Genomic DNA, 57504 nt, shown 5'->3' on the forward strand with positions numbered 1-57504 from the left:
GACGGAGACCGCGCCCGTCGCGACCGCTCGACACCGGCGGCGCGCCCGGGGCCCCCGGGTGGTGATCGAGCACGTCCTGGTGAGCACGTTCGGCCTGGACGCCACCACTGAGGTCCGCCTGATCGCGGGCGACCGGACCGCCGAGGGCCACGCGACCGGACCGGCCGTCGACGGGTACGTGCTGCGGCTGTGCGCGGTGGCGGCGGCCGCGGCGGTGGACGAGTTGCTCGGCCGGGGCGTCCCGGCCGGTGAGCACGGCCGGTGCTTCGTGGAGCACGCCGCCGTGGTGCCGTTCGGCAACTGCGAGGTGGCGACCGTTGTCGTGCTGCTGGTCTGCGACGGCTGGGTGGAGCAACTGGCCGGGTCGGCCCTGGTCGCCGGGGATCCCCGGCAGGCGGTCGTGCGGGCCACGCTGGCGGCGGTGAACCGGCGGCTGGAGGCGCTGCTCGCCTGAACGGTGTGCGGTACGGCGCGCGCGGGGAAGACTGGAGACATGAAACGCGCCGCACTCTGGCCGGAGCACAGCCTCCCCGCGCACGAGGTCCCGCCGCCCTGGCCCGGCCGGCACGTCCGGCTCGACGGCACGCTCGTGCACGTCCGGGAGACCCCGGCGACCGGGCCCGGCGCGGAACCGGCGCTGTACGTGCACGGCCTCGGCGGGTCCGCGCAGAACTGGACCGACCTGGCCGGCCTGCTCGCCGGCCGGCTCGACGGCCAGGCGATCGACCTGCCCGGCTTCGGGCGCAGCGAGCCCGGACCGCGCTACACCATCCCGGCCTTCGCCGACCGGGTGATCCGCTGGATCGAGCACACCGACCGGGGGCCGGTGCACCTGTTCGGCAACTCGCTCGGCGGCGCGATCTCGGTCCGGGTGGCGGCGCTGCGGCCGGACCTGGTCCGCACGCTCACCCTGATCTCGCCGGCCCTGCCGTTCCTGGACTTCCGGCGTTCGTTGCAGGGGCGGATGCTTCCGCTGCTGGCGATCCCCCGTGGTGAGCGGCTGGCCGCCTGGCGGCTGGCCCAGTTCACGCCCGAGGTGGCGGCGCAGCAGGTGATGGAGGCGTGCGTCGCGGATCTGACCCGGATCAGCGAGCAGCGCCGGCAGGAGGCGATCGACGAGATCCGGGTCCGGTACGAGGCCGCGCACCACGCCGCCGCGTACGTGCGTACCTTCCGGGGACTGGTCGGCAGTTTCCTGCGCTCGTACCTGCCGGGGGAGGGCGCGCTGTGGCGGCAGGCGGCGGCGGTGCGGGCGCCCACGCTGGTGGTGGGCGGAAGGCAGGACCGCCTGGTCGACGTCCGGGTGGCGCCGCAGGCGGCCCGCGTGATCCCGGACAGCCGGCTGCTGATGCTCGACGGCGTCGGGCACGTGGCGCAGTTGGAGGTCCCGCGGACGGTGGCGCGGGCGGTGCTGGGGCTGCTCGGCGAGCCGTCGTCGCCGGACGCCGGTGCGGGGGAGAGCGGAACGGGGCGCGACATGGCAGGCTGAGCCGGATGCCCAGCTCACGCCCTCCCCGCACCGCCCGGTCCCGGGCCTCCGCTCGTCCCTGGCGCTCCGCCCTCGTGGTGTGCGCCTTCCTCGCCGTCGCCGCGGTCGGCGTCGGCGCGGCGCTGCAACTTCCGTCGGCGGGGGCGGGGACGCGGGTCACCGACGGGTTCGTGGCCCAGCCTCCGGCGCCGACGCGGACGCCGCCGAGCGTGTCCCCGTCGCCGGTGGTGACGCCCAGTTCCTCGCCGCCGCCGGTGCTGACGCTGTCCGACCCGGGGCCGGCGAAGGGGCGGGGCAGCTTCGGCTACGACGACCGGCCCGGCGGGGTGCTGGGCCGATCCGGGCCGCTGCAGCGGTACCGGGTGGCGGTCGAGAACGGCTCGGGCGAGCAGGTCCGCGACTTCGGCGATGCGGTGCAGCGGGCGCTGGCCGGCCCGGGGAGCTGGGTGGACGGCGGCCGGTTGCGGTTGCAGCGGGTCGGGCCGGGCAGCGGGTACGACTTCACGATCTACCTGGCCACCCGGGAGACGGCGCGGCGGTTGTGTGGCGCGGGCGGGATCGACATCCGCGTGGGCGGCGTGCCGTACACGTCCTGCCGGGTTCCGGGCAAGGTGGTGATCAACCTGGACCGGTGGCGGACCTCCGCGCCGCACCTCGTCGCCGCCGGGATGACGCTCGACGACTACCGGCTCTACGTGATCAATCACGAGGTGGGCCACCAGCTCGGGCACCGGCACGAGGGGTGTCCGCGGGCGGGGCGGGCCGCGCCGGTGATGCAGCAGCAGACGCTCTTCCTCAACGGCTGCCGCCCGAACCCGTGGCCCTACGTGGGCGGGAAGCGGTATGCCGGGCCGAGCCTGTGACCGCCGGTTCGTGAAGAACATTCGCGGCATAGGCGGCAAAAGCAGCTAAATGCCCGAATTGCATGGCACGCTGGTGTCATGACCTCGTCGTCCCCTTACGACATGCCTGCCGAGCCGCGCCGCCGACCGCCGCCCCGTCACCCGGCCGAGCGTCCCACGGTGCGCCGCATGCGCCGTCGTCGCCGCCGCTCGGTGCTGCTGCTGGCGATGCTGCTGGCCGCCGGCAGCGGAGCGGTCGGCGTCACCCGGCTGAACGCCCCCGGGCCCGGCGGGACGTCGCTCGCGGCCGAGCCGTCGCTCGCCCGCGGGGCCGCCGAGGCCGACGTCCCGGCCGCGCCGCCGACCGGCTACCCCACCGCCGGCCCCGGCACGTTCGCCGTGGCCCAGGGCCGGTCCCCGGTACGCGGACACGCCGGGCCGCTGCGCCGCTACCGGGTCGAGGTCGAGCACGGTACGGGGCAGGACGCCGACGGTTTCGCCGCCACCGTGGACGCGGTGCTCGGCGACCCGCGCAGCTGGATCGCGTCGGGGGAACTGCGGGTGCAGCGGGTGCCCGAGGCGGCCGCCGCCGACTTCACCGTCTACCTCGCCACCCCCGTCACCTCGGAGCGGATGTGCGCCGAGGGCGGACTGCGCACCGACCGGTACACCTCCTGCCGGCTGCCCGGCCGGGTCGTGCTCAACCTGGCCCGCTGGATGACGGCGGTGCCCGACTACGGCGCCCCGCTGGACGTCTACCGGACCTACGTGATCAACCACGAGGTCGGGCACGAGTTCGGTGAGCTGCACCAGGCGTGCCCGGCGCCCGGCGCGCCCGCCCCGGTGATGCAGCAGCAGACGTACGGGCTGGACGGCTGCCTGCCGAACGCCTGGCCGTACGTCGACGGGGCCCGATACTCCGGCGAGCCCACCGACGGGGTCTGAGTTATTCCCGGTCCCGCAGTTCGGGCCGAGTGTCCCTCATCATGGCCGATCCCCGCCCGGGCGAGCGACAATGGCGCGGTCACACCGCCGATCCCGGGGAGTCCACCGTGTCGTTGCCCCCGCTCGTCGAACCCGCCGCCGAGCTGACCGTAGACGAGATCCGCCGATACTCGCGCCACCTGATCATCCCGGACGTCGGGGTCGAGGGGCAGAAGCGGCTGAAGAACGCTCGGGTGCTCTGTGTCGGCGCCGGCGGCCTCGGCTCGCCGGCCCTGCTCTACCTGGCCGCGGCCGGTGTCGGCACGCTCGGCATCATCGACTTCGACACCGTCGACGAGTCGAACCTGCAGCGCCAGGTCATCCACGGCGTCTCCGACGTGGGCCGCTCCAAGGCCGAGTCCGCCGCCGCGTCGATCCGCGAGATCAACCCGCTGGTCAACGTGGAGATCCACAACACCGCGCTGGACCGGGAGAACGTCCGGGACATCTTCTCCCGGTACGACCTGATCGTGGACGGCACCGACAACTTCGCCACCCGGTACATGGTCAACGACGCCGCGGTGCTGCTCGGCAAGCCGTACGTCTGGGGTTCGATCTACCGCTTCGACGGCCAGGCGTCGGTGTTCTGGGCCGAGCACGGGCCCTGCTACCGCTGCCTCTACCCGGAGCCCCCGCCGCCCGGCATGGTCCCCTCCTGCGCCGAGGGCGGCGTGCTCGGCGTGCTCTGCGCGTCCATCGGGTCGATCCAGGTCAACGAGGCGATCAAGCTGCTCGCCGGCATCGGTGAGCCGCTCGTCGGCCGGCTGATGGTCTACGACGCCCTGGAGATGAGCTACCGCAAGATCAAGGTCCGCAAGGACCCGAACTGCGTGCTCTGCGGCGAGAACCCGACCCTCACCGACCTCATGGAGGACTACGAGGACTTCTGCGGCGCGGTCTCCGACGAGGCGCAGGAGGCGGTGGTCGACTCGACCATCACCGCGCTGGAGCTGAAGGACTGGCAGGACTCCGGCAAGGACATCTTCCTGGTCGACGTGCGCGAGCCCGCCGAGTACGAGATCGTCCGCATCCCCGGCTCGACGCTCATCCCCAAGGGCGAGATCCTCTCCGGCGAGGCGCTGGCGAAGTTCCCGCAGGACCGGCAGATCGTGCTGCACTGCAAGTCCGGCGTCCGCTCGGCCGAGGCGCTCGCCGCGCTGAAGGCGGCCGGCTTCAACGACGCCGTGCACGTCCAGGGCGGTGTGCTCTCCTGGGTCAAGCAGATCGACCCGTCCCTGCCGTCGTACTGAGTCGCGTCGATGGGCCCGCCCGGTTCCCCGGGCGGGCCCGTCGTGCTTTCCGTACCCCGTGGCGTGGACAAACGCCTGGTCGCCCGACCCGCAGGTGGATGCGTTCGGCGACCGGTGGGCGGTACCGGCCCTGACCGAGCTACCGAGGCGTAACCCCGGCCGCGCCAGTACCGTCAGGGCCGTGGTGGACTTGGACGCGGCGATCGGATTCGTCGTCGCTCACGGAGACGCGGTGGACCGCGCCCGTCTCTCCCGGCTGCGCACCGGCGCTCCGGTGCCGTCCGACGTGCTCGACGCCGCCGAGTCCGGGCCGGCGCCGGGCGGCGGCTGGCCCGCCGTACTCGACGGCGAAGTCGCCTCGATCGACGCGACCTGCTTCCGCCTGGCCGAGCTGGACGACCTCGGCGCGCTCGGCCGCCCGGCGGCCCGGCACGCGCTGGACTGGCTGGCCGCCCGGCAGCTACCAGACGGCGGCTGGGACGAGGATCCGTCGCTGGCCGGGCTCGCCCCCGAATGGGCCACCCCCGGCGATCCGGAGGCCCGGCTCTACCAGACCGCCAACGCCGGATTCTGGCTCACGGTGGCCGGGCTGGACGCCCGGGCCGCCGGGCCGCTGGACCACCGGGTCGGCGGCGCGTACGCCGGTGTGGTGCAGGCGGCGGCCCAGGCGCTCGCCGCCCAGCTCGCCCCGGACGGAAGCTGGCCGTCCTTCCTGCCCGCCGGCTGGCTCGCCGCCGCGGTGCTGCACCGCCAGCAGATGTACTACGAGTCGGCGCGCATCCAGGCGGTGCTGGCCGACCGGATCCCCCGGATGTCCCCGGCCGACGTGGCCTGGCTCGCCGCCACGCTGCGCCGGGTCGACGTCGGCGAGGAGCAGTGGCTGCTGGTGTCCGCGCGCAGGCGGCTCGCCGAGACCCAGCGCAGCGACGGCGGCTGGGACAGCGACGACGGCCACCAGTTCGACGTGCACACCACGCTGCGGGCGATCCGGGCGTGCCGTCCGAACACGCCCGAGGCCCCGGTAGCCGGCGCGCCGTTCGTGGCGCCGCGCCCCGCCGAGCTGCCCCCGCCGCCCGCGGTGCCGGCCCCGCGCCCGCGCCGGCTCCCCGCATCGACGTCTCCTCCGCCCGCGCCCGACTCTGGGCCGCCCGCGCCCGACTCTGGGCCGCCCGCCTCCACGCCCGTGTCGCCTGCGCCCGTGTCTCCGCAGCCCGCCCCGGCTCGCCCGTTGACCGGCCCGGCTCGCCCGTTGACCGGCCCGGCCGAGGCATCGGTCGCATCGGCGGGTCCCGCTTCCGACCCTTCGGCGGGCTTCGGCTCCGACCTGTCGTCCAGTTTCGGCACCGACCCGTCGGCCGGGATCGCGCCCGCGCTGTCGGACGGCGCGCCGGAGCTGTTTCCGGCCCGGGGTCTCGGGCCGGATACCTGGTTCCGTCCGGACACCGGGCCGGATGCGATGCCCGGATCGGGAGCAGGGCCTGATCCGTCGGCCGGTGCTGAGGTGTCGGCCGGTGCGGACAGCGGGCCGGCGCCGTGGTCCGCCTGGATCGTCACGCCCGATCTGCTTCCCGACGAGAGCGCCGGGCCTGCCGCGCAGCTGGTGTCGGAGCTGCTGCCCGGCCCGGTGCCGCCCGCTCTGCCTCCGGCGGTTGCGGTGCCACCGGCCGCCCCGGTGTCCCCGGGTTTGCCTCCGCTGGTCACGCCGCCATCGGAGCCCACCGCCCAGGTGATCGCCGCACCGCCGCAGCCCGGCACAGTTCCGCCGGTCGACCCCGCCGCACCGGCCGACGGAGATCCACTCCAGATCGCCTAGCCCGGCCAGCTGATGATCAACACCAGTTCGGGGAAGTGGCGGCATCAGAGGTGCCGGGATACCGCCACCTCCCCGTACCGGCGTGTGCCCGCCCCAGTTCGGGGAGGTGGTGGCATCAAAGTGCGGGGGTGGCGCTGGCGCGCCACAACGGGCAAGGTCGGTCAGCGTAGGTGACCGTCGCCGGTCACCACGTACTTGGTGCTGGTCAGCTCCGGCAGGCCCATCGGGCCGCGCGCGTGCAGCTTCTGCGTCGAGATGCCGATCTCCGCGCCGAATCCGAACTCGCCGCCGTCGGTGAACCGGGTGGACGCGTTGACCATGACTGCGGCCGAGTCCACCCGGGCCACGAACTCCCGGGCCGCCCGCTGCGAGTCGGTGACGATCGCCTCGGTGTGGCCGGTGCCGTACCGGCGGATGTGCGCGACCGCCGCGTCGAGCGAGTCGACCACGGCGACGGAGATGTCGGCGGAGAGGTACTCGGTGCCGAAGTCCTCCTCGGTGGCCGGCACCACGGCGTCGGAGTGGGCGGCCACCTCGGGCGTGCCGTGCACGGTCACCCCGGCCTCGGCGAACGCGGCGAGCACCGCCGGCAGGAACGCGTCCGCGACGTCGCGGTGCACCAGCAGCGACTCGGCGGTGTTGCAGGTGGACAGGCGCTGGGTCTTGGCGTTCAGCGTGACCGCAAGCGCCTTGCCGAGGTCGGCGGCGGCATCGACGTACACGTGGCAGTTGCCCACGCCGGTCTCGATCACCGGCACGGTCGACTCCTCGACCACGGCGCGGATCAGCGACGCGCCGCCGCGCGGGATCAGCACGTCGACCAGGCCGCGGGCGCGCATCAGCTCCTTGACCGAGTCGCGGGTGCTGGAGTCGAGCAGCTGCACCGCGTCGGCCGGCAGTCCGGCGCCGGCGACCGCGTCGCGCAGCACCGCGACCAGCGCCGCGTTCGAGTGCGCGGCCGACGAGGAGCCGCGCAGCAGCGCCGCGTTGCCGGACTTCAGGCAGATCCCGGCCGCGTCGACTGTCACGTTCGGCCGGCCCTCGTAGACGATGCCGACGACCCCGAACGGCACCCGGATCTGGCGCAGCTCCAGGCCGTTCGGCAGCGTCGAGCCGCGTACCACCTCACCGACCGGATCGGGCAGCGCGGCCATCTGGCGCAGCGCGTCGGCGATCGCCGCCACCCGGCCCTCGTCGAGCGCGAGCCGGTCCAGCACGGCCGCGGACAGCCCGGCCTCGCGCCCGGCCGCCAGGTCCGCGGCGTTCGCCGCCAACACCTCGGGGGTACGCGCCACGAGCGCGTCGGCCATCGCGTGCAGCGCGGCGTCCTTGACGGTACGGGTGGCCGTGGCCAGGGCTTCCGCCGCGTCCCGGGCTCGCCGGGCCTGCTCGACGACGCTCATCGTGCGTACTCCTTCGGAGGTGTTTTAAGGAGGGGCCCCTTATTAACAGACGTCTGTTAATAAGGGGCCCTTGCTTACAGCAGGACGAGGTCGTCGCGGTGGACGACCTCACGTTCGTACGCCGGGCCGAGCGCCGCGGCGAGTTCGGAGGTGGAACGGCCGAGCAGGCCGGGCAGTTCCACCGCGTCGTAGTTGACCAGCCCGCGGGCCACCGGCGCGCCGGCGGTGTCGACCAGGTCGACCGGGTCCCCGGCGGTGAACGCGCCGTCGACGGCGGTGATGCCGGCGGGCAGCAGCGACTTGCGGCGGCCCACCACCGCCTGCACCGCGCCCGGGTCGAGGTGCAGGCGGCCCCGGGGCGCGGTCGCGTGCGCCAGCCAGAACAGACGCGCGGCGGGACGGCGGCTGCTCGGGTGGAAGTACGTGCCGACGGGCTCCCCGGCCAGCGCCGGCGCGGCCAGCGGCGCGGCGGTCAGCACCACCGGGATGCCGAAGCCGGTCGCGATGCGGGCCGCCTCCACCTTCGTCACCATGCCCCCGGTGCCCACCCCGGCCCGGCCGGCCCCGCCGATGTCCACGCCCGCGAGGTCACCCTCGCCGTGCACCTCAGTGATGCGGGTGCTGCCCGGGCGGGCCGGGTTGCCGGTCCAGAGCGCGTCGACGTCGGAGAGCAGCACCAGCAGGTCGGCGTCGACGAGCGCGGCGACGAGCGCGGCGAGGCGGTCGTTGTCGCCGAACCGGATCTCCTCGGTGGCCACCGTGTCGTTCTCGTTGACGATCGGCACGGCCCGCAGGTCGAGCAGTTTCCGCAGCGTCCGGTACGCGTTGCGGTAGTGCGCGCGCCGGGTCACGTCGTCCACGGTGAGCAGCACCTGCCCGACGGTGCGGCCGTGCCGGGCGAACGCGGCAGCGTACCGTCCGATCAGCAGGCCCTGCCCGACGCTGGCGGCGGCCTGCTGGGTGGCCAGGTCGCGCGGGCGCCGGGGCAGCCGCAGCGGGGCGAGGCCGGCGGCGATCGCGCCGGAGGAGACCAGCACCACCTCGCGTCCGGCGGCGGCCAGCCCGCCGAGCGTGTCGACGAGCGCGTCGACCCGGGCGTCGTCCAGGCCGCCGGTCGCGGTGGTCAGCGAGGACGAACCGATCTTGACGACGATCCGGCGGGCCGAGGTGACTGCTTCGCGCACCCGACCATTCTGCGCGCTGCGGTCTGTGACGCCGCGGCGCGTTCCCATATCGTGGCAGCTCGTGACACCTGACGAGTACGTCGAGGCGGTGCTGGCACTTGTCGAGCGGATCCCGCCGGGCCGCGTGATGTCGTACGGGGCGGTGGCCGACGCGCTCGCCGACCGCTCCGGGCGGGCGTCGCCGCGGCTGGTCGGCTCGATCATGGCGCGGCACGGGGGCGGCGTGCCGTGGCACCGGGTGGTGAACTCGGCCGGCCGGCTGCCGCCGGGTCACGAGCGCAAGGCGCGGGAGAGGCTGCTCGCCGAGGGGTGCCCGCTGCGTGGGGACCGTGTGGACCTGGCGGCGGCGTCCTGGTCGCCGGACGAGGGGTGACCCGACCGCGTCGGAGGCGGCCGGTCGATCGATCGCGACTCCGCTCAACGGGGCCGAGTCATCGCGGCCACTCGGAGAACGCGTGCCGGAGGTCGTGGATCTCAGCCGGGGTGAGGCGGTAGAGCGCGAAGACGGTGTCGGGGAGGCGGTCGAGGCGCTGCAGCGCGTCCTGGAACTCTTCGTCGGTGAGCGCCGGGTCAGCACGCCGTGCGAGGTCCACCAGGTCGTTCCTGCTGTACCGGCGGAGCGCGGCGGCTACGTCGATGTAGTCGCGGGGTTGAGCACGGGTCACCATGGCGGCGACTTTGGTGCCGATCACGTCGTCCAGGTGCAGCACCGGCCCGACGTCGAGCACGATCGGGCTGGCGCTGCGCGCGAAGCGCACGAGTTGCAGTCGTACGGTCCGGTCGTCGCGGCGAACCTCGAACTCGGTCATGTCGTGTTCGAAGCCGTAGAAGACATCGTCCAGCTCGGTGGGCTCGGCGATGGTCTCGACCTGGAACCCGGCATCGAGCAGGGTGGCGTGCACCAGCTCGGCGGCTGCGGTGACCCCGCCGTCGAGATCGGTGAACAGGTCCACGTCCTCGGTGGGACGGGCGCCGATGCCGTGGGCGATGAGGGCCTGGCCGCCGGCGAGGGCGAAGCCGTGTCGGCCGGCCACGGCGAGCGCGATACGGGCGACCTCGTGCTGGAACGGGTCCGGCGCGGGTGACATCAGGCGGCGACGTCCCGGGCGCGCAGCACCGGGTGGCTCTCTTCCCAGGCGCGGCGGACACCGCGGGGCACGTAAAGCTCGGGCCACAGCCGGACGAGGGTGGGTCCGTGCAGCCAGGTGCGCAGCTCGTCGGGATGAACGGCTTCGGTGAGCACCGTCTCGTACATCCAGGCGAGCAGCCCCGGAACGTCGAGGTCGACGTGCCGGTCGGGTTGCCAGAACAGCCGGTGGGGCAACTCGACGATGCCGGTGACCGGGCCCTGCAATTCGCTCAGGGCGGGGACCACGACCGCACGGCGGCCGGGGCGGGCCTCGTACGGTGCCCGCGAGCTGCGAACGGATCGGGCCGGGTCCATGCCCTACAGGGTAACGGTGCCGACCTGCGGCTTGTTGCGACTCGCGAGCGCCTGGCGGCATCGAACAAGCAGCGTCCGGGAGGGGATGTGACGCGAGCCATAACGTGAGTAGCATTCGGCTCCATGACAGCTTCGGGCCTGCCCCGCCGGGTGCACCTCGGATACGCGCTCGGTTCCCTGGTCACCGGCGCGTTCGGCACCGTGCCCGGGCTGCTCCTGCTGCCGTACCTCACCGACACGCTCGGCGTCGCCGCCGGGCTGGCCGCGCTGCTGGTGCTCCTGCCGAAGGCGTGGGACGTGCTGGTCAACCCGGTCGCCGGGCGGATCTCCGACCGGACCCGCTCCCGCTGGGGCGCCCGCCGTCCGTACCTGCTGGTCGGCGGGCTGGCGCTCGCCGTGCTGTTCGCGTCGATCTTCGCGGCGCCGTTCGCGAACGGTCCGGCCGCCGCCGCGTACGTGGCGCTGGCGTTCCTGGCGACAGCCACCGCGTTCGCGTTCTTCCAGGTGCCGTACGTGGCGATGCCGGTCGAGCTGACCGCCGACCCGGCGGAGCGTACCCGGCTGATGACCTGGCGGGATCGCGGTGCTGGCGCTGGCCATCCTGGTCTCCGGCGCGGTGGCCCCGGCCGTGGTGAGCGCGGGCGGCGACGGCGTGCCCGGGTCACCGGTGGATGGGCCTGTTCGTCGCCGCGCTGATCGTCGCCGGCACCGTCGGCGTGTTCCTGGGCACCCGGTTCCGCCCCGACTGCACGGTGGGGGAGAGCGAGCGAAGCCTGCGCCGCCCAGCTCGCTGTCGCCACCGGCAACCGGCCGTTCCGGGTGCTGCTGATCTGCTTCGTGATCCAGTCCGCCGGGGTGGCCACCGTGCTGGCCGGGGTGAAGTACTTCGCCGGCCAGGTGCTGCGCGAGCCGGACAGCGGCCCGACGCTGCTGTTCGCCTGCTTCGTGGCACCCGCGCTGCTGGTCATGCCGCTGTGGTCGCGGGCCGGCGCCCGGCTGGGCAAGCGGGCGTCGCTGGTCGCCGCGTCGCTGATCTTCGCGGTGGGCGCGCTGGCCCTGGTCGCCGCGCCCGCGCTGCCCGCCGCCGCGGCCTACGCGGTGGTCGCGGTGATCGGCGTCGGGTACGCGGGCCAGCAGGTGTTCGCGTTGGCCATGCTGCCGGACTGCATCGCGTACGACACGGCGCGCACCGGGCGCCGGCAGGCCGGGGTGTTCACCGGGCTGTGGACCGCCGGGGAGACGTTCGGGCTGGCGCTGGGGCCGGGCATCTACGGGCTGGTGCTCCAGCTGTCCGGCTATGTCTCCTCGTCCACCGGTACCGCCGCCGCCCAGTCCGACACGGCACGTCTCGGCGTGCTGCTCGGCTTCACCGTGCTGCCCGCCCTGCTGGTGGCGATCCCGCTGGTGCTGCTGCGCGGCTACACCCTGACCCCGGCCCAGCTGACCGCCGCCGCACCCGAGGCCGATGACGCCGCGCCGGCCGCGCGGGCGTGAGCACCCCGTCCACGAGAGGAACCACCCGATGACCGACACGGCAGGCGCCGGTGCGCTGCCCGCCCAGGGGATGCCCGCGGCGGACGTACTCGGCGAGATCCGCGCGCTGCGGGACGCCGACCGGCCCACGCACGGCGGGCGGTTGTTCGCGTACGTCTACGACCCCGGCGTGGCCGGTCTGGACGAGCTGGCGCAGGCCGCGTACGCGCAGAGCGCCCACGTCAACGGCCTCGACCCGACCGCGTTCCCGTCGCTGCTGGCGATGGAGAACGCGCTCGTCGGCGCCGCCGCCCGGCTGCTCGGCGGCGGCCCCGGCACCGGCGCGCCGGATGTCGTCGGCAGCGTCACCAGTGGCGGCACCGAGTCGCTGCTGCTCGCCGTCAAGGCGGCCCGGGACGCCCGCCCCGACCTGACCGAGCCGCGGATCGTGGCGCCGGCGAGCGCGCACGCGGCGTTCGCCAAGGCGGCGCACTACCTGCGGGTCGCGCTGGACACGGTGCCGGTCGACCCGGTGACGCTGCGCCCGGACGTGGCAGCGGTGGCCGCCGCGATCCGCCCGGAGACCGTGCTGGTGGTGGCGTCCGCGCCGTCGTACGCGCACGGGGTGGTCGACCCCGTCGCGGAGATCGCCGCCGTCGCGGAGGCGGCCGGGGTGCGATGCCACGTGGACGCCTGCTTCGGCGGCTGGGCGCTGCCCTGGCTGCGGCGGCTCGGCGCGCCGGTGCCGCCGTTCGACTTCGCCGTGCCGGGGGTCACCTCGATCTCGGTGGACCTGCACAAGTACGCGTACGCGCCGAAGGGCGTCTCGGTGCTGCTGCACCGCGATCCGGCGCTGCGCGCCCCGCAGTTCTTCGCGTACGCGGACTGGCCCGGGTACACGATGGTCAACCCGGTGATCGCCTCCACCCGCTCCGGCGGGCCGATCGCCGCCGCGTACGCCACGCTGCGGCACCTCGGCGAGGACGGGTACCTGCGGCTTGCCGCCGCCACCCGGGACGCGGTCGCCGGGCTCGCCGACGCGATCCGGGCCACCGACGGGCTGCGGCTGATGGCCGAACCGGAGACCACTGTCGTCTGCTTCACCAGCGACGATCCGGGGCTCGACCTGTTCGTGCTGGTCGACGAGCTGACCGAGCGTGGCTGGCACACCCAGCCCCAGCTCACGTACGCCGATCTGCCGGCCAGCGTGCACCTGACGGTGACCGCGGCGGTGGCGCCCCGGGTGGCCGAGTTCGGCCCGGCGCTGGCCGAGGCGGTCGCGGCGGCCCGCGCCGCCGGGCCGGTGGTGCTGCCGCCGGAGCTGCTGGCGCTGGCCGGCAGCCTCACCCCGGAGGCGCTCACCCCCGATCTGGTGGCCGGGCTGGCGGGCGGGCTCGGCCTGGCGGCCGACGCCGGTGCGCCGGAGCGGATGGCGGTGGTCAACACGCTGCTCGACGCCGCGCCGGCCCGGCTGCGGGAGCGGCTGCTCGCCGAGTTCGTCGGGTTGCTCCAGCGCCCGGCCTGGTGACGCGGACGGGGCCCGCCCGGATTCGGGCGGGCCGCGTCGTGCGGTGTCTCAGCCGGCCGCGCCGACGCTGAACGTGGTGGTGTCGTCCGCCGGGTCGACGTCTGCGACCGGCTCGTTCACGTAGCGGGCCTCGACGGTGAACGTGCCGCTGCCCAGCACGCCGGCCGGCGTTCCGGCCGGTGCCCGCAGGACGACGTCGAACGTGCGCTCCTCGCCGGGCATGAACCGGCCGCCCGGGACGTCGAACGAGTCCGGGAAGCTGGGCAGGTCCTGCGGGTCGGTGCCCCAGACCTCGACCCCGGCGGGCAGGGCCGCCCGCGCGGCGAGCCGGAACGACGGCGCGTCGTTGCCGTAGCGCACGGTCACCGGCATCCGGCCCAGCAGGCTTCCGTCGGCCTGGCGGGTCAGCGTCACGTCACGACCGTTTACGGTCAGGTCCGTCTCGGTGGCCTGCCGGTAGACGCGCGGCGCGCGGACGCTGCCCGAGGTCGACCGGAACACGGTCGGGAAGAAGTCGCGGTCCGCGACCCGGGTGCCGCCGGCCGGCACCACCGCGATCGAGCCGCCCGGCGCGACCATCGGGTAGGCGCGTGCGGTCGTCCAGACCTGGAAGTTGAGCCTCAGGGCCCGGCTGTCGCCCGCCGCGACCCGGCCGCCGAAGCTGCCGATGACCCGGCGGTTGTCCACCAGGTCCTCGGTGAACCACGGCGTGCCGTCGTCGAGGCCGATGAACGAGGCACCGGCCGGCTCGGTGATGCGCAGGTCGGCGACGCCGTCGGCCCGGCCCCGGTTGCTGATCGTCGCGGTCAGCGTGCCGACGTACCCCCGGTCGGTGGGCGTCAGCACCAGCGGCCCGGTGTCGACGGTCAGCCGTGCCGCCGCGGTGCCGCTCGTGGCGGCGGCGGGCGTGGCCAGCGCGAACAGCGCTGCCGCCCCGGCCAGCAGCGCGGTGGCGACTCGTGCCGTACGTGTGGTCATGACAGGTCCTCCGTGATCCCCGTGGTGGGCGGCGGTGGTTCCGTCCGCCCGACAGTGAAGACACCCGCCGGCCCCGGGGACAGTTGCCCGGGTTCCCTGTCGTGGGTACGACACCGGACCGCTGTGGTTGACTGTCTGCTCGGGGTTCACGGACAGCGGGAGGTCGGAGATGCAGCTGCCGGGCGTGCTCGGCGAGCCGATCCGGTTCGTGCTGAACTGGGGCCGCCGCTACTCGCTCTGGGTGTTCAACTTCGGCCTGGCCTGCTGCGCCATCGAGTTCATCGCGACCAGCATGGGCCGGCACGACTTCATGCGGCTCGGCGTGATCCCGTTCGCCCACGGCCCCCGGCAGGCCGACCTGATGGTGGTCAGCGGCACCGTCACCGACAAGATGGCCCCGGCGGTCAAGCGGCTCTACGACCAGATGCCCGAACCGAAGTACGTGATCTCGTTCGGCGCCTGCTCCAACTGCGGCGGCCCGTACTGGGACTCCTACTCGGTCACCAAGGGCGTCGACCAGCTCATCCCGGTCGACGTGTACGTGCCCGGCTGCCCGCCGCGCCCGGAGGCGCTGCTGCACGGCATCCTGCGCCTCCAGGAGAAGATCGCCGCCGAGCAGTCCGGCGTCGGCGGCGTGGCCCGCCCCGACGCGCTCGCCTCTCCGGCGGACGCTGTGGCGCGGCCGGTCGAGGCGCTGACCGCGCCGCCGGTCCGTCCGCCGCTCGGCTGAGCCGTCGGGTGGCGCCGCCGGTCTAGCCTGCGGCTCATGACCGACTTCGCGGAGAAGCGCTCCGCATTCATCATCGACGTGCTGACCGAGGAGTTCGGCGCGTCCATGGCGATCGACCCGGCGGCGTTCCGCCGTAAGTTCCGCAAGATGGCCGCGTCACCGTTCGCGTTCTACCGGGGCAGCGCGGCGCTGTTCTACGCCGACCAGCGCGGCGACTTCGGCAGCGACCGGTTCCTCGACGGACGGACCAGCCGGGTGTGGATCCACGGCGACCTGCACGCCGAGAACTTCGGCACCTACATGAACGCCTCCGGGCAGCTCGTGTTCAACGTCAACGACTTCGACGAGGCGTACGTCGGGCCGTTCACCTGGGACCTGAAGCGCCTCGCGGCGAGCGTGGCGCTGATCGGCTACGCGAAGGCCCTCTCCGACCGGGTGATCGGCGAACTGGTCACCGGCTTCGCCCGGTCGTACCTGGCCGAGCTGCGGGCCATCGCGGCCGGCGGGGACGACGCGATCGGCTCGATCACGCTGGACAACGCCGACGGCGTGCTGCGCCGGGTGCTCCAGCAGGCGCGGCTGAACACCCGGGTGGACCTGCTCGCCGCGCAGACCACCGTCGACAACTACGAGCGCCGGTTCTCCCTCGGCGACGGCGTGCACGAGATCGACGACGCCACCCGGGAGAAGGTCTGCGCCGCGTTCGCCGACTACCTGCACACGCTGCCGGACTCGGCCGCCCGGCTGCGCCCGGTGGCCACCGGCATCAAGGACGTGGTGCTGCGCAAGGGCGTCGGCATCGGGTCGGCCGGGCTGCCGTCGTACAACCTGCTGCTGGAGGGGCACACCCAGGCGCTGGAGAACGACGTCGTCATCTACATGAAGCAGGCGCAGGTGCCGGCCGTGGCGCGGTACGTCGACGACGAGCGGGTCCGGTCGTACTTCCGGCACCAGGGGCACCGCACCGCCGAGTCGCAGCGCGCGTTGCAGGCGCACGCCGACCCGTGGCTGGGCTTCACCGAGCTGGACGGCGTCGGCCAGCTCGTCGCGGAGGTCTCCCCGTACGCGGCGGACCTCGACTGGGCCGACGTGAACGAGCCGGAGGAACTGGCCGGGGTGCTCGCCGACCTGGGCCGCGCGGTGGCCCGGATGCACTCGGTGGCCGACGACGAGTCCAGCCACGACCTGGTCGACTACTCCACCGAGGAGGCGATCGTCGCTGCCGTCGACTCCGACCCGGACGGGTTCGTCGACTACCTGGTCGACTTCGCGCACCGGTACGGGATCCGGGCCCGCGAGGACCACCAGCTCTTCGTGGACCTGTTCCGCAACGGCCGGCTGCCCGGCATCTGAGGGCGCGGGGCGCCGACCGCGGCGCCCCGCCTCACTGCGTGAAGTCCAGCACCGCCTTGATGTCCTCGCCGGTGCGGGCGTACGCCTCCCGGTAGTTCGAGACCGGTACGCGGCGGGTGATCAGCGACGTCAGCCAGGACTGGTCCGCCTGGGCGAGCGCCTCGGCGGCCAGGTCCCAGTGCCGCCGGCCGGCGTTCACCGAGCCGAACACCACGTTGTTCTCCAGCACCAGCTCCCGGTTGAGCGCCCCGGCGTCGAAGTTGATGGTCCGCCCGCCGCTGGACACACCGGTCAGGCAGACGATCCCGGTGGGCGCGGCCTTGCACATGGCGTCCAGCACCACCGTCGGCGCGCCGGTGCACTCGATCACCACGTCGGGTTTCACGTCCAGCTCGGTCACCGACGACGTGTGGTACGTGGCGCCCAGCGCCCGGACCAGGTCCGGCTTCGGGCCGGTGGTGTTGCGGTCCAGCACGTGCACCGACAGCTCACGCTGGCTGCCGAGCAGCGCCGCCAGCAGGCCGATCGGCCCGGCCCCGGTGATCAGCACGCTCTTCGGCGTCCACTCGGCGCGGCGCCCGATCCGCTCGATGTGGTCCCACGCCTTCGCCACCACGCTGGCCGGCTCCAGCAGCATGCCCACCGACGCGAGGGCCGGGTCCAGGCCGACCGCGAACTTGGGCTGCAGCCGCCAGCGTTCCCGGGCGAAACCGGGCAGTCCCTTGATGCCGTGCTCGGTGTACAGCCCGTTGCGGCACATGTCCCACTCGTCCACCGCGCAGTTCGCGCAGGGCACCGGATCGGGGTGGCGGACCACGCCCGCCACCAGCTCGCCGGGCTGCAACGTGCCGGTCGGATCCTCCAGCACCCGGCCCAGCGACTCGTGCCCGAGCACCAGCCGCTCCTGGCCCGGCGGCGCCTCGCCGTACTCGCCCGCGACGATCTCGTGGTCGGTGCCGCAGACGCCCACCGCCAGCGCCTCCACCAGGATCGCACCCTCCTCGGGCGCCGGCTCGGGCCAGTCCTCGACCAGCCGTAGCGAGTCCGGGACACCGGGGGTCACAGTCACAGCGCGCACGTCCCTCATCCTCCCGCGCGCTCCCGCCGTCCGCCCGGCAAAGCGACGATCCGGCACGGGCGGCCCGACCCGGTCCGCAGCCGTCGGCCATAGGATCAGCGCATGACTCCGGAAGAGGTCGGCCGGCGGGTGGTCGAGCTGCTCGCGCCCGTGGAGGCCACCGCGTCGGTCTCCGGCGGTCAGGGGTACGCCCGCGCCACCGTTGACGTACCCCCGGCGAGCTGGGCGGACGCGGTGCGTGCGGCGCGTGACGACGCCGAGCTGGGTCTCGACTTCCTCGACTGGCTGTCGGCGGTGGACGAGCTGGCCGACGGCTTCGACGTGGTGCTGCACCTCTGGTCGGTCGCGCACCGGCACGGGCTGCTGCTGCGCACCCGGGTGCCCCGCGACGCGCCCGTCGTCGCCTCGGTGGTCGACCTGTTCCCCGGCGCGGCCTGGCACGAGCGGGAGACCCACGAGATGTTCGGCATCGACTTCGCCGGCCACGGCGAGCTGCGGCCGCTGCTGCTGCCGCCGGAGTTCGAGGGGCACCCGCTGCGCAAGGAGTTCGTCCTCGCCTCCCGGGTCGCCAAGCCGTGGCCCGGCGCGAAGGAGCCGGGCGAGTCGGAGGCGGGCGGCGGCCGCCGGCCGGTCCGGCCGCCGGGCGTGCCCGCGCCGGGTGAGTGGGGCACGACGCCCACGCCGGCGGGTGCGGCGGGCGCCGGTGAGGGCCCCCGCGGGGGTACGCCGGCCCGCCCGGCCCGGGAGCGTCCGGCGCGTGCTGCCCGTCCCTCCACCGGCGCGGTGCAAGCGGGGTCCGGTGCTGCTCCGGCGGCCGATGAGGCGGGTCCGCTCGGGCGGCCGCTGCCCGGGGAACTGCCGACCGGTCCACCCCGGCAGCAGCCGGACCCCGACGCGGCGGGGGAGAGCTGATGCCGGACTGGTTGGAGCTGCTCCTGCGCGTGGCGGGCGTGCTCGTCGCGTTCCTCACGCTGCCGCTGATCGTGGGCCAGGCCGAGCACAAGGTGATGGCGCACATGCAGGGCCGGCTGGGCCCGATGTACGCGGGCGGCTTCCACGGCTGGGCGCAACTGGTGGCCGACGGCATCAAGTTCGTGCAGAAGGAGGACGTCACCCCGCGCGACGCGGACCGGCAGGTGTTCCGGCTGGCGCCCGCGGTGGCGCTGGTGCCCTACCTGCTGGTGCTGCTCGTCATCCCGCTCGGGCCGGGTGACCTGGTGGCCCAGCCGTTGGACATCGGCCTGTTCTTCGTGCTCGCCGTGGTGGGTGTCGGCGTGTTGGCCGTGCTCATGTCCGCGTGGGCGTCGGCGAACAAGTACAGCCTGCTCGGTGGGCTGCGCGGCGCGGCCCAGTTGCTCGGGTACGAGCTGCCGCTGGTGCTGGCCGCCGCTTCGGTGGCGATGGCGGCCGGCACGCTCAGCCTCTCCGGCATCGTGGAGGCGTGGCAGCCGTGGTGGCTGCTCTGGCAGGCGCCGGCCATGGTGATCTTCTTCGTGGCGGGGCTGGCCGAGATCCGCCGCCCGCCGTTCGACATGCCGGTGGCCGACTCCGAGCTGGTCTTCGGCTACATGACCGAGTACACCGGTCTGCGGTTCGCGTTCTTCCTGCTCGCCGAGTACGTCGGCATCGTGGTGATCGCGGCGCTGACGACTGTGCTGTTCCTCGGCGGCTGGCAGGGCCCGTTCGCCGACGCGCAGCTCGGCTGGCTGTGGACGCTGCTGAAGGTGTTCGCCGTCGCCTTCGTGATCATCTGGTTGCGGGTGAGCTACCCGAGGCTGCGCGAGGACCAGCTCCAGCGCCTCTGCTGGCTGGTCCTGGTCCCCCTGGCCCTGGCCCAGCTCGTCCTGACCGCCGCAGTCCGCCTGGCCCTGTAACCCACCCTCCCTCCCCACCCTTCGCCCTCTCCCCGGCGATCTTGCACTTTCTGCCCCGGCAAAAGGGGCAAGGCGTCCAGGTTCGGGGCCCAAAGTGCAAGATCGCCGGGGCGGGGCAGGGCGGGTCAGCGCAAGGGGGTGTGGGACGGGTCTACGCGCTCGGACGGGGGTGGGGGCGGGGGTGGGGTGCCGTCGCCGAAGGGGCGACCGCCCAGTTCCTCCCGGCCGTGCGGGGTGAGCCAGTTGCTCAGGTCGGGGCCGAGCGGCACGATCCCGGTCGGGTTGATGTCCCGGTGGACCTCGTAGTAGTGCCGCTTGATGTGGTCGAAGTCGATGGTGTCGCCGAACCCGGGCGTGGTGAACAGGTCCCGGGCGTACGCCCACAGCACCGGCATCTCGCTGAGCTTCTGCCGGTTGCACTTGAAGTGCCCGTGGTAGACCGGGTCGAAGCGGACGAGCGTGGTGAACAGCCGTACGTCCGCCTCGGTGATGGTGTCGCCGACCAGGTACCGCTGCCCGGCCAGCCGTTCGCTCAGCCAGTCCAGCCGGTCGAACAGCCGGTGGTACGCCTTGTCGTACGCCTCCTGGCTGCCGGCGAAGCCGCACCGGTAGACGCCGTTGTTGACGTCCGCGAAGACGACCGCGTTCACCTCGTCGATCTCGGCGCGCAGCGGCTCCGGGTAGAGGTCCGGCGCGCCGGGACGGTGGTGCGCCGTCCACTCGGTCGTGAGGTCCAGGCTCATCTGGGCGTAGTCGTTCGTCACGACCTGCCCGGTGGGCACGTCGACGAGCGCCGGGACGGTGATGCCGCGCTCGTAGCCGGGGAAGCGGGCGAAGTAGGCGTCGGCGAGCCGCTCGATGCCGAGCACCGGGTCCCTGCCGTCCGGGTCCAGGTCGAACGTCCAGCTCCGCTTGTCGTGGGTGGGCCCGGCCACTGCCATCGAGATGGCGTCCTCCAGCCCGAGCAGGCGCCGGACGATGATCAGCCGGTTGGCCCAGGGGCAGGCCCGGCTGACCGCCAGCCGGTAGCGCCCCGGTTCCACCGGCCAGCCGTCCCGCCCGCCGGCAGTGATCCTGGTGGCGATGTAGCGCTGGTCGCGGGTGAACTCGCCACCCGGCTCCACGTACTTGCCGCCGGTCCGGTCCAGGACCTCGTCGTCGCTGCCGCCCACGCTCTACCTCCGAGTTCGCTTTTCGCTCCCATCATGGTCGCTCGGGCGGCTCCCGGCAGGTCGAGCGCGTCACAAAGAGGCATAGGCTGCCCGCCGTGACCGATGTGGAGACGGCGGCCCGGCGTTTCGTCGCCGACGTGTGGAACGCCGGGCGCGAGGAGAGCGCGTACGAGCTGGTGGCGGCGGAGTGCCCGGGCCTGGGCGGCGCCGGCCCGGCGGCGATGCTGGCGTGGCACCGGGACCGGCGGGCGTCGTTCCCCGACCTGCGCTACAAGATCGTCGACGTGGTGGCGGCCGGTACGCGGGTGGCGGTCCGCTGGCGGGCCGCCGGCACCCAGGCGGGCCAGTTCGGTCCGGTGCCGCCGACCGGCCGGGTGGTCAGCTATTCGGGCGCGACGTTCCTGCGCTTCGACGACGACGGGCGGATCGTGGACGTGTGGAGCGTCAACGAGCTGTTCCAGGTGCTCCAGCAGCTCGGCGTGGAGATGCTGCCCCCACTCACACCCGGCGAGGCGTGATCCGGCCGCACGCCCGGGCCAAAGCGCCGGGTGGTGGTCGCGCGCGCCCGGGTCACAGGGCAGGATGGGCGGCATGAGCGAGCACGGTGGAGTGCCCGGCGGCGGTCTGGTGAAGGGCCTGGCGGTCACGTTGAAGACGATGACCCGCCGCTCGACCACCCAGCAGTACCCGGATGTGGCGCCCGAGCTGCCGCCGCGCTCCCGTGGCGTGATCGCGCTGCTGGAGGAGAACTGCACGGTCTGCATGCTCTGCGCGCGCGAGTGCCCGGACTGGTGCATCTACATCGACTCGCACAAGGAGGAGGTGGCGGTGCCCGGCGCCGCCCGCCCCCGCCAGCGCAACGTGCTCGACAAGTTCGACATCGACTTCTCGCTCTGCATGTACTGCGGCATCTGCGTCGAGGTCTGCCCGTTCGACGCGCTCTACTGGTCGCCCGAGTTCGAGTACGCCGAGTACGACATCAAGGACCTGCTGCACGACAAGGACCACCTGGGCGAGTGGATGGCCACCGTCCCGCCGCCGCCGGCGCACGACCCGCTCGGCGACCCCTCCAAGGAGGAGACCACCGCCGCCCGGAAGGCGGCGGGTCCGTCGGCCCGTCCGGCTCCTTCCCGGGTACGCCCCGACGCCGCCACCGATCCGGGCGGAGGCACCGCCTCATGACCGGTGCGGACGTGCTGCTGCTCGCGCTGGGCGCGGTGGCGGTGGGCGCGGGCGCGCTGGTGGTCGCGACCCGGCACCTGGTCCGGGCCGGGTTGTGGCTGGTGGTGTGCCTGGGCGCGCTCGCGGGTGACTACCTGGTGCTGACGGCCGAGCTGGTGGCCTGGGTGCAGGTGCTCATCTACGTCGGCGCGGTGGTGGTGCTGCTGTTGTTCGCGGTGATGCTGACCCGCGCGCCGATCGGCCCGTCGGACGACCTGGACCGGCCCGGCTGGGCCGCCGCGCTCGTCGGCGGCGGCAGCGGCCTCGGCCTGGCCGTGCTGCTGATCGACGCCTTCCGCTGGTCCCGGGTGGACCTGCCCGCCGCCGGCACCGCCGAGCGCCTCGGCGAGCAGATCTTCCGCTCCTGGGTGCTGCCGTTCGAGGTGCTGTCGGTGCTGCTGCTGGCCGCGCTGGTCGGCGCGATCGTGCTCTCCCGCCCCGACATCGGCCGCCGGCCCGCCGACGAGGGCGGGCGCCCGTGAGGCCGGTCATCCCGTACGTCACCGCCGCGCTGCTGTTCGGCCTCGGCGTGTACGGCGTGCTGCGCCGCCGCAACGCCGTCCTGGTGCTGATGGCGGTGGAGTTGATGCTCAACGCGGTGAACCTGGTGCTGGTCACCGCCGACACCACTGTGAAGGCCGTGCTGCCGCACTCGGGGCAGGTGTTCGCGCTGTTCGTGATCGTGCTGGCCGCCGCCGAGATCGGTGTCGGGCTGGCGATCGTGCTCCAGCTCTACCGGCTGCGCGCCAGCGTCACGGTCGACGACGTTCCGCTGGCCGAGCCGGCGCCCGCGGTGACCGCGGCCGAGCGCCCGGAAGGAGCGGTCCGGTGAGCACGCCGACGCTGTGGCTCGCGGCGGTGCTGCCGGGCGCCCCGCTCGTCGCCGGGCTGCTCGGTCTGCTGCTGCCGCCCGCCCCGAGCCAGGACCGGGCGGCGGCCCGGCGGCTGGCGGTCGCGCTGGGCGTGACGGGTGCGGCGGTGTCGCTGCTGGCCGCGCTGGCGCTGCTGGTCCGCGTGGACGCGCCGGTCGAGGCGTCCACCACCTGGGTCGACCTGGGCGGGCTGCGGGTCACGCTCGGCCTGCGGCTGGACGGCGTGGCAGTGCTCGTCGCCACCGCCGTCGCGGCTGTCGCGCTGGCCGTGCAGGTCTACTCGATCGGCTACCTGCGCCGGGGCCCGCACGACGACGTGGACGTCGACCACCGCTACCCGCCGTACGCGGCGCAGTTGAGCCTCTTCACCGCCGCCATGCTCACCGTGGTGGTGTCCGGCGACCTGATCATGCTGCTGGTCGGCTGGGAGGTGATGGGCGTCTGCTCGTACCTGCTCATCGCCCACGACCGGCGGCTGCCCGAGGCGCCCGGCGCGGCGGTGAAGGCGTTCCTTGTCACCCGCGTGGGTGACGTCGGTTTCCTGCTCGGCATCGCGCTGCTCGGCGTGGGCGCGGGCAGCTTCCGGATCGCCGACGTGCTGGCGCACGACTACGGCACCGGTACGCTCACCGCCGCCTGCCTGCTGCTGCTCGCCGGGGTGGCGGGCAAGAGCGCCCAGTTCCCGCTGCACACCTGGCTGCCGGACGCGATGGCCGGCCCGACGCCGGTGTCCGCGCTGATCCACGCCGCGACGATGGTCGCCGCCGGCGTGTACGCGGTGGCCCGCCTGTTCCCGCTGTTCGAGCGCGCCCCGGCCGCGCTCGCCGTGCTGGGCGTGATGGCCGCGATCACGATGCTGCTCGGCGCGTTCGCCGCCACCGCGCAGGACGACATCAAGCGCGTGCTCGCCTGGTCGACCGTGTCGCAGATCGGCTACATGACCGGCGCGCTGGCGGTCGGCGCACCGGCTGCCGCGCTGTTCCACCTGCTCACCCACGCCGCGTTCAAGGCGCTGCTGTTCCTCGCCGCCGGTGCGGTGATCCACGCCGTCGGCACCACGCTGATGTCCCGGATGGGCGGCCTGCGTACCGCCATGCCGGTGACGTTCTGGTGCACTGTGGTCGGCCTGGGCGCGCTCGCCGGCGTACCCCCGCTCTCGGGTTTCTGGAGCAAGGACGGCGTGCTCGCCGCCGCCGAGGCGGCCGCGCTCGACGGCGCCGGGCCGAGCGCGGCCTGGGTCGGCTGGCTGGTCTGGCTGGCCGGGCTGGTCGGCGTGGCGGTGACCGCCTGGTACGCGACCCGGCTGCTGCTGCGCACGTTCCTCGGCACCACGCGCACGCCGCTGCTGCGCCCGCACGACCCGCCCGCGCTGCTGCGCTGGCCGGTGCTGCTGCTCACGGTCCCGGCCGCGTTGCTCGGCCTGGCCGCGTTCGCGCCGTGGTTCGCCGACCGGCTGCGCGTGCCGGGCGACGACACCGGCGAGGCGGTCGAGCTGGTGCACCTCGCGCCGAACCTGGTCCTGCCGTTCCTGCTGCTGCTCGTCGGCGCGAGCGTCGCCTGGGCGGGCTGGCGCCGCGACCCGGCCGCCGATCCGGCCCGCTTCCTGGGTCCGCTGCGGCCGGTGTTCGCCCGGGCGTTCCGGCTCGACGACGTCCAGCACACAGTCGTCGTACGCCCGGTGGGCGCGCTCGCGCGGGTCGTGCGTACCGGTGACGAACTGGGCGTGGACGGGCTGGTCGAGGGCAGCGGCCGGACGGCGGTCGAGGTGGGCGGTGGCCTGGCCGCGCTGCACCGGGCGGCGCTGCCGCGGGCGGCGGCCGGGGTGCTGGCGGGCGCGCTGCTGATCGGCCTCGCGGTCGCCCTGATCGGAGTCACGTCATGACGTTCGGGCAGGTCCTGCTGGTCGCGGTGGTGGCGGTACCGGCGCTCGGCGCGCTGGCCACCGCGGTCGTGCCCGGTGACCGGGCCGGCCGGGTGGTCGGCACCGTCGCCGCCGCGTTGACGCTGCTGGCGACGCTGCCGCTGGTCGGCGGTGACCACGGCTGGTTCGGGTACGGGCCCCGCCCGGCGGTGCAGCCCTGGCACCAGGTCGACCTGCCGTGGGTGCCCGGGCTCGACCTGCGCTTCCACCTGGGCGTGGACGGCATCTCCTGGCCGCTGGTGGTGCTGACCGCGCTGCTCACGCTGCTGTGCTGCGCGTACACGCTGTGGCGGGTGCCGTCCGGCGGCGGCAGCGGACGGGCGCTGGTGGCGTTGCTGCTGGTGGTCGAGGTCGGCATCCTCGGCACGTTCCTCGCCCTCGACCTGGTGTTGTTCTTCCTGTTCTTCGAGGTCGTCCTGCTGCCGATGTACGCGGTGATCGCCGGCTGGGGCGGCGCGGACCGTCGTCGGGCGGCCCGCAAGTTCGCGCTCTACACGCTGTTCGGCTCGGTGCTGCTGCTGGTCGGCGTCTACGTGGTGGTGGCCGCCGCGGGCACCGCCGACCTGGTCGCGCTCACCGGCGGCGCCGGGCTGTCCCGGGGCACCCAGCTCGCCGCGTTCACGCTGCTGGCGCTCGCGTTCGCGGTGAAGAGCCCGCTCTGGCCGCTGCACTCGTGGCTGCCCGACGCGCACACCCAGGCGCCCACGGTCGGCAGCGTGATCCTCGCCGGGGTGCTGCTCAAGATGGGCACGTACGGCATGATCCGGGTCGCCGTGGGGGTGGCCCCGGAGGGCGCCCGCTGGGCCGCGCCGGTGCTCGGCGTGCTCGCCGTCGCCGCCATTCTGATCGGTGGCCTGGTCTGCCTGGCCCAGGACGACCTGAAACGGCTGATCGCGTACTCCAGCGTCGGCCACATGGGCTTCGTGCTGCTCGGGATCGCCACGCTCACCGCCACCGGGCTCCAGGCCGCGCTGATCGGCAACATCGCCCACGGCGTCATCACCGCCCTGCTGTTCTTCCTGGCCGGCGCGGTCAAGGACCGCGCGCACACCGGCTCGCTGGCCGACCTGTCCGGGCTGCGGGAGACCGCGCCCCGGCTGGCCGGGCTGCTCGGCTTCGCGGCTGTCGCCTCGCTGGGGCTGCCCGGCCTGGCCGGGTTCTGGGGCGAGGCGTTCGCCGTGGTCGCCGCCGTGCAGCGGGGCGGCCCGCTCTGGCTGACCCTCGCCGTGCTGGCCGCGCTGGGCGGGGCGCTCACCGCCGCGTACTTCCTGCGGCTGCTGCGCCGGGTTTCGCACGGGCGGCCCAGCCCGGCGGTGGCGGGGCTCGCACCCGGGCTGGCCGGCGCGGAACTGACCGCCTGGGCGCCGCTGGTGCTGCTCGCGCTCGCGGTCGGCCTGGCCCCGGCGCTGGTCCTGTCCTACGCCTCCGGCCCGGTGGAGGCGCTGCTGGGGGTCGTCCCATGAGCCTGGTGCAGCCTGTCGACAACCTGGCGATGCTGCCTGCGTACCTGGCCGCCGGCACGGCCGTGCTGGTGCTCCTGTTCGACCTGCTGGTGGCCCGGCCCGCCGTCACGGTGGCGGTGGCGGCGCTCGGCGCGGCCGGCACCGCGGCCGGCGCGGCACTGGTCGGGGCGGCCGGTGAGCGACGCACGTTCTGCGTGGGCGCGGACTGCTCCTGGGTGTGGGGTGGCCGGGCCGCGCTGGTCGGGGCCGTGATCGCCCTGCTCACGCTCGGCGTGCTGGCGCTGTCCGGCCCGCTGCTGCGCGCCGGGCGCACCCCGGTAGGGGAATACTGCTTCCTGCTCGCCTGCGCGATGACCGGCGGCGTGGTGCTCGGCGCCGCCGGTGACCTGATCACGCTGATCGTGGCGCTGGAGACGCTGACGCTCCCGCTGTACGTGCTGGTCGGCCTGCGCCGGGGCAGCCTCGCGGGCGCCGAGGCGGCGGTGACGTTCTTCGTGGTCAGCGTGGTCGCCACCACTGTGACGCTGCTCGGCGCGGCGCTGCTCTACGCGGTCGCCGGCACGCTGCACCTGGACCGGCTCGGCGCCACGCTGGCCGACCGCGCCGACCTGACCGACCTGCCGCTGACCGGCGTCGCGGCGGCGCTCGTGGTGGCCGGGCTGGCGTTCAAGGTCGCCGCCGTGCCGTTCCACGCCTGGGCCCCCGCCACGTACGACGGCGCGCCGCTGCCGGTGGCCGCGTACCTGTCGACCGCCTCCAAGCTCGGTGGCGTGGTGGCGCTGCTGGCGGTGGTGCAGCGCGCGCTGCCGGGAGACATGACCGGCCCGGTGCTGGCGGCGCTGGCGGTGCTGACCATGACAGTCGGCAATCTGGTGGCGCTGCGTCAGCGGCGTACCGTGCGGTTGCTCGCCTGGTCGTCGGTGGCCCAGGCGGGGTACATCCTCGCCCCGCTGGGCGCGCTCGCGCTGGCCGCGGGCCGCACCGGCGACGCGCGCACGGCCGCGTACGCGGCAGCCGTCGCGTACGCGATCTTCTTCGTGCTGTTGGAGCTTGCCGCGTTCGCGGCGGTGGTGGCGTTGCGCCCGGCGGGCGGCGACGGCGGCACGCTGGCCGACCTGCGCGGCGCGGCGCGGCGGCACCCGTGGGTGGGCGGCGCGTTCGCGCTGGCGCTGATCGGGCTGGCCGGCCTGCCGCCGGGCCTGGCCGGGCTGTTCGCCAAGGTGACAGTGGTACGCGCGCTGCTGGCCGGGCACGCGGGCTGGCTGGCGCTGGTGGTGGCGTTGAACGCGGTGATCGGCCTGGCCTACTACCTGCGGGTCACCGCCTTGCTTTACGCGACGCCCACGGGCGCGGCGGCGGTCCGGCCGGCGCGGACCGTGGCGCTGGCGCTCGGCGTGGCCACCGTGGCGGCGGTGGTGATCGGTTTCGCACCGCAGCTGGTGCTGGACGTGGCGGCGCGCTGACCGGTTCGTGCCCCGGTGGGCGACCGCTTCAGCGTGTGCACAGCAACATCCAGCCAACTTTCAGCCATGAGCCGGATGGTTGACGGGTACCGGTGTGTTGAACCGGTCAGCGGGCCTCCCGCAAGGGCCCGCGCACCGAAGGAGAGATCGTGCATCACAACCGTCTCAAGACCGCAGCGCTGCTCGGCCTGTTGACCTCGCTGATCCTCGCGATCGGCTACTGGTTCGGCGGTAGCGGCGGTCTCGTCATCGCCGTCGTCGTCTCGTTGCTGATGAACGGCGTCACCTACTTCTTCTCCGACAAGCTCGCACTGCGCTCGATGAAGGCGCAACCGGTCAGCGAGGCACAGTTCCCCGAGCTCTACCAGATGGTGCGGGAGCTGTCGACGCTCGCCGGCAAGCCGATGCCCCGGCTCTACGTGAGCCCGACCTCGCAGCCCAACGCGTTCGCCACCGGCCGTAACCCGGAGAACGCGGCGGTCTGCGTGACCCAGGGGATCGTGGAGATCCTGGACTACCGGGAGCTGCGTGGCGTGATCGGCCACGAGCTGTCGCACGTCTACAACCGGGACATCCTGATCTCCAGCGTGGCGGCCGGCCTGGCCGGCATCATCACCATGCTGGCGAACCTCGCCTGGTTCATCCCGCTGGGCTCGTCCGACGACGAGGACGGCCCGAACCCGGCCGTGCTGCTGCTCACGCTGATCCTCGGCCCGATCGCCGCCACGGTGATCCAGCTCGCGATCAGCCGGAGCCGGGAGTTCCAGGCCGACCAGTCCGGCGCTGAGCTGAGCCGCGACCCGCTGGCCCTGGCCAGCGCCCTTCGCAAGATCCACATGGGTACGCAGGCGCGCCCGCTCGCGCCGCAGGGCCAGCTCGCCAGCACCGCGCACCTGATGATCGACAACCCGTTCAAGCGGGGCGGCGGCATCGCCGCGATGTTCGCCACCCACCCGCCGATGAAGCAGCGGGTGGCCCGCCTGGAGCAGATGGCCCGCAACTCCGGGCCGGTGCAGTTCCAGCGCTGACCCGCCGTACGCCCGCACCGCGCCCGCGTCCCCAGGACGCGGGCGCGGTGGTGTGTCCGGGCACAATGCGTTTCCCCCGATCAGGCCGCGCCGTTAGGGTCGAAACGTCTCCCACCCATTACTCCCTCGGAGGTCGACCGTGGCCGCACTGCGCCAGTACCAGGGCGTCTGGCGGATCCCCGGCGCGCCGATGCTGCTGATCCTCGGCATCATCGGGCGGCTCGGGATCGGCATGACCCCGCTGGCGCTGCTGCTCGTCGTCGAGCAGGTCACCGGCCGCTACTCCCTGGCCGCCGTCGCCGGCGGCATCTACGCGCTCTCCGGCGCCGCGCTCAGCCCGGTCGCCGGACGCATCGCCGACCGGGTCGGCCCCACCCCCGTCCTGGTGGCCACCGCGCTGGCCCACCCGCTCGCCCTGATCGGGCTGCTCGTCGCCACCCGCTCCGGCACCGGCAACCTCCCGCTGATCTACCTGGCGGCGGGCCTGGCCGGTGCCACGTACCCGCCGCTCACCGCGGCGATCCGGGGCGCCTGGAACGACCTCACCGCCCCCGCCACCGGCCGGGCGCACCTGCGCAACACCGCGCTCGCCGCCGAGACCACCCTCTTCGAGGTCGTCTTCGTGATCGGCCCGCTGCTGGTGGCCGGGTTCGTGCTGTTCGCCGACGCCTCCGCCGCGCTCGTCGGCGCCGCCGTGGTCACCCTGATCGGCACCGGCGCCGTCGCGTTCGGCCGGGTCATGCGCGGCTGGCGCCCGCACCCGCGCGAGCACCACGCCCGGGGCCTCGGCCCGCTGCGGATCGGCGGCTTCCCCGCGCTGCTGCTCTGCGTGGCCAGCCTCGGCATCGCGTTCGGCGCCTCCGGCGTCATCGTCCCGGCCTTCGCCGGGAACTCCGGCGCCGACGACCCGGAAAGCCTGGCCGGCGTGCTGCTCGCCGTCTGGGGCATCGGCAGCGCCATCGGTGGTTTCTGGTTCGGCGTACGCAAGCCCGCCGCCAACATGACCCGCCAGTTCGCCTGGCTGCTCGGCACCGTCGCGGCCAGCTTCGCCGTCTTCGCGGTGATGCCCGGCCCGGCCGCGCTCGGCGTCGCGCTGGTGCTCGGCGGCGCGGCCATCGCCCCCGCGCTCACTCTGGAGAACACGCTGGTCGGGCGGATCGCCCCGGCCGGCATGCTGAACGAGGCGTACACCTGGGTGGTGACCATGTCGGTCGCGGCTAGCGCCGCCGGCGGCTCGATCGCCGGCCTGATCATCGACCACGCCGGCGGCGTGTCCTGGGCGTTCGTCTTCGCCGGGGTGGCGGTCGCCGTCGGGGCCGCGGTCGCCGCGCTGCCCGCCGGCCCGATCTCCCGGGCCGAGGCCACAGCGGTACGCGCCGAGCAGTCACTGGCCGCCTGACCGGTGGCGTCCGGGTGGGGCGGCCGGCGGCCCGGTCCCCTCCCGGCGCCTCCCCGGCCGGAGTGCCCGGCCGCGAGCAGGCCCAGCACGAGGATCGCCACCGCGCACGTCAGCAGGGTGGGCCGCGCCCCGAGCAACGCGGTCGCCGGACCGCCGAGCATGGTGCCCAGCGGCACCGACAGCACCAGGAGAGCCCCGTTCGCCGCCAGTACGCGAGGCAGGTCGGCGGCCCCGGCCCGGCGCTGGAACAACACCGTCACGGTCGGCTGGTAGGGGGCCCAGACCAGCCCGGCGAGCGCGAACGCGGACAGTGACAGCACCACAGGTGCGCCCAGGCCGAGCGGCAGCAGCGCGGTGCCGAACAACGCCACGATGCCGGCGAGCGTGGTCCGCGGCGGCCAGCCGCGCAGGTGCCCGGTGAGCAGCCCGCCGAGCAGCGAGCCGACGCCGAACGCGGTGTAGTAGGCCGCGAGCGTCCCGGCGGAGGCGTGCAGGTCGTCGGTGACGTGCACCGGCATGGCCACGTAGAACGGGCCGAAGAGGAAGAAGAACGCGAAGGACAGCGACAGCAGACCGAGCAGCGACCGGTCCCGCGCGATGATCCGGAATCCGGAGGCCGGTCGTTCTGCGCGGTTGCCCGTGCCCGCGTTGCTCGCGTGGCGGTCTGTGCCGGCGTTGCTTGCATGGTTGCCTGTGCTCGCGTTGCTTGCGTGGCGGTCTGTGCCGGCGGTGCGTTCGTGGCGGTCTGTGCCCACGTGGCGGGTGGTCGGGATGACGAGGCGGTAGCTGACGGCCAGCACGGCGAAGCTGACCGCGTCGATCGCGATCACCCACACCGGGCCCACCCCGGCGATGAGCAGACCGGCCAGCGGCGGCCCCACGATCGTCGCCGCCTGGCCGAGGGTCCCGAGCAGCGCGTTCGCGGCCAGGTGGTGCCGCTGCGGCAGCAGCTCGGCCACGAGCGTGAACCGACCGGCCGACCCCCACGGGTGCAACAGCGAGGACACCGCCAGCAGGACGACGTAGAGACCGGCGTCCAGCACCCCGACGAGGTGTGCGGCCGGGATCGCGCCCAGCGCGGCCGCCCGTACCGTGGCGTCCCAGCCCGCGAGCTGAGCCCCGCTCCGCCCACCCAGCCAGCGACCGAGCAGCACCGCACCGGCCGCCCCCGGCAGCGTGTACGCCGCCACCGCCAACGCGGTCCAGGTGCCGCGCTGCCCCTCCGGGGCGAGTTGCAGCGCCAGCCACGTCACCGCGACCAGGGCCAGCCCGTCACCGAGCGCGGACGTGGCGAGGCCCGGCAGCAGCCGGCGCAGCACGGGATGGCCGAGCACCGGACGGTAGGGGAGGAGCAGCGCGGAGGTCATGGCTACCACCCGACCCCACGCCCGCCCTCCGGAACAACGAAGTTGCCTGTGGGCAGAAGCCGGCCGGAAACGACGGAACCTTTCCGCCCCGCCGTGAGTGGAACAAGCTGAGCAGGGAGGTGAGGGTGTCCGACGACGACGTGATCGCGGATGTCTATGCCGGGTGTTTCCGGCGGCTGGTCGTTCAGCTCTACGCGGTGACCGGTGACCTGAGCGAGGCGCAGGAGGCGGTACAGGAGGCGTTCACCCGGGCGCTCGCCGCGCCCCGCCGGTTCGCCGGCCTCGACAACCCGGAGGCGTGGCTGCGCCGGGTGGCGGTCAATGTCGCCCGCAGCCGGCATCGGCGTCGGCGGGTGCTCGACGGGCTGCTGCGACGGACGTGGTCGCCGCCGGTGGTCGCCGACAGCGCGCCGGAGCATCTGGCGCTGCTGGCCGCGCTGCGGCGCCTGCCGGACGGGCAGAGGCACGCGCTGGCCCTGCACTACCTCGTGGACCTGCCGGTCGAGGAGGTGGCGCGAACCCTGGGCGTCTCCGTCGGCACAGTCAAGTCCCGGCTGTCCCGGGGGCGTCAGGCGCTCGCCCTGCTGCTCTCCCCAGCCGACACCGTCGATGCCGTAGCCAGTCGTAGGAGGGCCGATGTCCGATCGTGAGTTCAGCGGGTTCGACGTGGACACCATCACCGACGCCGTCCATCAGCCACCGCTCGACGATCTCCGGGCCGCCGTCGACTCGCGTCGTCGGCACCGCAGAAGCGGGATGGCGTTGGCCGCTGTGGCGGTCCTCGTGGTGGCCATCGGGGCCACCGCGCTCGTCCGCGCACCCCGCCAAACCGACCCGGTGCCACCGGCTGGGCCGTCGCCCACCCCGACCGTAACCACCGCCGCCGGCACACCCGAAGACTGGGCCCGGATCGACGCGGCCGTCATCCCGGCGCTGCTTCGACAGGCGCCCGAGCTGAGCGGCCCGACCCGGCCCGACCTGCTCAGCAACTGGAACAAGCAAGGCGGGACGGAGGGAGAGACGACTCTCACCGGCTACTGGGGTCAGGGCACCCTCGGCGCCGGGAACGGCAACGCTCACCTGTCGGTCCAGCTCACGCGAAACGCCGGTACCTCCCTCGCGTCGATGATCACCACTGCCTGCCCCTCCCGCACGGCGAGCGGCACCTGTGTGCAGCAGGTGGGCCCCGCGGGCGAGAAGATCAAAGTACGAACCTCGCTCCGGGAGCACCGGCTTCCGGCGGAGCGCGGCGCCGAGGTCGTGCGGTACGAGACGCTCAGCGTGGACCTGCTCCGGCCCGACGGGTCCGCAGCGTCCCTCCGCCTCACCGCGAGGAACGGATCTCTGCCACTGACACCGGACCAGGCAATCGGCGTGGTGCTCGATCCGCACCTGGTCCTCGGCCCCGCGACGTCCGCCACGCCTGGTGTCGAGGCGACGGACTAGGAGATATCCCTTCGCGGGTGCGACCGGCCGGCCGGTCGCACCCGCCTTCGGCATGACGGAGGCCCGCCGACGGCTCACGGTCCATGGTGGTTGCGGTAGGCCGCCGTGGGTGTTCGAGGAGTCTGCAACACGTTCCGATCATGCGTCCGGCCGAAGGGGTCCTGTCCCATCAGCGGTCCTTGCCCGCGAGGGGTCGGAGCGCGCGCCGGGTCGAGGAGAGGCCGACCGACATCCGCGCGGGTGGCAAGGCCCGGCCGGCCCAATGACCAGGCCGGCCAGAGTCTCTTACCGGTAGTTGGTGAACTGAAGAGCCAGACCGAAGTCCTCGCCCTTGAGCAGCGTGATGACGGCCTGGAGGTCGTCCTTCTTCTTGCCGGTGACGCGGAGCTGGTCGCCCTGGATCTGCGCCTGCACGCCCTTCGGGCCCTCGTCGCGGATCTTCTTGCTGATCGCCTTGGCCTTGTCCGAGTCGATGCCCTGCACCACCTTGGCATCGATCTTGAAGATCTTGCCCGACTGCCGGGGCTCACCCGCGTCGAGCGACTTCAGCGAGATGTTCCGCTTGATCAGCTTCTCCTTGAAGACCTCCAGCGCGGCCCGTACGCGCTCCTCGGTCTCCGCCTGGATGCTGATCGCCTCCTCGCCCGACCAGGAGATCTCGGCACCCGTGCCCCGGAAGTCGAACCGCGTCGAGAGCTCCTTCTCCGACTGGCGGAGAGCGTTGTCGACCTCCTGCCGGTCGACCTTGCTCACGATGTCGAACGAGGGGTTCGCTGCCATGCTCATGCTCCTGCTGTCCGGCGGTCTGTCCTGGTCCGTCCCGCGCTGACCAGCGTGGGACCTCCTGACGGTACCCGGTTGCGGCGGTACCGGGGGCAACCGCTATCCTTGCTTCCGCCGCCGCGTTGCGACGCGGTGGTGTGCCCTGGCGGGTTGCCCGAGCGGCCAATGGGAGCGGACTGTAAATCCGTCGCGAAAGCTTCAGAGGTTCGAATCCTCTACCCGCCACCAGGTGCAAGAAGAGGCCCCTGACCAGCGAGAACGCCGGTCAGGGGCCTCTTCTGTGAGTCTCACTCAGTCCCGCTCTAGCCTGCTCGATCTCGCTGGCTGTGTCACATACGTGTCACCGAGATTGAGCCGGTCGGGCGGCACTCGCCCGTCTCTAGAGGAACAGCCGCACCAACGCGGTCACGGCTCCGATTACCATGGCGAGACCGGTGAGCACTCCCGGCAGCGCCTTCATCCAGTCGCTCAGATGGTTGCACCGCGTCTGGTCGCCGTGACGACGCGCATTGCTTCCGTTTTCCCGTCTTGCTAGCTTCGGCACATGGCCTCCTTGCTCCGAATTCCTCAGCGGGCGTTCTGAAGCAGAGAGCCGCAGCGGCATCCGGGGTCCAGCCGGGTGCCGCTCTTTTGTGCCGTCTTGTGGGTTCTCCGCTTCGCTGCCTTCGATTGCAGCGTGTTCGCACGCGCGTCGCAAGTACGGAGAGTGTGCAGAAACGTTGTTCGGATATACCGAGAGTTACCTAAAGTGGTCCGATTCGAGCCGATATTGATCGGCAAAACCGCTTGACTGGCGCTGCCGCGATGCGACCTCGCTTCGCTGCATCGCGGCAGCATAGGGGCGCAGAATGTCGAAACGCTGCGTGACCCGCCGACAGTCAAGGGTGATTCCGATCACATTGCCTATGGAGCTTCGGCAAGCGCAGCTTCAATCCGGCGGCGGGCCGCTTCTTGTTGGCCGTAGACGCACTTCGCGTAGACCCGCATCAAGACGTGCACGCTGTGCCCGGCCCACTCGGCTACCTGGGTCGCTGGCACCCCGGCGTTGAGCCAGAGCGACACAGCGGCGTGCCGCAGGTCGTACGGTCGCCGAGCCAGCGGTGAGCGCTGCTGAGCCGGGGTGAGCACCCTTGCCCGCGCGTCGCGCCACGCCTTCCCGTAGGTGTTGTTCGGGATCGGCTGGCCGGCGCGCGAGTGATCGGCTACGCAAACCGACCAGCCAAGATCGCACCGTTTCGGATTGACGGGGCGGACGTAGTGATCACGAGCATGGGTGACGTTGCTAATATGTTGCTTGAGCGGATCGAGGCTGAACGTCGTTAGGCCTTTGCGTCCTGTTCTTCTGGCTCGCTGTCGCCGCTCTCTAGCCGATGCGCACGAATTTCAAGCCGCCTAAGGAGCTTGGAGTAGTTCGCCGGATCTACTCTCTGAACTTCTCGCTTAAGCACATTAAAATGATGCATGTCGTTGTTCCATAGGTACCATGCCGCTTCTTCCAAATCTTCATGCTCTGCGATCTGAAAGACAGCCAACCGTGCCTCGTCAAAGAATCCTCGCTTATCCAGTGCGACAACAATGGCACCCATCCACTCTCCGTTGTTGCCTGGCGTGTCCGGCAGCGAGTTTACGGTTTCCGCAACTGCCTGCACGGCTGGCAGCGTGACCTGGTCAAGGTATGCCGCATTCGCAAGGATGTCATTCGCTGCGCGATGCTGTGATACGGACTGTCCCAGCAGTACGGCGGAAGCCAGGGTTGCCACCATCACGATCCATGGTTTCCCGTTCAGTGGGGCCACCACCGCGAGAGCCAAGAGCGGTGGGGCGATCACTATGCGCAGCTCACTCTCTGACTTGAGTCTGTCATAGCTCTGATAGAGGTCCGGCGCGGAAACTGAGAGCTGAGCTGCCAGGTATCTAATCGACCGAGTTACTAGCTCAACCGGAAATATCTGTGCCGAACTGCCGGGTACGCCCGCGCGGCCGAGGGTGGCTAGCGTGGCGTCATAGACCAGCGAGTGAGCCGTACCGCTGACTGGGTCGATTGCGCTTTCGATGCTGCTGGCGCTTTTGTAAATGAACTCTGGTCTTGTGGCTGTGTATTGATCTCCCGTGATGTGCACGAATTGTGCGGAGGTCATCCTCTGAAGCGTCTTGCGAAAAAATCTTTCTGCACGAGCGGCTAGGAAAAGAACGATTACGTTGGCTACGGTTCCAAGAAGAAATGCGCCAGCGAGCGCAACCGGGATGATTAGCGAAACAGGCCAGGATCGGACTAGCTTGGTGAGTGCTTCAGTATCGGGCGATGGGGCCAGTATCCGGTCCGCGCGAGGTGCTAGGAGAACCACCGCCACGCCTAGCCAGAGCAGCCCGGCAGACATGGGGGCTCGCAGGTCGCGGATGCCCGGCAGTAAAGAGGTCAAAAGGCCCACCGCTCCATGCTAGGCAAAGTCTGGTGATCGTCGATCCCCTGAAGCGTTGAGGCGTAGGGCTACCCGTCGGCGGACTTCGGCTAGCTCTGAAGCTGTCGCAGGCCGGCAGGCGCACGGTGGCCAACCCATCGGCCGAGCCCTTTTGTGTCGCCCCTGTGTCACCGTTACCTCCCCGGGCGGTGAATGCCCAGGTCAACGCCCCAGGGTTGGCGCTCTGTAAATCCGTCGCGAAAGCTACAGAGGTTCGAATCCTCTACCCGCCACCAGGTGCAGATGCGGCCCCTGACCAGCAGAGATGCTGATCAGGGGCTGTTTTGTCTGGCCGAGTCCGGCTGAGTTCAGCCGTCTGCGACTGATTGCGGGCGGGCCACGGAAAGGACGTCCACGACAAGATCGGGGGTGATCCGTGGTGGCTCAGCCCTGGTCCCTGCCGGCGCCGCTGTCGCCGACCAGTCGTCGAGCTTCGGCGATGACCTCCGCGTCGAGATCCTCGGGCTTGGTGCTGACCAGCATGTGTACCTCGTTGGCGGCCTCGACGTACTCGTAGGCGCTCTCCAGGTTGATCAGTTCGCCTGCCAGGGGAGTCCCGGCGTAGGTGATGAACTGTGAGACCCAGGACGTGAGTTCGCGAGGCGCGATCTTCCTGGCGAGCAGTCGTCGCGCCATGATGCGGAGGACCTCCTCTTCGGCCTTCCGGCTCTCTTCCCCGTAGTAGGTCAGGGAGAGTTCCGCGAACGCATCAGCCAGCCAGCGGCGCGGCTCGTCGTCCTCGCTGCCCTTCAGGGGGGAGACGCCGGCCAGGATCCGGAGGGTCGGACTGTCGACGCCTGCCACCAGGCAGTCGCAGGCGGCCCTGACCACGTCAACCGCGGTGGCGGAGCCGATGCTCCAGAAGGCGACGGTGTCGTGAAGGTTGGCAAGAGCCTCTTCCCTGGTCATCGACACATGATCAGTCGGCAAGCTGGTGGTGTCGCGGAAGTTATTGGGCGCCGGGAACGGTGGCAGGGGTGGATCCATGGGCGTTGGGCAAATGGTGGGCCGTGGACCGGCAAGCCCTGGCCGGCCGGCAGGAAGGCAGCAGCTCACTCGGCCCACCCCGCTGCTGAAGTGCGCTCGTGACGAGCAGAGCGCCGGATCTGCGCCAAATGGGACTGAACTGCTTGATTGGTGTGGGTGCGAGGGGGTGTCTGAGCTTTGCCGTAAGCTGCTGTCCCATGGCGTCGAGCACTGAGGAGCGGGACCGGCTCTACCGCGAGATCCTGCTCGCGCCGCTCCGCACGTCGGCGGATTGCCTTCCCGAGATGGGAGGGGCCGACGAGGTCGACCTTGCCGGCTTCACCGCGCTGTACGGCGCTGACCCGCTCTGTCACTGAATGGGCGTCGCCTCGCCCCTGATGTTCGCCGCGCAGAGCCGCGGGCGGCATGACGTCGATCCACAGGCAGTTCGGCGTCGGCTGCGAGCGCATCTTCCGCCAGGTCCTCAAGGCGGAGTTCGGACTGTCCGAGAACCAGGTCACATGGTCTGCTCGCGATACCTGACCGGCAACTGGAGTGTCTTCCCCGCCGTGGGCGGGCATGACCCCCTGTCCAGTACTTTCGGCTTCCTGCGGGACGTTGTCGGCTACCTCCGGCGGGACACCACCGACCTGCGCGCCAGGGTGGAGCACGTCCTGCGGCGACTCCTGGAGGCGGCATGACGGAGCTCGTCGAGCGCGCGGCGCATAGCCGCAACGAGCACATGACGTTCCGCGCCAACATGGGTGTGGGGAGGCACGGCTGGTTGCGCCTCACGCCCGCCTACGGCGTACGCCTCGTCCGCGATCGCATGTCGCACATGCCGGCCGGCAGCATCGTCACCGACCCCTTCTCGGGCACGGGCACGACGCCGCTCGCGGCTGCCGAGCTCGGTCACCGGGGGCAGTCGGTGGACATCAACCCGTTCCTGGTCTGGCTCGGCACGGTCAAGACGACGAACTACCCGGAGGACACGCTCGTCGCGCTCGCTGACGCCGTGACGAGTGTGCTCGACGGGGCGCGGGCGCACGACGAGGACGCCGATCTCTGGCAGCCGAGCCTGTTCAGGATCGAGAAGTGGTGGTCGCCGGGCGCGCTCCACGCCCTCAAGGCGCTTCGGAACGAGATCGACCGTTTCGACGGGCAGATCCGCGACCTGCTGGAGATCGGTCTCTGCCGGTCGCTGATCTCCTGCTCCAACGCGGCGTTCAACCATCAGTCGATGTCCTTCAAGGAAGCGCCGGCCGAGCAGGCGCTCTTCGTGGTCGACGACCTCGACAAGGCGCTCGACGGGTACGCCACGGAAATGGCGACGATCATCGAGTCCGCCCGTTTCGACCTCGCCGGCACGGCGGTTGTCCGGCAGGGCGATTCGCGGACGGGTCTGGACGGCCTGGAGCCTGCGGACTTCGTGCTGACCTCACCGCCGTACGTGAATCGGATGAGCTACATCCGCGAGCTTCGCCCGTACATGTACTGGCTCCGCTACCTGGACGTGGCCGGCGACGCCGGCGAGCTCGACTGGCGCGCCATCGGTGGCACGTGGGGCACCGCCACGAGCAAGCTCAACACGTGGAAGCCGGACGTCGGGACGCCTGTCGACGGGGCGATGAAGGTGGTCTGCGAGAAGATCGCGGCCGACGGCGGCAAGAACGGTCCGCTGCTTGCCAGCTACGTTCACAAGTACCACCACGACATGTGGCTGCACTTCCAGAGCGTCACGAAGCACCTGAAGCCGGGCGGCAGCGTTTCCTACATCGTCGGAAACTCCACCTTCTACAAGCACGAGGTGCCCGCGCACACCTGGTATGCCGTGATGCTGCGCGAACTCGGCTATTCGGACGTCAAGGTGGAGACCATCCGCAAGCGGAACTCCAACAAGGCGCTGTTCGAGTACGACGTCACCGGCACGAAGCCCGCGTGAACGGGCAGAGGCGGTAGCCGACCGCCAGGGTGCTGCCACCGGCTGTCTCCCGCCCCGTCGGCGGTGAAGCAGTCAGGCGGGCGGGTGTCGCACCTGGCGACGCCGTCGGGGCAACCGCCACCGGCCGGCTGATGATTCACTCGGTTCTCCTGGCGTGAAACCTTGCCTCAGGCATCGATGATGGTAGAGGCTGTCCGAGGGCGGCCGACGGGAGCGCCGACGCCATCTACTGTGGCCGCGGCCGGGTGCCGGCCGGCTGACGGGTGAATCAGGCGCTAAGCGTGGTTTACGCGCGAAGTCGTTGTGCGCGCCTTCCGTAGCGGCTGCGGGGCTGATCGTGACGGTATGCTGGGCCGGAGGGTGAGCCGCGCCTGTCGAACGGATGATTTCCCTGCCACTGCCCCTGCGCGAGGGCTCGCGCAGCTTTTGCCCGTGAGCGGGGTGTGGCACGATCGTGGAACCTTCACGATGGTTGTAACTCTCCCGACAGGAGCAATCATGTCTGGTCGTAGGCTGGGCCGGCTGTTTGGCTCGCTCCTCCTCGTTTCCGCCGCCTTGGGCGTTTCGGTAATCAGTGCAAAGTCCGGCCTGGGCGACCTCCGCCTCCTCGACTACGTCTGGGTCTGACAGCGACCCGGGCTGACCTCCACGGGGGCGGAAGCCGGTGGGTCCTGCCCGCCGGACCGGGAGTGGGACCCACCGGACAGGGAGTGGGATGAGCGGGCGAGACAACCCGAGGCGCAGACCCTCCGAGGACGCCTGGATAATCACCGCGCCGCTCGCCCTGGTAGCGGTGGCTTGTTCGACGGTCACCGGATTGATCGCGAAGCCACCCATCGGCGGGTGGCTTCCGGCGGTGCTGCTCCTGGCGCTGATGATCGTCGCCAGCGGGCCGGTCGTCGGCGTGGTCATACGCCGACAGTCACTCGGTATGACGCTCACCGAGCTGCCGCTGGTGCTCGCCTTCTACTTCCTGCCGCCGCTCACCGTCGTCCTGATCTACACGCTGTCCTCGCTCGTGACGCACCTGCGTCACCGGTTGTCGGCGCCGAAGCTCTGGTTCAACGTCGCGCGTGCGGCGGCGGGCACCTCGGTCGGCGCCCTGGTGCTGACCATCCTGCCGCCGACCGAAGGCGTGGGCCCCGCCACGTGGCTGGGCCTCTGCCTCGCGGTGGCGATGGTGATCCTGGTGAGCCTCACCTCGATCGCCGCGGTCCAGACCCTGCTCATCGGGTGGCACGCCGGCCGGGAGACGTTCCGGGCGCTGCGTTCGGGCGTGCTGACCAACGGCATCAACGTGTCGGCCGGCCTGATCGTGCTGATGCTGCTGGAGCAGTCCTGGTGGTCCCTGGTGCCGTTGGCCGCGCTGGCCGCGGGGCTGGTGGCGGTCTACCGGTCGTACACCGAGTTCTTCCAGCAGCACCGCACGCTCAGCGGCATGTACGAGCTGAGCCGGGCGATCTCGGCCAGCGGCCAGGACGGCACGCTCGCGGACGCCCTGCTGGGCCGCGTCCGGGGTCTGATGCAGGCGGAGTACGCGACGTTGTGGCTGCCCGCCCAGGGCCGGCACCCGGAGACCCTGCTCACCGCGCGGGTCGATGACCCCGGCCTGCTGGACACCGCCCCGACCGGGGTGGAGCTGCGCCAGCGGGCGATGCAGAAGGCCCGCCCGGTCACCGTCGGCCGGGGCGTGTGCAGCGATCCGGAGTTCCGGGCCAGCCTGGCCGAACAGGGCGTCAAGGACACGATCATCGTCCCGTTGCGCTCGGGCCGGGTGGTGATCGGGACGCTCGAGGTGACCAACCGGCTGGTCGACCCCTCGCACTTCACCGCGCGCGACGTCGCGGTCCTGGAGACGGTGGCGGCGCACGCCGCTGTCGCCCTGGAGAACTCTCGCCTGGTCGACCGGCTGCGGCACGACGCCGACCACGACACGCTCACCAAGCTGCCCAACCGGCGACGGCTGACCGCGGCGGTGGCCGAGGCGGTGAAGATCGGCGCGCCGGGCGAGGTGGTCGCGTTGCTCCTCTTCGACGTCGACCGGCTCCGCCAGGTCAACGAGTCGCTCGGCCACGCCGCCGGGGACAAGGTGCTCGTCGAGGTGGCCGAGCGGCTGCGCGCCTGCGCGCCCTCCTCGGCGCTGGTCGGCCGCGCCGGTGGGGACGAGTTCCTGGTGACGCTCCGGCTGGAGAGCACCGAGGCGGCCCTGGAACTGGCGGCCCAGCTCCGGGAGCAGATCCGCGACGAGATGGTTTTCGACGCGCTCACCGTGGACGTGGACACGGTGGTCGGCGTGGCGGTCCACCCCGACCACGGCAGCGACGCGGTGGCGCTGTTGCAGCGCGTCGACCTGGCGGCCAGCGCCGCCAAGTCGGTCCCGGGCAGCGTGCAGCTCTACAGCCCGGCGCTGGAGTCGCGGTCGCTGCGCCGGCTCGGCCTCGCCGGCGACCTGCAACGGGCGCTGGACGAGGGCAAGCTGGAGGTCTACTTCCAGCCCAAGGTCACGCTGCGGGACCGCCGCCTGGTGGGCGTGGAGTGCCTGGCCCGGTGGGAGCACCCGGCGCACGGCACGGTCTCGCCGGACGACTTCGTGGCGGTGGCCGAGCACACCGGCCAGCTCGGCCGGCTCACCGAGTTCGTGCTCCGGGAGAGCCTGCGGCGCAGCCGCGACTGGAGCCACGGCGAGCAGCCGCTCTCCGTCGCGGTCAACCTCGCCGCGCGTACGCTCACCGACCAGCACTTCCCGGCGCTGGTACGCGATCTGCTGGCCGAGTACGGCGTACCGCCGCAGCGGCTGACCCTGGAGGTCACCGAGGCCGGTGTGCTGGACGGCGCGGAACGTCCCATCCCGACCCTGCGCAGCCTCCGTGACCTCGGTGTCCGGCTCTCGGTGGACGACTTCGGCACCGGCAACTCGTCCCTGGCCCAGCTGCGCCGGCTGCCGGTGCACGAGGTGAAGGTGGACCGGTCGTTCGTGCAGGGCATGGCGACCGATCCGGGTGATCTGGCGATCGTGAACGCGGTGGTGACGCTCTCCCAGCAGTTCGGCCTGGCGGTGGTGGCCGAGGGCGTGGAGAGCGAGCTGATGCTGGAGCTCCTGCAGGACATCGGCTGCGAGATCGGCCAGGGCTTCCTGTTCAGCCGCCCCCTGCCGTACGAGCGTCTGGAGGCCTGGTTCGGCGCCCAGGTCGACCCGGAGACGGTGGCCACGGGGGAGCTGCCGCGGCTGCGTGTGGTGCCCTGAGCAGGGCCGACACGTACCTGGGGGATCCGATTTCACCTCGGCGACGCGGTCGTGTACTGTTTCCCCTGCGCGACACCCCCCGGGGTGATCCGGGCAGGCCCCCTTAGCTCAGTCGGCAGAGCGTCTCCATGGTAAGGAGAAGGTCTACGGTTCGATTCCGTAAGGGGGCTCAGAGGGTCCGGCTGGACCCGCCACGGCGGTGTAGCTCAGATGGCAGAGCAAGCGGCTCATAATCGCTGTGTCGCCGGTTCAAGTCCGGCCACCGCTACTCTCGTCCTCCGGGTACACCCGGTGGTCGGTGGGACGGGCGCCACAGGCGCCCACTTTGCATGTCCGCGTTGTCAGCGCGTAGGCTGACACGCCGTAGTTGTTCCGTGAGCGAGGAAGGCACTCCGCCGTGGCGAAGGCGACCGATGTTCGGCCGAAGATCACTTTGGCGTGTGTGGAGTGCAAGGAGCGCAACTACATCACGCGCAAGAACCGCCGTAACGACCCGGACCGCATCGAGCTGAAGAAGTTCTGCCCCCGGGACGGCAAGCACACCGTTCACCGCGAGACCCGCTGATCGCTACCGGCGCAGCCGGTCGGCACCAGCTTCGCGTACGCCGATCCACCTGACGGGTGGCCTCCGGGCCGCCCGACCGGGCGGATCGGCGTTCGTGTTTTCCGTGTAGGTTCGGCGGCATGTCCCTGGACCCGTCCTTCGTCGGCCGGACGTACCCGCCGACCGCCCCCTACCAGGTGGGCCGAGAAAAGATCCGCGAGTTCGCCACCGCCATCGGCGCGACCGACCCGGCCCACCACGATCCGGAGGCGGCCCGTTCGCTCGGCCACGCCGACGTGGTGGCCCCGCCGACGTTCCCGGTGCTCGTCACGATGGCGGCGAGCCGGCAGATCGTCGAGGATCCGGCGCTCGGCGTCGACTACAGCCGCGTGGTGCACGGCGACCAGCGGTTCGCGTACACCCGGCCGGTGGTGGCCGGCGACGAGCTGGTGTGCGTGAGCACCATCGAGGAGGTCACCACCCGGGGCGGGCACGGCTTCCTGACCACCCGCACCGATGTGAGCACTGTGGACGGTGAGCCGGTGGTCGCCGTCTGGTCCAAGATCGTCGTACGCGGGGAGGCCTGAGGACATGGAGCTGCCCACTCAGACGTACCGGGTGACCCGCGCGGACCTGGTCCGCTACGCGGGCGCCTCGGGCGACTTCAACCGGATCCACTGGAGCGACCGCGTCGCCACCGACGTGGGGCTGCCGGGCGTCATCGCCCACGGCATGTTCACCATGGCCCTGGTCGGCCGCGCGGTGACCGGCTGGGCCGGCGCGCCGGACGCGGTGGTCGACTTCGGCGTCCGGTTCACCCGGCCGGTGGTCGTCCCGGACACCGACGAGGGCACCGAGATCGAGGTGTCGGCGGTGGTCAAGGAGGTCACCGAAGACGGTCTGACCAGGCTCGACATCACCGCCACCTGCCAGGGCGAGAAGGTGCTGTCGCAGGCCCGGGCACTGATCCGCACGACGCGCTGAGGGTCCGCCCGACGCGCGAGGGGCAGACCGGTTGGGAAAGTCGCACGACTACCCGTACACTGGTCCGCCGTGGGGCAAGTGACCCCCGCTCGGCACAGTGTGTCCGGGTGGAGGTGAGTTGCCGCACAGGGGTGTAGCTCAATTGGCAGAGCAGCGGTCTCCAAAACCGCAGGCTGCAGGTTCAAGTCCTGTCACCCCTGCGCCTCAGGCCTGACCGTTCCGTGGGTCGCGTCGCCCTCACCGGCGGCGTCCGGCCCGTGGTGGTGGCACCGGTGGGGTGGTTCCGAGGCGCTCGGGCCCTCCCGGCCGGTCCGCCGGCCGCGGCCCGTCGCGGGACGGTTGGTCCGGCCGGCGTGACCAACACGCCGCGCACGCCGCCCGGCGTGCGACCCCATATCCCGCACGGAGGGCGAAGTGGCCAAGAGCAAGCGCCGCGGCGAGGACGACGGCGACGAGCGTCTGAACGACGACGCGACCGTCGACGGCGTGGCCGACGACGACGTGGCCGACGACGACGCCACCGACGCGGACGAGCCGGTCTCCCGGGGCGGCACCGCGACCCGTAAGCGGGCGCAGGCCGAGCCGGCCGAGGGCCGGAAGACCCGCAAGGACACCGAGCGGATCGGGCTGTTCGCCCGCATCGCGCGGTTCTTCCGCGAGGTCGTGGCAGAGCTGCGTAAGGTCATCTGGCCGACCCGCAAGGAGCTGCTGACCTACACGGCCGTGGTGGTCACCTTCGTCGCGGTGATGCTGGCGATCGTGGCCGGCCTGGACTACGGCTTCGCCAAGGCGGTGCTGTGGGTCTTCGGCGAGCCGAGCTGACCTGCGGACAGCGATACTGACGGAAGTGAGCGAGCGTGCCTGAGTACGACGAGACCGCCGGAACCCCGGACGACCAGTCCACGGTGGCGACGGCGGCCAACAACGAGTCGGTCGAGGCCGCCAGCGAGCCGGAGTTCCCGACCACCGAGCCGGCCCCGGACGAGGACTTCGACCCGGTCGCCGAGCTGCGCCAGAAGCTGCGCTACGCGCCCGGCGACTGGTACGTGGTGCACTCGTACGCCGGCTACGAGAACAAGGTCAAGACCAACCTCGAGACCCGGATCACCTCCCTCGACATGGAGGACTTCATCTACCAGGTCGAGGTGCCGACCCGGGAAGAGGTCGAGGTCAAGAACGGCAAGCGGTCGCAGGTCCAGGCGAAGGTCTTCCCGGGCTACATCCTGGTCCGGATGGAGCTGACCGCCGAGTCCTACTCCTGCGTCCGGAACACCCCGGGGGTCACCGGCTTCGTCGGCGCGACCGACCGGGCCGACCGGCCGGCGCCGCTGAGCCTCGACGAGGTGCTCAAGTGGCTGGCCCCGGCGGTCGAGACCGAGCAGAAGAAGGCCAAGCCCGAGGTCAAGGTCCTCGACTTCGAGGTCGGCGACTCGGTCACCGTCACCGACGGCGCGTTCGCGTCGCTGCCGGCGACGATCAGCGAGATCAACGCCGACCAGCAGAAGCTCAAGGTGCTGGTGTCGATCTTCGGCCGGGAGACGCCGGTCGAGCTGAACTTCAACCAGGTCGCCAAGATCTGACGTACGTCGGCACCGGCGGCCCGCCCCTTCCGGGGTGGCCGCCGGTGCGCCGTTTCGCCACCCACCGACCTCGGCGCGGAGGGTGGCCGACGGCTGCGCTACCCTAGAACGTCGGCTGTCCGCACCGCGCTGACCGTGCGCGCCCGCGGACCGGCGAGAATCCCAGTTTCAAGCCCCAGGAAGAGACATGCCTCCGAAGAAGAAGCTCGTCAAGACGTTCACGCTTCAGCTGCCGGCGGGCCAGGCCACCCCGGCGCCGCCGGTCGGCCCCGCGCTCGGCCAGCACGGCGTGAACATCATGGAGTTCTGCAAGTCCTACAACGCGCAGACCGAGTCCCAGCGGGGCGACATCGTCCCCGCCGAGATCAGCGTCTACGAGGACCGCACGTTCACCTTCGTGCTGAAGACCCCGCCCGCCGCCCGGCTGCTGATCAAGGCCGCCGGTGTGCAGAAGGGCTCGGGCGTCCCGCACAAGGAGAAGGTCGGCTCGGTCACCCGCGCCCAGCTGCGCGAGATCGCCGAGAAGAAGATGGCGGACCTCAACGCCAACGACATCGACCAGGCCGAGAAGATCATCGCCGGCACCGCCCGGTCGATGGGCCTGACCGTCGCCGACTGATCTCGCTCCACCGCTCCACCCGATCTTTCTGTTCGTGGGAGGGCCGCGCACGCCGCGCGCCCGCCAGAGACCACAGGAGTCACCAGAAATGCAGCGCAGCAAGAGCTACCGCAAGGCCGCCGAGGTCATCGACCGGTCGAAGCTCTACACCCCGGTCGAGGCCGTCAAGCTGGCCAAGGACACCACCAACACCAAGTTCGACGCCACGGTCGAGGTCGCGATGCGCCTCGGCGTCGACCCCCGCAAGGCGGACCAGATGGTCCGCGGCACGGTCAACCTGCCGCACGGCACCGGTAAGACCGCCCGCGTGATCGTCTTCGCCGCCGGCGCGAAGGCCGAGGAGGCCGTCGCCGCGGGTGCTGACGAGGTGGGCACCGACGAGCTGGTCGCCCGCATCCAGGGCGGTTGGCTGGACTTCGACGCGGCGATCGCCACGCCCGACCAGATGGCCAAGATCGGCCGGATCGCGCGGATCCTGGGCCCGCGCGGTCTGATGCCGAACCCGAAGACCGGCACCGTGACCATGGACGTCACCAAGGCCGTCTCGGACATCAAGGGCGGTAAGATCACCTTCCGGGTGGACAAGCACTCCAACCTGCACCTGATCATCGGCAAGGCCTCCTTCTCCGAGGCCCAGCTGGTCGACAACTACGCCGCGGTGCTGGACGAGGTGCTGCGCGCCAAGCCGTCCGCGGCCAAGGGCACGTACCTCAAGAAGATCACCCTCACCACCACCATGGGCCCGGGCGTCCCGGTCGACCCGAAGGTCGTGAAGAACCTGCAGGAGGCCTCGACCGAGGCCTGAGCAACCAGCACGTCCCGGACGGGGCTCCGCCACCAGGTCGTGGCGGGGCCCCGTTCGTCTGTCCGGTGTGGCAGTCTCGGCGCATGCGGCTCGACGGCGTGTGGTTCCGCTACCACCGGCACGGCCCCTGGGTCCTGCGGCAGGTCGACGTCGCCGTCGGCCCGGGTGAGGTCGCCGTGGTGCTCGGCCGCAACGGGGCCGGAAAGTCCACGTTGCTGCAGCTCACCGCCGGGGTGCTGCGTCCGTCCCGGGGCCGCGTCGCCGACCGGCCGCCGGTGGTCGGCTGGGTGCCGGAGCGCTTCCCCGCCGACCAGCCGTTCACCGTCGGGGCCTACCTGACCGCCATGGGCCGCGTCGCCGGCCTGCCCGGTCCCGCCGCCGACCGGGCGGTGCGCCACTGGGTCGAGCGCCTCGGCCTGGCCCGGTTCCACGACGTCCGTCTGCCCCGGCTGTCCAAGGGCACCGCGCAGAAGGTCGGCCTGGCGCAGGCGCTGCTGCGCCCGCCCGGCCTGCTGGTGCTCGACGAGCCGTGGGAGGGGCTGGACGCCGCCGCCCGCGAGGCGGTCCCCGAGATCATCGGTGACGTGCTGGCCGCCGGTGGCGCCGTACTCGTGAGCGACCACCGGGGCGAGACCGTCCGGCTGCCCGGTGCCCGGCACTGGTCGGTCACCGACGGCACGGTGACCGAGCAGGCCCCGTCGGGCGGCGCTGCCGTCGCCGTGGTCGAGCTGGCGGTGCCGGCCGCCGGGCTGGCCGCCGCCGTCGCCCGCCTGCGCGCCGACGGCCACCAGATCCTTCGGGTACGCGACCACGCCGTCCCGCCTCCGGCCACGCACCCGGTGCCGGCCTCCGTCGGCCCGTCCGCCGATGACGACTGCCCGGATGCGGACGCGCTATCCGGCCCGGTGGGCCACGTTGACGCCGGGGCCGGGGACTCGGGCCGCCCCGGGCCGGCGCCGGAGGTGGCCCGGTGATCGCGCTGGTCCGGCTGCGGCTGGCCGGCTTCCTGCGTACCGGACGGGCGCTGGCGCCGGTGCTGGCCGGCCTGCTCGTCCTGGGCGTCCTCCACGGCGGCGGCCGGGCCCGCCCGGCGGAGGCCTACGGCGTCTCCGCCGTGGTCCTGTTCCCGGTGCTGGCCTGGCAGACCAAGATCCTGCTGGACGTCGAGCCCGACGTGCAGCGCCGGCTGGCCCGGGTGGTGGTCGGGCCGGGCCGGGAGTGGGCGGCCGGGCTGCTCGCCGCGCTGGTGGCCGGGCTCGCCGTGGTGGTGGTCGCGCTGGCGCTGCCGTGGCCGCTCGGCGGGGTGACCGCGGCCGTCGCGCCGGGGGAGCGGCCGGTGCTCGTGGGGGTGGCGCTCGGGCTCTGGGCGCACCTGCTCGCCTGCCCGCGGCGGTGGCGCTCGGCGCGCTGGCCAGCCGGGCGTGAGCAGCGCCGGCTACGGGGTGGCGGTGCTGGTGACCGGCGCGGTCGGGGTGGTGGTGCTGACTTTTGGCTCGGTCGCGCCGTGGCTGGCCCCACCGGTCATGGCGACCGCGCGGAGGTCACCGGGCCGGTCGCCACCGGTGCCGGCCTGCTGCTCACCGGCTGGGCGGCGCTCTGGGCGGCGGTGGCGCTCAGCGGCTACGCCTGGGCCCGCCGCACCCGGGCCTGAGGCGCGGTGACCGGGAGCACCGGGGCGCGATTTGGCGCTGCGGTCCCGGTCGCGTAACCTGGTGCGGTAGTTCCACCCAAAGACCGCTGGTCACCGTGCCCCGGCACGGTCGAAGGTCCCGCGACGACGGGCGACCCGCGCAGGGCGGTAAGCGAAATCGGTGTCATGCATGGTCCGCCGACTGTGCCCGTGCCGCCGGCCCTCGCCCCGTGCGCCCTGCGCCGGGGCTTTTTCGTTGTCGTGATGCCTCCGCCGCCGCCGTCGAGCCTTGGCTCGTCGCCGGCGTACCAGCTCCGAGCAACGAGAGAGGAGGGACATGGCGGACAAGCCGATCCGGGCCGACAAGGCCACGGCCGTCGCCGAGCTGACCGAGAGCTTCCGCAACGCGGGGGCGACCGTGCTCACCGAGTACCGCGGGCTCACGGTTTCGCAGCTCACCCAGCTGCGGCGCTCGCTCGGCAAGGAGACCAGCTACACGGTCGCGAAGAACACGCTTGCCAAGCGTGCCGCGGCCGATGCGGGCATCTCCGGCCTCGACGAGCTGTTCTCCGGTCCTACCGCGCTGACTTTCGTTTCGGGCGACGTCGTCGAGGCGGCGAAGGGGCTTCGCGACTTCGCGAAGGCCAACCCGAAGCTCGTCATCAAGGGCGGTGTCTTCGAGGGCAAGGCCATTTCCGCGGCCGAGGTCACGAAGCTCGCCGACCTGGAGTCCCGCGAGGTGCTGCTGGCCAAGCTGGCCGGCGCGATGAAGGGCAACCTGAGCAAGGCCGCGGCCCTGTTCCAGGCGCCGCTCTCCAAGGCCGCCCGCGCGGCGGCCGCCCTGGCGGACAAGAAGCGCGAGCAGGAGGGCGCCGAGGCGGCCTGAGGCCCTCCCGGCGCACCACGTTCTTAGTTTTCATTGCGAGAAAGGACGCCAGACATGGCGAAGCTCAGCACCGACGAGCTGCTCGACGCGTTCAAGGAGATGACGCTGATCGAGCTCTCCGAGTTCGTGAAGCAGTTCGAGGAGACCTTCGAGGTCACCGCCGCCGCTCCGGTCGCCGTGGCCGCGGGCGCCCCGGCCGCCGGCGGCGCTGCTGCCCCGGCCGAGGAGGAGAAGGACGAGTTCGACGTCATCCTCGACGCCGACGGTGGCAAGAAGATCCAGGTCATCAAGGTCGTGCGTGAGCTGACCGGCCTGGGCCTCAAGGAGGCCAAGGACCTGGTCGAGGCCGCGCCGAAGGCCGTCCTGGAGAAGGTCAACAAGGAGACCGCCGAGAAGGCCAAGGCCAAGCTCGAGGGCGAGGGCGCCAAGGTCACCATGAAGTGACCTTGCTCCACCTGACGCGCGTCCGGCTCACGTGAGCCGGGGCACACCGCGTCGCGGCGGGCGGTGATCCGGAATCGGATCGCCGCCCGCCGTGTTGGTGGTCCCGGACGGCAGCGGTGTGAGCAGGGCGTACGACGGCCCGTGTGCCGGCTGGTCAGTGGCGTCTGTCGGTAGCCCGTCGGTGGGAAAGACACCCCGACCGGTAACCGGCCCTTGACGCGGCACCGGCCTGCCAGGCACGCTGACATCAGCAAGACTTTCCGCGCTTGCAACGGCCGCCACTCGGGTAATGGCAACGGCAGCACCGCCGCCGCGGCACCCGAGCGGACCGGCAGGAGCGTCGCGTTCCGAGCGGCCCGGACGACCCGGTTTTCCGAGGTCCCAGGGCTTGTTCCGCGACGACCTGCGGGGTGGGCTGGACAGCGGTTAGCCTCTCGGCTACACTGCTAGTTTGCGCTGCCTTCCGACTTGACCCCTGCTCGGAAATGTCCGTTTACGGATAATTCTGGTGGGGTCATTGGAGTGCACGCGTACCAGCCGTTCTGCAGCACCGGTCCTCGGAAGGACGCATCTTGGCAGCTTCCCGCCCTGCGAAGACCAGTCGTACGTCGAGCGCATTCGCGCCCCGCCGAGTTTCTTTCGGTCGGATCACCGAACACCTCGAGGTCCCCAACCTCCTCGCCATCCAGAACGAGTCCTTCGACTGGCTCGTCGGCAACGAGGCTTGGCAGGGCCGGTCGGCGGACGACCCGCACGCACGCTCGGGTCTCGCGGAGATCCTCGACGAGATCAGTCCCATTGAGGACTTCTCCGGCACCATGTCGCTCTCCTTCTCGGCTCCGCGCTTCGACGAGGTCAAGGCCTCGATCGAGGAGTGCAAGGAGAAGGACCTCACCTACTGCGCGCCGCTGTTCGTGACCGCGGAGTTCACCAACAACACCACTGGCGAGATCAAGAGCCAGACCGTGTTCATGGGTGACTTCCCGATGATGACGCCGAAGGGCACCTTCATCATCAACGGCACCGAGCGCGTCGTGGTCAGCCAGCTCGTCCGCTCGCCGGGCGTGTACTTCGACAAGCAGCCGGACAAGACCTCCGACCGCGACCTCTCCAGCGTCAAGGTCATCCCGAGCCGGGGTGCCTGGCTGGAGTTCGACATCGACAAGCGCGACACGGTCGGCGTTCGCATCGACCGCAAGCGCCGCCAGGCCGTCACCGTCCTGCTCAAGGCCATCGGGTGGTCCGCCGAGCGCATCCGTGAGAAGTTCGGCTGGTCCGAGCTCATGATGACCACGCTCGAGAAGGACCACATCGCCGGCCAGGACGAGGCCCTGCTCGACATCTACCGGAAGCTCCGCCCCGGCGAGCCGCCGACCCGTGAGAACGCCCAGACCTTGCTCGACAACCTCTTCTTCAACCCGAAGCGGTACGACGTCGCCAAGGTCGGGCGCTACAAGTTCAACAAGAAGCTCGAGCTGGACGTGCCGATCACCACCGGCACGCTCACCGAGGACGACATCGTCGCCACCGTGGAATACCTCTGCCGGCTGCACGCCGGTGAGGAGGGCTACGAGGCCGACGACATCGACCACTTCGGCAACCGTCGCCTGCGTACCGTGGGCGAGCTGATCCAGAACCAGGTCCGGGTGGGTCTCTCCCGGATGGAGCGGGTCGTCCGCGAGCGGATGACCACCCAGGACGTCGAGGCGATCACGCCGCAGACCCTGATCAACATCCGCCCGGTGGTGGCGGCGATCAAGGAGTTCTTCGGCACGTCGCAGCTGTCCCAGTTCATGGACCAGACCAACCCGCTGGCGGGCCTGACCCACCGGCGCCGGCTGAGCGCGCTCGGCCCTGGTGGTCTGTCCCGTGAGCGGGCCGGCTTCGAGGTCCGGGACGTGCACCCGTCCCACTACGGCCGGATGTGCCCGATCGAGACGCCGGAAGGCCCGAACATCGGCCTGATCGGCGCGCTCTCCACGTTCGCCCGGGTCAACCCGTTCGGCTTCATCGAGACGCCGTACCGGAAGGTCATCGACGGCCGGGTCACCGACCAGATCGACTACCTGACCGCGGACGAGGAGGACCGGTTCGTCAAGGCGCAGGCCAACGCCCCGCTGAAGTCGGACGGCACCTTCGCCGAGGACCGCGTCCTGGTCCGCCGTAAGGGCGGCGAGACCGAGGACGTCGCGCCGGGCGCCGTGGACTACATGGACGTGTCGCCGCGGCAGATGACCTCGGTCGCCACCGCGATGATCCCGTTCCTGGAGCACGACGACGCCAACCGCGCGCTCATGGGCGCGAACATGCAGCGTCAGGCGGTGCCGCTGGTCAAGGCCGAGGCCCCGCTCGTCGGTACGGGCATGGAGTACCGCGCCGCGGTCGACGCCGGTGACGTGGTCGTCGCCGAGGTCGGCGGTGTGGTCGAGGACCTCTGCGCGGACTACATCACGGTCCACCAGGACGACGGCCACCGCCGGACGTACCTGCTGCACAAGTTCCGCCGCTCCAACGCCGGCTCCTGCGTCAACCAGAAGCCGGTCGTCTTCGAGGGCGACCGCGTCGAGGCCGGTCAGGTCATCGCCGACGGTCCGTGCACCGACGAGGGCGAGATGGCGCTCGGACGCAACCTGCTGGTGGCGTTCATGTGCTGGGAGGGCCACAACTACGAGGACGCGATCATCCTGTCGCAGCGCCTCGTGCAGCAGGACGTGCTCACCTCGATCCACATCGAGGAGCACGAGGTCGACGCCCGGGACACCAAGCTCGGCCCGGAGGAGATCACCCGCGACATCCCGAACGTCAGCGAGGAGATGCTCGCCGACCTCGACGAGCGCGGCATCATCCGGATCGGCGCCGAGGTCGTCCCCGGCGACATCCTGGTCGGCAAGGTCACCCCGAAGGGTGAGACCGAGCTGACCCCCGAGGAGCGGCTGCTCCGCGCGATCTTCGGCGAGAAGGCGCGCGAGGTCCGGGACACCTCGCTGAAGGTGCCGCACGGCGAGACCGGCACGGTCATCGGTGTGCGTACCTTCTCCCGCGAGGACGGCGACGAGCTGCCCCCGGGCGTGAACGAGCTGGTCCGGGTCTACGTGGCCCAGAAGCGCAAGATCCAGGACGGTGACAAGCTCGCGGGCCGCCACGGCAACAAGGGCGTCATCTCCAAGATCCTGCCGATCGAGGACATGCCGTTCCTGGAGGACGGGACCCCGGTCGACATCGTGCTGAACCCGCTCGGTGTGCCGTCCCGGATGAACATCGGCCAGGTCCTGGAGACCCACCTCGGGTGGGTGGCCAAGACCGGCTGGAGCGTGGACGGCGACGACGAGGAGTGGAAGCGCCAGCTCCGCTCGATCAACGCGCACGAGTCCGAGCCGGACACCAACGTGGCCACGCCGGTCTTCGACGGTGCCCGCGAGGAGGAGATCTCCGGTCTGCTGGCGTCGACCCTGCCCAACCGGGACGGCAACCAGCTCATCGGGGGCAGCGGCAAGGCGCAGCTGTTCGACGGTCGTTCCGGCGAGCCGCTGCCCGACCCGATCGCGGTCGGCTACGTCTACATCCTGAAGCTCAACCACCTGGTCGACGACAAGATCCACGCCCGGTCGACCGGTCCGTACTCGATGATCACGCAGCAGCCGCTGGGTGGTAAGGCGCAGTTCGGTGGCCAGCGCTTCGGTGAGATGGAGTGCTGGGCCATGCAGGCGTACGGCGCCGCCTACGCCCTGCAGGAGCTGCTGACCATCAAGTCCGACGACGTCCTGGGCCGGGTCAAGGTCTACGAGGCGATCGTCAAGGGCGAGAACATCCCCGAGCCGGGCATCCCGGAGTCGTTCAAGGTGCTGCTCAAGGAGCTGCAGTCGCTGTGCCTCAACGTCGAGGTGCTCTCCAGCGACGGTGTGGCCCTGGAGATGCGCGAGACCGACGACGAGGTGTTCCGGGCGGCGGAGGAGCTGGGCATCGACCTGTCCCGGCGCGAGCCGAGCTCGGTCGAAGAGGTGTAAGTGGTGAGGTCGGGGGCCGACCGGCCCGCTCTGGGCGGTCAGGCTTGATCCCGACGCGGGCCGGCCGGCCCCCGACCCCGCCCATGATCTAGCTGTAAAGACGACGACATAGGGGACATAGTGCTCGACGTCAACTTCTTCGACGAGCTGCGCATCGGCCTCGCCACCGCTGACGACATCCGTCAGTGGTCCCACGGCGAGGTCAAGAAGCCCGAGACCATCAACTACCGCACCCTCAAGCCGGAGAAGGACGGGCTCTTCTGCGAGAAGATCTTCGGTCCTCAGCGGGACTGGGAGTGCTACTGCGGTAAGTACAAGCGGGTCCGCTTCAAGGGCATCATCTGCGAGCGCTGCGGCGTCGAGGTGACCCGCTCCAAGGTTCGCCGGGAGCGGATGGGTCACATCGAGCTGGCCGCTCCGGTGACCCACATCTGGTACTTCAAGGGCGTGCCGAGCCGGCTGGGCTACCTGCTGGACCTCGCCCCGAAGGACCTCGAAAAGATCATCTACTTCGCCTCGTACGTCGTGACGAGCGTGGACGCCGAAGCGCGTCACCGCGACCTCTCGACCATCGAGAACGAGATCCTGGCCGAGAAGCGGCAGGCGGAGAACAGCCGCGACTCGGAGATCGAGAAGCGGGCCGCCAAGCTGGAGGCCGACCTGGCCGAGCTGGAGGCCGAGGGCGCGAAGGCGGACGTCCGGCGCAAGGTCAAGGAGGGCGGAGAGCGCGAGATGCGCCAGATCCGCGACCGGGCCCAGCGCGAGATCGACCGCCTCGACGAGGTCCTCGACACCTTCCGCAAGCTGGAGCCGAAGCAGCTGGTCACCGACGAGCTGCTCTACCGCGAGCTGCGCGACCGCTTCGGTGAGTACTTCACCGGCAGCATGGGCGCCGAGGCGATCAAGGCCCTGGTCCAGAACATGGACCTGGAGGCCGAGGCGGAGAACCTGCGCGAGACCATCCGCTCCGGCAAGGGCCAGCGGAAGATCCGGGCGCTCAAGCGGCTCAAGGTCGTCGCGGCGTTCCAGAACACCCGGAACTCGCCGCTCGGCATGGTGCTGGACTGCGTCCCGGTCATCCCGCCGGACCTGCGCCCGATGGTGCAGCTCGACGGTGGCCGTTTCGCGACCTCCGACCTGAACGACCTGTACCGGCGTGTGATCAACCGGAACAACCGCCTCAAGCGGCTGATCGACCTCGGCGCGCCCGAGATCATCGTCAACAACGAGAAGCGGATGCTCCAGGAGGCCGTCGACGCGCTGTTCGACAACGGCCGTCGTGGTCGTCCGGTCACCGGCCCCGGTAACCGGCCGCTGAAGTCGCTGTCCGACATGCTCAAGGGCAAGCAGGGCCGGTTCCGCCAGAACCTGCTCGGCAAGCGCGTCGACTACTCCGGCCGTTCGGTCATCGTGGTCGGCCCGAAGCTCAAGCTGCACCAGTGCGGCCTGCCCAAGCAGATGGCGCTGGAGCTGTTCAAGCCGTTCGTGATGAAGCGGCTGGTCGACCTCAACCACGCGCAGAACATCAAGTCCGCCAAGCGGATGGTCGAGCGGCAGCGGCCGGTCGTGTGGGACGTGCTGGAAGAGGTCATCGGCGAGCACCCGGTGCTGCTGAACCGCGCGCCGACCCTGCACCGTCTGGGCATCCAGGCCTTCGAGCCGCAGCTGGTCGAGGGCAAGGCCATCCAGATCCACCCGCTGGTCTGCACCGCGTTCAACGCCGACTTCGACGGTGACCAGATGGCGGTCCACGTGCCGCTGTCCGCCGAGGCCCAGGCCGAGGCGCGGATCCTGATGCTGTCGTCGAACAACATCCTCAAGCCGGCCGACGGCAAGCCGGTCACCATGCCCACCCAGGACATGGTCATCGGTCTCTACCACCTCACCCACCTCACTCCGGGTGGCAAGGGCGAGGGCCGGGCGTTCAGCTCGGACGCCGAGGCGCGGATGGCGTACGACAACGGCGAGCTGCACCTGCAGGCGCCGGTCCGGATCCGGCTGCGCGACGTCGTCGGTGTGGACAACGGCGCCGGCGCCGAGCCGTGGACCGCCCCCGAGGGCTGGACCGAGGGCGAGCCGGTGACCGTGGAGACCACGCTGGGCCGGGTCCTGTTCAACGAGACGCTGCCCCCGGGCTACCGCTTCGTGAACTACGAGATCCGCAAGGGCCAGCTCTCCGCGATCGTCAACGACCTCGCCGAGCGCTTCCCGAAGGTGGCCCTGGCGGCCACCCTGGACGGGCTCAAGGAGGCCGGTTTCCACTGGGCCACCTGGTCCGGCGTCACCATCGGCATGGAGGACGTCATCGCTCCGCCGCGCAAGCGGGAGATCCTGGAGCGGTACGAGAAGGAAGCCGACCGGATCGACAAGCAGTACCAGCGTGGTCTGATGACCGCCGAGGAGCGTCGCGGCGAGCTCATCGAGATCTGGACCAAGGCGACCAACGAGGTCGCCAAGGAGATGGACACCGCGCTGCCGCAGGAGAACCCGCTGTGGAAGATGATCAACTCGGGCGCCCGCGGTAACCTGCTCCAGCTCCGGCAGATCGCGGCGATCCGTGGTCTGGTGGCCAACCCGAAGGGTGAGATCATCCCGCGGCCGATCAAGGCCAGCTACCGGGAGGGTCTGTCCGTGCTGGAGTACTTCATCTCCACGCACGGTGCCCGTAAGGGTCTCGCGGACACCGCCCTGCGTACCGCCGACTCGGGTTACCTGACCCGGCGTCTGGTGGACGTCTCGCAGGACGTCATCATCCGCGAGGAGGACTGCGGCACCGACCGCGCCATCCCGATGCAGGTCGGCGAGCGCATCGACGGCAAGCTGGTCGTGCACGAGCACGCCGAGACCAGCGTGCACGCCCGGACGCTGGCCGACGACATCAAGGGGCCGGACGGCACCGTGGTGGCCCACCGCGGCCAGGACATCAACTCGATCCTGGTGGACGCGATCGTCGCCGCCGGTACCGAGACGGTGCGGGTGCGCAGCGTGCTCACCTGCGAGTCGAAGCTGGGCGTCTGCGGTGCGTGCTACGGCCGCTCGCTGCCGACCGGCAAGACCGTGGACGTCGGCGAGGCGGTCGGCATCATCGCCGCCCAGTCGATCGGTGAGCCGGGTACGCAGCTGACGATGCGTACCTTCCACACCGGTGGTGTCGCGGGTGAGGACATCACCCAAGGTCTGCCCCGTGTCCAGGAGATCTTCGAGGCCCGGGTGCCGAAGGGTAAGGCGCCCATCGCCGACACCCCCGGTCGCATCCGGATCGAGGACGGCGAGCGGTCCCGCAAGATCGTGGTTATCCCGGACGACGGCAGCGACGAGATCGTCTACGACAAGATCTCGAAGCGGGTCCGGCTCCGGGCGCACGACGGCGACCACGTCGAGGTCGGCGAGAAGCTCACCGAGGGCACCATCGACCCGCACGAGCTGCTGCGCATCCTCGGCCCGCGCGCGGTCCAGGTCCACCTGACCCAGGAGGTCCAGGAGGTCTACCGCTCGCAGGGTGTGCTCATCCACGACAAGCACATCGAGATCATCATCCGCCAGATGCTCAAGCGGGTGACGGTCATCGACTCCGGCTCGACCGAGTTCCTGCCGGGTGTGCTGGTCGACCGGGCGCTGTTCGAGTCGGAGAACCGCCGGCTCGTCGGCGAGGGTGGCGAGCCCGCCGCCGGTCGCCCGGTGCTGATGGGTATCACCAAGGCCTCGCTGGCCACCGACTCCTGGCTGTCGGCGGCCTCCTTCCAGGAGACCACCCGGGTGCTGACGGACGCGGCGATCCACGCCCGCAGCGACTCGCTGATCGGCCTCAAGGAGAACGTGATCATCGGTAAGCTCATCCC

At 71.7% G+C, this 57504-nt stretch carries 48 protein-coding genes, 4 tRNA genes and 5 pseudogenes (1 of these 57 only partly in view); 45 read left to right on the forward strand and 12 right to left on the reverse strand.

Annotation, left to right across the window (positions count from 1 at the left end; all coding sequences use genetic code 11):
- From MCBG_RS23075 to MCBG_RS35305, 6 genes and pseudogenes are all read left to right on the forward strand, one after another.
- Positions 1-454 (forward strand): annotated as a pseudogene (locus tag MCBG_RS23075) (hypothetical protein); the annotation flags it as partial.
- A 39-nt stretch (positions 455-493) separates the two neighbouring features.
- Positions 494-1489: an alpha/beta fold hydrolase gene (locus MCBG_RS23080; protein ID WP_043328177.1), complete on the forward strand. Its 996-nt coding sequence runs from the start codon at positions 494-496 to the stop codon at positions 1487-1489.
- A gap of 5 nt (positions 1490-1494) precedes the next feature.
- Entirely contained in the window at positions 1495-2352 is an 858-nt protein-coding gene (locus MCBG_RS23085) for a DUF3152 domain-containing protein (protein WP_043328179.1), read from the forward strand.
- Positions 2353-2430: 78 nt separating this feature from the next.
- A complete protein-coding gene (locus tag MCBG_RS23090; RefSeq protein ID WP_043328182.1) occupies positions 2431-3276 on the forward strand; it encodes a DUF3152 domain-containing protein in 846 nt (281 codons plus the stop codon).
- 41 nt (positions 3277-3317) lie between these two features.
- Positions 3318-4565 carry an adenylyltransferase/sulfurtransferase MoeZ gene (gene moeZ / locus MCBG_RS23095; protein ID WP_176722780.1) on the forward strand — a complete coding sequence of 416 codons (1248 nt, stop codon included), beginning with the start codon at positions 3318-3320 and terminating at the stop codon, positions 4563-4565.
- 130 nt (positions 4566-4695) lie between these two features.
- Positions 4696-5565 (forward strand): annotated as a pseudogene (locus tag MCBG_RS35305) (hypothetical protein); the annotation flags it as partial.
- 974 nt (positions 5566-6539) lie between these two features.
- Here the strand turns inward: MCBG_RS35305 and MCBG_RS23105 are convergent.
- Both MCBG_RS23105 and proB read right to left on the reverse strand, forming a co-directional pair.
- Positions 6540-7781 carry a glutamate-5-semialdehyde dehydrogenase gene (locus tag MCBG_RS23105; RefSeq protein WP_043328186.1) on the reverse strand — a complete coding sequence of 414 codons (1242 nt, stop codon included), beginning with the start codon at positions 7779-7781 and terminating at the stop codon, positions 6540-6542.
- Between the two features lie 74 nt (positions 7782-7855).
- On the reverse strand, positions 7856-9013 hold the full coding sequence (gene proB, locus MCBG_RS23110; protein ID WP_051611346.1) for a glutamate 5-kinase: 1158 nt from the start codon (positions 9011-9013) through the stop codon (positions 7856-7858).
- 13 nt (positions 9014-9026) lie between these two features.
- On the opposite strand from proB, the gene MCBG_RS23115 reads away from it, so the two are divergent.
- Entirely contained in the window at positions 9027-9338 is a 312-nt protein-coding gene (locus tag MCBG_RS23115; protein ID WP_043328189.1) for an MGMT family protein, read from the forward strand.
- A gap of 58 nt (positions 9339-9396) precedes the next feature.
- Here MCBG_RS23115 and MCBG_RS23120 read toward each other — a convergent pair whose 3' ends face one another.
- Positions 9397-10053, reverse strand: a complete 657-nt coding sequence (locus MCBG_RS23120) for a nucleotidyl transferase AbiEii/AbiGii toxin family protein (protein ID WP_043328191.1) — start codon at positions 10051-10053, stop codon at positions 9397-9399.
- Positions 10053-10409, reverse strand: a complete 357-nt coding sequence (locus tag MCBG_RS23125; protein WP_043328193.1) for a hypothetical protein — start codon at positions 10407-10409, stop codon at positions 10053-10055. The genes MCBG_RS23120 and MCBG_RS23125 overlap by 1 nt, the downstream gene beginning before the upstream one ends.
- Positions 10410-10532: 123 nt before the next feature.
- Here MCBG_RS23125 and MCBG_RS35310 point away from each other — a divergent pair.
- Both MCBG_RS35310 and MCBG_RS23135 read left to right on the forward strand, forming a co-directional pair.
- A pseudogene (locus MCBG_RS35310) lies at positions 10533-11903 on the forward strand (MFS transporter).
- A gap of 28 nt (positions 11904-11931) precedes the next feature.
- Entirely contained in the window at positions 11932-13410 is a 1479-nt protein-coding gene (locus tag MCBG_RS23135; protein WP_043330921.1) for a pyridoxal phosphate-dependent decarboxylase family protein, read from the forward strand.
- Between the two features lie 48 nt (positions 13411-13458).
- Here the strand turns inward: MCBG_RS23135 and MCBG_RS23140 are convergent, their stop codons facing one another.
- Positions 13459-14388, reverse strand: coding sequence for a hypothetical protein (locus MCBG_RS23140; protein WP_043328195.1), 930 nt, complete (start codon positions 14386-14388; stop codon positions 13459-13461).
- A gap of 169 nt (positions 14389-14557) precedes the next feature.
- Here MCBG_RS23140 and MCBG_RS23145 point away from each other — a divergent pair, with 169 nt between their 5' ends.
- Both MCBG_RS23145 and MCBG_RS23150 read left to right on the forward strand, forming a co-directional pair.
- Entirely contained in the window at positions 14558-15118 is a 561-nt protein-coding gene (locus MCBG_RS23145; protein WP_043328197.1) for an NADH-quinone oxidoreductase subunit B, read from the forward strand.
- 36 nt (positions 15119-15154) lie between these two features.
- The gene (locus MCBG_RS23150) at positions 15155-16471 is read left to right on the forward strand and encodes a DUF2252 domain-containing protein (protein ID WP_043328199.1); all 1317 of its coding nucleotides are present in this window, start codon (positions 15155-15157) and stop codon (positions 16469-16471) included.
- Between the two features lie 31 nt (positions 16472-16502).
- On the opposite strand, the gene MCBG_RS23155 is transcribed toward MCBG_RS23150, so the two are convergent.
- Positions 16503-17549 carry a glucose 1-dehydrogenase gene (locus MCBG_RS23155; protein ID WP_181373739.1) on the reverse strand — a complete coding sequence of 349 codons (1047 nt, stop codon included), beginning with the start codon at positions 17547-17549 and terminating at the stop codon, positions 16503-16505.
- 102 nt (positions 17550-17651) lie between these two features.
- Here MCBG_RS23155 and MCBG_RS23160 point away from each other — a divergent pair, with 102 nt between their 5' ends.
- On the forward strand, positions 17652-18461 hold the full coding sequence (locus MCBG_RS23160; RefSeq protein WP_043328202.1) for an NADH-quinone oxidoreductase subunit C: 810 nt from the start codon (positions 17652-17654) through the stop codon (positions 18459-18461).
- The gene (nuoH, locus tag MCBG_RS23165) at positions 18461-19423 is read left to right on the forward strand and encodes an NADH-quinone oxidoreductase subunit NuoH (RefSeq protein ID WP_030502945.1); all 963 of its coding nucleotides are present in this window, start codon (positions 18461-18463) and stop codon (positions 19421-19423) included. Before MCBG_RS23160 ends, nuoH begins: the two co-directional genes overlap by 1 nt.
- 125 nt (positions 19424-19548) lie before the next feature.
- Here the strand turns inward: nuoH and MCBG_RS23170 are convergent, their stop codons facing one another.
- Complete coding sequence (locus MCBG_RS23170) at positions 19549-20595, reverse strand: glutathione S-transferase family protein (RefSeq protein WP_043328203.1); 1047 nt, start codon at positions 20593-20595, stop codon at positions 19549-19551.
- 95 nt (positions 20596-20690) lie between these two features.
- On the opposite strand from MCBG_RS23170, the gene MCBG_RS23175 reads away from it, so the two are divergent.
- The 9 genes from MCBG_RS23175 (at position 20691) to MCBG_RS35315 (ending at position 29962) form a co-directional block, all read left to right on the forward strand.
- Positions 20691-21113 carry an ester cyclase gene (locus tag MCBG_RS23175; RefSeq protein WP_043328205.1) on the forward strand — a complete coding sequence of 141 codons (423 nt, stop codon included), beginning with the start codon at positions 20691-20693 and terminating at the stop codon, positions 21111-21113.
- A gap of 73 nt (positions 21114-21186) precedes the next feature.
- Positions 21187-21777, forward strand: a complete 591-nt coding sequence (locus tag MCBG_RS23180; RefSeq protein WP_051611348.1) for a NuoI/complex I 23 kDa subunit family protein — start codon at positions 21187-21189, stop codon at positions 21775-21777.
- Positions 21774-22298 (forward strand): NADH-quinone oxidoreductase subunit J family protein, encoded by a 525-nt coding sequence (locus MCBG_RS23185; protein ID WP_043328208.1) that lies wholly within the window; start codon positions 21774-21776, stop codon positions 22296-22298. The genes MCBG_RS23180 and MCBG_RS23185 overlap by 4 nt, the downstream gene beginning before the upstream one ends.
- A complete protein-coding gene (gene nuoK, locus MCBG_RS23190; RefSeq protein ID WP_043328211.1) occupies positions 22295-22648 on the forward strand; it encodes an NADH-quinone oxidoreductase subunit NuoK in 354 nt (117 codons plus the stop codon). Before MCBG_RS23185 ends, nuoK begins: the two co-directional genes overlap by 4 nt.
- The gene (locus tag MCBG_RS23195) at positions 22645-24570 is read left to right on the forward strand and encodes an NADH-quinone oxidoreductase subunit 5 family protein (RefSeq protein ID WP_043328213.1); all 1926 of its coding nucleotides are present in this window, start codon (positions 22645-22647) and stop codon (positions 24568-24570) included. The genes nuoK and MCBG_RS23195 overlap by 4 nt, the downstream gene beginning before the upstream one ends.
- Positions 24567-26072, forward strand: coding sequence for a complex I subunit 4 family protein (locus MCBG_RS23200; protein ID WP_043328215.1), 1506 nt, complete (start codon positions 24567-24569; stop codon positions 26070-26072). Before MCBG_RS23195 ends, MCBG_RS23200 begins: the two co-directional genes overlap by 4 nt.
- Entirely contained in the window at positions 26069-27535 is a 1467-nt protein-coding gene (locus MCBG_RS23205) for an NADH-quinone oxidoreductase subunit N (protein WP_043328217.1), read from the forward strand. The genes MCBG_RS23200 and MCBG_RS23205 overlap by 4 nt, the downstream gene beginning before the upstream one ends.
- 149 nt (positions 27536-27684) lie before the next feature.
- Positions 27685-28563, forward strand: coding sequence for a zinc metalloprotease HtpX (gene htpX, locus MCBG_RS23210; protein WP_043328219.1), 879 nt, complete (start codon positions 27685-27687; stop codon positions 28561-28563).
- 139 nt (positions 28564-28702) lie between these two features.
- Positions 28703-29962, forward strand: coding sequence for an MFS transporter (locus MCBG_RS35315; protein WP_043328221.1), 1260 nt, complete (start codon positions 28703-28705; stop codon positions 29960-29962).
- 65 nt (positions 29963-30027) lie between these two features.
- On the opposite strand, the pseudogene MCBG_RS35320 reads toward MCBG_RS35315, so the two are convergent.
- A pseudogene (locus MCBG_RS35320) lies at positions 30028-31329 on the reverse strand (MFS transporter); the annotation flags it as partial.
- A 125-nt stretch (positions 31330-31454) separates the two neighbouring features.
- Here MCBG_RS35320 and MCBG_RS23220 point away from each other — a divergent pair.
- Positions 31455-31979, forward strand: coding sequence for an RNA polymerase sigma factor (locus tag MCBG_RS23220; protein WP_043328223.1), 525 nt, complete (start codon positions 31455-31457; stop codon positions 31977-31979).
- Positions 31980-31995: 16 nt separating this feature from the next.
- Positions 31996-32775, forward strand: a complete 780-nt coding sequence (locus MCBG_RS23225; protein ID WP_140946263.1) for a hypothetical protein — start codon at positions 31996-31998, stop codon at positions 32773-32775.
- A 285-nt stretch (positions 32776-33060) separates the two neighbouring features.
- On the opposite strand, the gene MCBG_RS23230 is transcribed toward MCBG_RS23225, so the two are convergent.
- Entirely contained in the window at positions 33061-33555 is a 495-nt protein-coding gene (locus MCBG_RS23230; protein WP_030501627.1) for a YajQ family cyclic di-GMP-binding protein, read from the reverse strand.
- A gap of 147 nt (positions 33556-33702) precedes the next feature.
- Between MCBG_RS23230 and MCBG_RS23235 the strand changes: the two genes are divergently transcribed.
- Positions 33703-33786 (forward strand) — tRNA-Tyr (locus tag MCBG_RS23235).
- 675 nt (positions 33787-34461) lie between these two features.
- Here MCBG_RS23235 and MCBG_RS34320 read toward each other — a convergent pair.
- From MCBG_RS34320 to MCBG_RS31265, 3 genes and pseudogenes are all read right to left on the reverse strand, one after another.
- A pseudogene (locus tag MCBG_RS34320) lies at positions 34462-34746 on the reverse strand (integrase); the annotation flags it as partial.
- A gap of 131 nt (positions 34747-34877) precedes the next feature.
- The gene (locus MCBG_RS32630) at positions 34878-35987 is read right to left on the reverse strand and encodes a hypothetical protein (protein WP_140946264.1); all 1110 of its coding nucleotides are present in this window, start codon (positions 35985-35987) and stop codon (positions 34878-34880) included.
- Between the two features lie 414 nt (positions 35988-36401).
- Entirely contained in the window at positions 36402-36926 is a 525-nt protein-coding gene (locus tag MCBG_RS31265) for a hypothetical protein (RefSeq protein WP_140946265.1), read from the reverse strand.
- Between the two features lie 275 nt (positions 36927-37201).
- Between MCBG_RS31265 and MCBG_RS32635 the strand changes: the two genes are divergently transcribed.
- The 20 genes from MCBG_RS32635 to MCBG_RS23330 form a co-directional block, all read left to right on the forward strand.
- Positions 37202-37360, forward strand: coding sequence for a hypothetical protein (locus tag MCBG_RS32635; RefSeq protein ID WP_157560792.1), 159 nt, complete (start codon positions 37202-37204; stop codon positions 37358-37360).
- 144 nt (positions 37361-37504) lie between these two features.
- Positions 37505-37684, forward strand: coding sequence for a hypothetical protein (locus tag MCBG_RS32640; RefSeq protein WP_124778887.1), 180 nt, complete (start codon positions 37505-37507; stop codon positions 37682-37684).
- The gene (locus MCBG_RS23245) at positions 37681-38925 is read left to right on the forward strand and encodes a DNA methyltransferase (RefSeq protein WP_043328227.1); all 1245 of its coding nucleotides are present in this window, start codon (positions 37681-37683) and stop codon (positions 38923-38925) included. Before MCBG_RS32640 ends, MCBG_RS23245 begins: the two co-directional genes overlap by 4 nt.
- A gap of 715 nt (positions 38926-39640) precedes the next feature.
- On the forward strand, positions 39641-42169 hold the full coding sequence (locus MCBG_RS23250; protein ID WP_030501622.1) for a putative bifunctional diguanylate cyclase/phosphodiesterase: 2529 nt from the start codon (positions 39641-39643) through the stop codon (positions 42167-42169).
- A 97-nt stretch (positions 42170-42266) separates the two neighbouring features.
- A tRNA-Thr gene (locus tag MCBG_RS23255) sits at positions 42267-42339 on the forward strand.
- 25 nt (positions 42340-42364) lie between these two features.
- Positions 42365-42437: transfer RNA gene (locus MCBG_RS23260), tRNA-Met, on the forward strand.
- A 129-nt stretch (positions 42438-42566) separates the two neighbouring features.
- Positions 42567-42734: a 50S ribosomal protein L33 gene (gene rpmG / locus MCBG_RS23265; protein ID WP_013288652.1), complete on the forward strand. Its 168-nt coding sequence runs from the start codon at positions 42567-42569 to the stop codon at positions 42732-42734.
- 119 nt (positions 42735-42853) lie between these two features.
- Entirely contained in the window at positions 42854-43300 is a 447-nt protein-coding gene (locus tag MCBG_RS23270; RefSeq protein ID WP_030501621.1) for a MaoC family dehydratase N-terminal domain-containing protein, read from the forward strand.
- 4 nt (positions 43301-43304) lie between these two features.
- The gene (locus MCBG_RS23275; protein WP_030501620.1) at positions 43305-43697 is read left to right on the forward strand and encodes a MaoC family dehydratase; all 393 of its coding nucleotides are present in this window, start codon (positions 43305-43307) and stop codon (positions 43695-43697) included.
- A gap of 127 nt (positions 43698-43824) precedes the next feature.
- A tRNA-Trp gene (locus MCBG_RS23280) sits at positions 43825-43897 on the forward strand.
- A 214-nt stretch (positions 43898-44111) separates the two neighbouring features.
- Positions 44112-44519 carry a preprotein translocase subunit SecE gene (gene secE, locus MCBG_RS23285; RefSeq protein WP_030501619.1) on the forward strand — a complete coding sequence of 136 codons (408 nt, stop codon included), beginning with the start codon at positions 44112-44114 and terminating at the stop codon, positions 44517-44519.
- 35 nt (positions 44520-44554) lie between these two features.
- On the forward strand, positions 44555-45277 hold the full coding sequence (gene nusG, locus MCBG_RS23290) for a transcription termination/antitermination protein NusG (RefSeq protein ID WP_030501618.1): 723 nt from the start codon (positions 44555-44557) through the stop codon (positions 45275-45277).
- Between the two features lie 187 nt (positions 45278-45464).
- Positions 45465-45896, forward strand: coding sequence for a 50S ribosomal protein L11 (gene rplK, locus MCBG_RS23295; RefSeq protein ID WP_013288647.1), 432 nt, complete (start codon positions 45465-45467; stop codon positions 45894-45896).
- An 88-nt stretch (positions 45897-45984) separates the two neighbouring features.
- Positions 45985-46701, forward strand: coding sequence for a 50S ribosomal protein L1 (rplA, locus tag MCBG_RS23300; protein ID WP_030501617.1), 717 nt, complete (start codon positions 45985-45987; stop codon positions 46699-46701).
- Positions 46702-46784: 83 nt separating this feature from the next.
- Positions 46785-47675, forward strand: coding sequence for an ATP-binding cassette domain-containing protein (locus MCBG_RS23305; protein ID WP_043328230.1), 891 nt, complete (start codon positions 46785-46787; stop codon positions 47673-47675).
- Entirely contained in the window at positions 47672-48352 is a 681-nt protein-coding gene (locus tag MCBG_RS31270) for a hypothetical protein (protein ID WP_223201307.1), read from the forward strand. Before MCBG_RS23305 ends, MCBG_RS31270 begins: the two co-directional genes overlap by 4 nt.
- 316 nt (positions 48353-48668) lie before the next feature.
- Entirely contained in the window at positions 48669-49217 is a 549-nt protein-coding gene (gene rplJ, locus MCBG_RS23315) for a 50S ribosomal protein L10 (protein WP_013288643.1), read from the forward strand.
- 54 nt (positions 49218-49271) lie between these two features.
- Positions 49272-49661, forward strand: a complete 390-nt coding sequence (rplL, locus tag MCBG_RS23320; RefSeq protein ID WP_043328232.1) for a 50S ribosomal protein L7/L12 — start codon at positions 49272-49274, stop codon at positions 49659-49661.
- 572 nt (positions 49662-50233) lie between these two features.
- Complete coding sequence (locus MCBG_RS23325; RefSeq protein ID WP_030501613.1) at positions 50234-53665, forward strand: DNA-directed RNA polymerase subunit beta; 3432 nt, start codon at positions 50234-50236, stop codon at positions 53663-53665.
- Positions 53666-53785: 120 nt separating this feature from the next.
- Positions 53786-57504 carry the 5' portion of a DNA-directed RNA polymerase subunit beta' gene (locus MCBG_RS23330; protein WP_043328234.1) on the forward strand. It continues 169 nt past the right edge of the window, so 3719 of the gene's 3888 nt are visible here — the first part of the coding sequence; it begins with the start codon at positions 53786-53788; the stop codon falls past the right edge of the window.

This window comes from Micromonospora sp. M42 (assembly GCF_000568915.1).
Classification (GTDB): domain Bacteria; phylum Actinomycetota; class Actinomycetes; order Mycobacteriales; family Micromonosporaceae; genus Micromonospora; species Micromonospora chalcea.

Bases quoted from the DNA above. Each gene is read 5' to 3' on its own strand.
- MCBG_RS23080 (WP_043328177.1), top strand. From the start codon at position 494: ATGAAACGCGCCGCACTCTGGCCGGAGCACAGCCTCCCCGCGCACGAG.
- MCBG_RS23085 (WP_043328179.1), top strand. From the start codon at position 1,495: ATGCCCAGCTCACGCCCTCCCCGCACCGCCCGGTCCCGGGCCTCCGCT.
- MCBG_RS23090 (WP_043328182.1), top strand. From the start codon at position 2,431: ATGACCTCGTCGTCCCCTTACGACATGCCTGCCGAGCCGCGCCGCCGA.
- moeZ (WP_176722780.1), top strand. From the start codon at position 3,318: ATGGCCGATCCCCGCCCGGGCGAGCGACAATGGCGCGGTCACACCGCC.
- MCBG_RS23105 (WP_043328186.1), bottom strand. From the start codon at position 7,781: ATGAGCGTCGTCGAGCAGGCCCGGCGAGCCCGGGACGCGGCGGAAGCC.
- proB (WP_051611346.1), bottom strand. From the start codon at position 9,013: ATGGGAACGCGCCGCGGCGTCACAGACCGCAGCGCGCAGAATGGTCGG.
- MCBG_RS23120 (WP_043328191.1), bottom strand. From the start codon at position 10,053: ATGTCACCCGCGCCGGACCCGTTCCAGCACGAGGTCGCCCGTATCGCG.
- MCBG_RS23125 (WP_043328193.1), bottom strand. From the start codon at position 10,409: ATGGACCCGGCCCGATCCGTTCGCAGCTCGCGGGCACCGTACGAGGCC.
- MCBG_RS23135 (WP_043330921.1), top strand. From the start codon at position 11,932: ATGACCGACACGGCAGGCGCCGGTGCGCTGCCCGCCCAGGGGATGCCC.
- MCBG_RS23140 (WP_043328195.1), bottom strand. From the start codon at position 14,388: ATGACCACACGTACGGCACGAGTCGCCACCGCGCTGCTGGCCGGGGCG.
- MCBG_RS23145 (WP_043328197.1), top strand. From the start codon at position 14,558: ATGCAGCTGCCGGGCGTGCTCGGCGAGCCGATCCGGTTCGTGCTGAAC.
- MCBG_RS23150 (WP_043328199.1), top strand. From the start codon at position 15,155: ATGACCGACTTCGCGGAGAAGCGCTCCGCATTCATCATCGACGTGCTG.
- MCBG_RS23160 (WP_043328202.1), top strand. From the start codon at position 17,652: ATGACTCCGGAAGAGGTCGGCCGGCGGGTGGTCGAGCTGCTCGCGCCC.
- nuoH (WP_030502945.1), top strand. From the start codon at position 18,461: ATGCCGGACTGGTTGGAGCTGCTCCTGCGCGTGGCGGGCGTGCTCGTC.
- MCBG_RS23180 (WP_051611348.1), top strand. From the start codon at position 21,187: ATGAGCGAGCACGGTGGAGTGCCCGGCGGCGGTCTGGTGAAGGGCCTG.
- MCBG_RS23185 (WP_043328208.1), top strand. From the start codon at position 21,774: ATGACCGGTGCGGACGTGCTGCTGCTCGCGCTGGGCGCGGTGGCGGTG.
- MCBG_RS23200 (WP_043328215.1), top strand. From the start codon at position 24,567: ATGACGTTCGGGCAGGTCCTGCTGGTCGCGGTGGTGGCGGTACCGGCG.
- MCBG_RS23205 (WP_043328217.1), top strand. From the start codon at position 26,069: ATGAGCCTGGTGCAGCCTGTCGACAACCTGGCGATGCTGCCTGCGTAC.
- MCBG_RS23230 (WP_030501627.1), bottom strand. From the start codon at position 33,555: ATGGCAGCGAACCCCTCGTTCGACATCGTGAGCAAGGTCGACCGGCAG.
- MCBG_RS31265 (WP_140946265.1), bottom strand. From the start codon at position 36,926: ATGACCAGGGAAGAGGCTCTTGCCAACCTTCACGACACCGTCGCCTTC.
- MCBG_RS32635 (WP_157560792.1), top strand. From the start codon at position 37,202: ATGGCGTCGAGCACTGAGGAGCGGGACCGGCTCTACCGCGAGATCCTG.
- MCBG_RS32640 (WP_124778887.1), top strand. From the start codon at position 37,505: ATGGTCTGCTCGCGATACCTGACCGGCAACTGGAGTGTCTTCCCCGCC.
- MCBG_RS23245 (WP_043328227.1), top strand. From the start codon at position 37,681: ATGACGGAGCTCGTCGAGCGCGCGGCGCATAGCCGCAACGAGCACATG.
- MCBG_RS23250 (WP_030501622.1), top strand. From the start codon at position 39,641: ATGAGCGGGCGAGACAACCCGAGGCGCAGACCCTCCGAGGACGCCTGG.
- MCBG_RS23270 (WP_030501621.1), top strand. From the start codon at position 42,854: ATGTCCCTGGACCCGTCCTTCGTCGGCCGGACGTACCCGCCGACCGCC.
- MCBG_RS23275 (WP_030501620.1), top strand. From the start codon at position 43,305: ATGGAGCTGCCCACTCAGACGTACCGGGTGACCCGCGCGGACCTGGTC.
- rplK (WP_013288647.1), top strand. From the start codon at position 45,465: ATGCCTCCGAAGAAGAAGCTCGTCAAGACGTTCACGCTTCAGCTGCCG.
- rplA (WP_030501617.1), top strand. From the start codon at position 45,985: ATGCAGCGCAGCAAGAGCTACCGCAAGGCCGCCGAGGTCATCGACCGG.
- MCBG_RS23305 (WP_043328230.1), top strand. From the start codon at position 46,785: ATGCGGCTCGACGGCGTGTGGTTCCGCTACCACCGGCACGGCCCCTGG.
- rplJ (WP_013288643.1), top strand. From the start codon at position 48,669: ATGGCGGACAAGCCGATCCGGGCCGACAAGGCCACGGCCGTCGCCGAG.
- rplL (WP_043328232.1), top strand. From the start codon at position 49,272: ATGGCGAAGCTCAGCACCGACGAGCTGCTCGACGCGTTCAAGGAGATG.